Origin of the sequence: Lactobacillus taiwanensis DSM 21401 (genome assembly GCF_001436695.1) — a bacterium.
In the GTDB taxonomy this organism is placed as follows: Bacteria; Bacillota; Bacilli; order Lactobacillales; family Lactobacillaceae; genus Lactobacillus; species Lactobacillus taiwanensis.
Window position 1 is genome coordinate 115,343 of the sequence record NZ_AYZG01000034.1, and the last position, 46,278, is coordinate 161,620.

General features: G+C 33.2%; 41 protein-coding genes, 7 pseudogenes and 1 other annotated feature (1 of these 49 running past the window's edge). Of the genes and pseudogenes, 16 read left to right on the forward strand and 32 right to left on the reverse strand.

Going from position 1 to position 46,278, the window contains the following annotated elements:
* The 12 genes and pseudogenes from FD18_RS09635 to FD18_RS10355 all read right to left on the reverse strand — a co-directional run.
* Positions 1 to 70: the start of a hypothetical protein gene (locus FD18_RS09635; RefSeq protein ID WP_157053607.1), read on the reverse strand. It extends 89 nt beyond the left edge of the window; only the first 70 of its 159 coding nucleotides appear in the window; the start codon lies at positions 68 to 70; the stop codon falls past the left edge of the window.
* Positions 71 to 676: 606 nt separating this feature from the next.
* Complete coding sequence (locus tag FD18_RS05460; protein ID WP_057718986.1) at positions 677 to 961, reverse strand: bacteriocin immunity protein; 285 nt, start codon at positions 959 to 961, stop codon at positions 677 to 679.
* A 604-nt stretch (positions 962 to 1,565) separates the two neighbouring features.
* On the reverse strand, positions 1,566 to 1,772 hold the full coding sequence (locus FD18_RS05465) for a leucocin A/sakacin P family class II bacteriocin (protein ID WP_057718987.1): 207 nt from the start codon (positions 1,770 to 1,772) through the stop codon (positions 1,566 to 1,568).
* 204 nt (positions 1,773 to 1,976) lie between these two features.
* A pseudogene (locus FD18_RS05470) lies at positions 1,977 to 3,026 on the reverse strand (IS30 family transposase).
* Between the two features lie 359 nt (positions 3,027 to 3,385).
* On the reverse strand, positions 3,386 to 3,760 hold the full coding sequence (locus FD18_RS05475; RefSeq protein WP_011161713.1) for a LacI family bacteriocin immunity protein: 375 nt from the start codon (positions 3,758 to 3,760) through the stop codon (positions 3,386 to 3,388).
* A 90-nt stretch (positions 3,761 to 3,850) separates the two neighbouring features.
* Positions 3,851 to 4,024, reverse strand: a complete 174-nt coding sequence (locus FD18_RS05480; RefSeq protein ID WP_235499888.1) for a bacteriocin class II family protein — start codon at positions 4,022 to 4,024, stop codon at positions 3,851 to 3,853.
* A 10-nt stretch (positions 4,025 to 4,034) separates the two neighbouring features.
* The gene (locus FD18_RS05485; RefSeq protein ID WP_014567249.1) at positions 4,035 to 4,262 is read right to left on the reverse strand and encodes a bacteriocin class II family protein; all 228 of its coding nucleotides are present in this window, start codon (positions 4,260 to 4,262) and stop codon (positions 4,035 to 4,037) included.
* A gap of 126 nt (positions 4,263 to 4,388) precedes the next feature.
* Positions 4,389 to 4,982: an HlyD family secretion protein gene (locus FD18_RS05490; RefSeq protein WP_057718988.1), complete on the reverse strand. Its 594-nt coding sequence runs from the start codon at positions 4,980 to 4,982 to the stop codon at positions 4,389 to 4,391.
* Between the two features lie 10 nt (positions 4,983 to 4,992).
* Positions 4,993 to 7,152 carry a peptide cleavage/export ABC transporter gene (locus tag FD18_RS05495; protein WP_057718989.1) on the reverse strand — a complete coding sequence of 720 codons (2,160 nt, stop codon included), beginning with the start codon at positions 7,150 to 7,152 and terminating at the stop codon, positions 4,993 to 4,995.
* Positions 7,153 to 7,164: 12 nt separating this feature from the next.
* Positions 7,165 to 7,962, reverse strand: a complete 798-nt coding sequence (locus FD18_RS05500) for a LytR/AlgR family response regulator transcription factor (protein WP_057718990.1) — start codon at positions 7,960 to 7,962, stop codon at positions 7,165 to 7,167.
* Between the two features lie 2 nt (positions 7,963 to 7,964).
* Positions 7,965 to 8,072 carry a hypothetical protein gene (locus FD18_RS10350; protein ID WP_268766065.1) on the reverse strand — a complete coding sequence of 36 codons (108 nt, stop codon included), beginning with the start codon at positions 8,070 to 8,072 and terminating at the stop codon, positions 7,965 to 7,967.
* A 2-nt stretch (positions 8,073 to 8,074) separates the two neighbouring features.
* Positions 8,075 to 9,082, reverse strand: coding sequence for a sensor histidine kinase (locus FD18_RS10355; RefSeq protein ID WP_268766066.1), 1,008 nt, complete (start codon positions 9,080 to 9,082; stop codon positions 8,075 to 8,077).
* 640 nt (positions 9,083 to 9,722) lie between these two features.
* Between FD18_RS10355 and udk the strand changes: the two genes are divergently transcribed.
* Positions 9,723 to 10,358, forward strand: a complete 636-nt coding sequence (gene udk, locus FD18_RS05510) for a uridine kinase (protein ID WP_200953884.1) — start codon at positions 9,723 to 9,725, stop codon at positions 10,356 to 10,358.
* A gap of 26 nt (positions 10,359 to 10,384) precedes the next feature.
* On the opposite strand, the gene FD18_RS05515 is transcribed toward udk, so the two are convergent.
* The 5 genes and pseudogenes from FD18_RS05515 to FD18_RS05535 all read right to left on the reverse strand — a co-directional run bounded on the left by FD18_RS05515 (position 10,385) and on the right by FD18_RS05535 (position 14,736).
* Positions 10,385 to 10,612: a hypothetical protein gene (locus FD18_RS05515; RefSeq protein ID WP_057719023.1), complete on the reverse strand. Its 228-nt coding sequence runs from the start codon at positions 10,610 to 10,612 to the stop codon at positions 10,385 to 10,387.
* Between the two features lie 7 nt (positions 10,613 to 10,619).
* The gene (locus FD18_RS05520) at positions 10,620 to 11,414 is read right to left on the reverse strand and encodes a DUF4097 family beta strand repeat-containing protein (RefSeq protein ID WP_057718992.1); all 795 of its coding nucleotides are present in this window, start codon (positions 11,412 to 11,414) and stop codon (positions 10,620 to 10,622) included.
* Positions 11,415 to 11,514: 100 nt separating this feature from the next.
* Entirely contained in the window at positions 11,515 to 12,048 is a 534-nt protein-coding gene (locus tag FD18_RS05525; RefSeq protein WP_057718993.1) for a PadR family transcriptional regulator, read from the reverse strand.
* A 61-nt stretch (positions 12,049 to 12,109) separates the two neighbouring features.
* Positions 12,110 to 12,673 (reverse strand): annotated as a pseudogene (locus tag FD18_RS05530) (phenolic acid decarboxylase).
* A 134-nt stretch (positions 12,674 to 12,807) separates the two neighbouring features.
* Positions 12,808 to 14,736 (reverse strand): PTS sugar transporter subunit IIABC, encoded by a 1,929-nt coding sequence (locus FD18_RS05535; RefSeq protein ID WP_057718994.1) that lies wholly within the window; start codon positions 14,734 to 14,736, stop codon positions 12,808 to 12,810.
* Positions 14,737 to 14,928: 192 nt separating this feature from the next.
* Between FD18_RS05535 and treR the strand changes: the two genes are divergently transcribed.
* The 3 genes from treR (at position 14,929) to FD18_RS05550 (ending at position 18,279) form a co-directional block, all read left to right on the forward strand.
* Positions 14,929 to 15,654: a trehalose operon repressor gene (gene treR, locus FD18_RS05540; protein ID WP_057718995.1), complete on the forward strand. Its 726-nt coding sequence runs from the start codon at positions 14,929 to 14,931 to the stop codon at positions 15,652 to 15,654.
* A gap of 14 nt (positions 15,655 to 15,668) precedes the next feature.
* Positions 15,669 to 17,327: an alpha,alpha-phosphotrehalase gene (gene treC, locus FD18_RS05545; protein WP_057718996.1), complete on the forward strand. Its 1,659-nt coding sequence runs from the start codon at positions 15,669 to 15,671 to the stop codon at positions 17,325 to 17,327.
* A 103-nt stretch (positions 17,328 to 17,430) separates the two neighbouring features.
* Positions 17,431 to 18,279 carry an Rpn family recombination-promoting nuclease/putative transposase gene (locus FD18_RS05550; protein ID WP_057718997.1) on the forward strand — a complete coding sequence of 283 codons (849 nt, stop codon included), beginning with the start codon at positions 17,431 to 17,433 and terminating at the stop codon, positions 18,277 to 18,279.
* 61 nt (positions 18,280 to 18,340) lie between these two features.
* On the opposite strand, the gene FD18_RS05555 is transcribed toward FD18_RS05550, so the two are convergent.
* The 14 genes and pseudogenes from FD18_RS05555 to FD18_RS09370 form a co-directional block, all read right to left on the reverse strand.
* Positions 18,341 to 18,730 carry a hypothetical protein gene (locus FD18_RS05555; protein WP_057719024.1) on the reverse strand — a complete coding sequence of 130 codons (390 nt, stop codon included), beginning with the start codon at positions 18,728 to 18,730 and terminating at the stop codon, positions 18,341 to 18,343.
* Between the two features lie 188 nt (positions 18,731 to 18,918).
* Positions 18,919 to 19,569 (reverse strand): amino acid ABC transporter permease, encoded by a 651-nt coding sequence (locus FD18_RS05560; RefSeq protein WP_057718998.1) that lies wholly within the window; start codon positions 19,567 to 19,569, stop codon positions 18,919 to 18,921.
* 13 nt (positions 19,570 to 19,582) lie between these two features.
* Positions 19,583 to 20,221 (reverse strand): amino acid ABC transporter permease, encoded by a 639-nt coding sequence (locus FD18_RS05565; protein WP_057718999.1) that lies wholly within the window; start codon positions 20,219 to 20,221, stop codon positions 19,583 to 19,585.
* Positions 20,218 to 21,042 (reverse strand): transporter substrate-binding domain-containing protein, encoded by an 825-nt coding sequence (locus FD18_RS05570; protein WP_057719000.1) that lies wholly within the window; start codon positions 21,040 to 21,042, stop codon positions 20,218 to 20,220. The genes FD18_RS05565 and FD18_RS05570 overlap by 4 nt, the downstream gene beginning before the upstream one ends.
* A 1-nt stretch (position 21,043) precedes the next feature.
* Complete coding sequence (locus FD18_RS05575; protein ID WP_057719001.1) at positions 21,044 to 21,793, reverse strand: amino acid ABC transporter ATP-binding protein; 750 nt, start codon at positions 21,791 to 21,793, stop codon at positions 21,044 to 21,046.
* A 134-nt stretch (positions 21,794 to 21,927) separates the two neighbouring features.
* Positions 21,928 to 22,176, reverse strand: a binding site (T-box leader).
* Positions 22,177 to 22,232: 56 nt separating this feature from the next.
* Positions 22,233 to 23,054, reverse strand: coding sequence for a transporter substrate-binding domain-containing protein (locus tag FD18_RS05580; RefSeq protein WP_057719002.1), 822 nt, complete (start codon positions 23,052 to 23,054; stop codon positions 22,233 to 22,235).
* Between the two features lie 51 nt (positions 23,055 to 23,105).
* Entirely contained in the window at positions 23,106 to 24,875 is a 1,770-nt protein-coding gene (locus tag FD18_RS05585) for an ABC transporter ATP-binding protein (RefSeq protein ID WP_057719003.1), read from the reverse strand.
* Complete coding sequence (locus FD18_RS05590) at positions 24,868 to 26,601, reverse strand: ABC transporter ATP-binding protein (RefSeq protein ID WP_057719004.1); 1,734 nt, start codon at positions 26,599 to 26,601, stop codon at positions 24,868 to 24,870. Before FD18_RS05590 ends, FD18_RS05585 begins: the two co-directional genes overlap by 8 nt.
* Positions 26,602 to 27,042, reverse strand: coding sequence for a MarR family winged helix-turn-helix transcriptional regulator (locus tag FD18_RS05595; protein ID WP_057719005.1), 441 nt, complete (start codon positions 27,040 to 27,042; stop codon positions 26,602 to 26,604).
* An 86-nt stretch (positions 27,043 to 27,128) separates the two neighbouring features.
* Positions 27,129 to 27,979: pseudogene (locus FD18_RS05600) on the reverse strand (alpha/beta hydrolase).
* Between the two features lie 102 nt (positions 27,980 to 28,081).
* Positions 28,082 to 29,314 (reverse strand): MFS transporter, encoded by a 1,233-nt coding sequence (locus FD18_RS05605; RefSeq protein ID WP_057719006.1) that lies wholly within the window; start codon positions 29,312 to 29,314, stop codon positions 28,082 to 28,084.
* A 90-nt stretch (positions 29,315 to 29,404) separates the two neighbouring features.
* Positions 29,405 to 30,811, reverse strand: a complete 1,407-nt coding sequence (locus tag FD18_RS05610) for a C69 family dipeptidase (RefSeq protein WP_057719007.1) — start codon at positions 30,809 to 30,811, stop codon at positions 29,405 to 29,407.
* A 170-nt stretch (positions 30,812 to 30,981) separates the two neighbouring features.
* Positions 30,982 to 32,475 carry a peptide MFS transporter gene (locus FD18_RS05615; RefSeq protein WP_057719008.1) on the reverse strand — a complete coding sequence of 498 codons (1,494 nt, stop codon included), beginning with the start codon at positions 32,473 to 32,475 and terminating at the stop codon, positions 30,982 to 30,984.
* Between the two features lie 211 nt (positions 32,476 to 32,686).
* A pseudogene (locus FD18_RS09370) lies at positions 32,687 to 33,048 on the reverse strand (beta-galactosidase); the annotation flags it as partial.
* 237 nt (positions 33,049 to 33,285) lie between these two features.
* On the opposite strand from FD18_RS09370, the gene FD18_RS05625 reads away from it, so the two are divergent.
* The 4 genes from FD18_RS05625 to FD18_RS05640 all read left to right on the forward strand — a co-directional run bounded on the left by FD18_RS05625 (position 33,286) and on the right by FD18_RS05640 (position 38,852).
* On the forward strand, positions 33,286 to 34,572 hold the full coding sequence (locus FD18_RS05625; RefSeq protein ID WP_057719010.1) for a phosphatidylserine decarboxylase family protein: 1,287 nt from the start codon (positions 33,286 to 33,288) through the stop codon (positions 34,570 to 34,572).
* 207 nt (positions 34,573 to 34,779) lie between these two features.
* Positions 34,780 to 36,066, forward strand: coding sequence for a phosphatidylserine decarboxylase family protein (locus tag FD18_RS05630; protein WP_057719011.1), 1,287 nt, complete (start codon positions 34,780 to 34,782; stop codon positions 36,064 to 36,066).
* 39 nt (positions 36,067 to 36,105) lie between these two features.
* Positions 36,106 to 37,539, forward strand: a complete 1,434-nt coding sequence (locus FD18_RS05635) for a basic amino acid/polyamine antiporter (RefSeq protein WP_057719012.1) — start codon at positions 36,106 to 36,108, stop codon at positions 37,537 to 37,539.
* A 26-nt stretch (positions 37,540 to 37,565) separates the two neighbouring features.
* The gene (locus FD18_RS05640; RefSeq protein WP_057719013.1) at positions 37,566 to 38,852 is read left to right on the forward strand and encodes a phosphatidylserine decarboxylase family protein; all 1,287 of its coding nucleotides are present in this window, start codon (positions 37,566 to 37,568) and stop codon (positions 38,850 to 38,852) included.
* Between the two features lie 277 nt (positions 38,853 to 39,129).
* Here the strand turns inward: FD18_RS05640 and FD18_RS09640 are convergent.
* Positions 39,130 to 39,264 (reverse strand): annotated as a pseudogene (locus tag FD18_RS09640) (M42 family peptidase); the annotation flags it as partial.
* A 488-nt stretch (positions 39,265 to 39,752) separates the two neighbouring features.
* Here FD18_RS09640 and FD18_RS05650 point away from each other — a divergent pair.
* From FD18_RS05650 to FD18_RS09390, 8 genes and pseudogenes are all read left to right on the forward strand, one after another.
* Positions 39,753 to 40,106 (forward strand): MarR family winged helix-turn-helix transcriptional regulator, encoded by a 354-nt coding sequence (locus FD18_RS05650; protein WP_235499889.1) that lies wholly within the window; start codon positions 39,753 to 39,755, stop codon positions 40,104 to 40,106.
* Positions 40,107 to 40,121: 15 nt separating this feature from the next.
* Positions 40,122 to 40,328: a hypothetical protein gene (locus FD18_RS05655; RefSeq protein ID WP_057719016.1), complete on the forward strand. Its 207-nt coding sequence runs from the start codon at positions 40,122 to 40,124 to the stop codon at positions 40,326 to 40,328.
* 1 nt (position 40,329) lies between these two features.
* Positions 40,330 to 41,541: an MFS transporter gene (locus FD18_RS05660; protein WP_057719017.1), complete on the forward strand. Its 1,212-nt coding sequence runs from the start codon at positions 40,330 to 40,332 to the stop codon at positions 41,539 to 41,541.
* A 175-nt stretch (positions 41,542 to 41,716) separates the two neighbouring features.
* Positions 41,717 to 42,297, forward strand: a pseudogene (locus FD18_RS10425) (hypothetical protein).
* Between the two features lie 212 nt (positions 42,298 to 42,509).
* The gene (locus FD18_RS05675) at positions 42,510 to 44,159 is read left to right on the forward strand and encodes an APC family permease (protein WP_057719020.1); all 1,650 of its coding nucleotides are present in this window, start codon (positions 42,510 to 42,512) and stop codon (positions 44,157 to 44,159) included.
* A gap of 184 nt (positions 44,160 to 44,343) precedes the next feature.
* On the forward strand, positions 44,344 to 44,490 hold the full coding sequence (locus FD18_RS10135; protein ID WP_164477439.1) for a hypothetical protein: 147 nt from the start codon (positions 44,344 to 44,346) through the stop codon (positions 44,488 to 44,490).
* A gap of 6 nt (positions 44,491 to 44,496) precedes the next feature.
* Positions 44,497 to 45,168 (forward strand): Rpn family recombination-promoting nuclease/putative transposase, encoded by a 672-nt coding sequence (locus tag FD18_RS09385; RefSeq protein ID WP_083486760.1) that lies wholly within the window; start codon positions 44,497 to 44,499, stop codon positions 45,166 to 45,168.
* Positions 45,169 to 45,930: 762 nt separating this feature from the next.
* Positions 45,931 to 46,278 (forward strand): annotated as a pseudogene (locus FD18_RS09390) (IS30 family transposase); the annotation flags it as partial.

A 46,278-nucleotide genomic window follows, 5' to 3' on the forward strand; every position in this document is an offset into this window, starting at 1 on the left:
TTCCTACTCCAATCAGCATTGATAAAACAAAACTATCAATTGAAGTTAGACGCAAGAACAACTTATTCATTAAAACACCGAAAACTAGACTTACACTTAAAATTATCCATTTTTCTTTTTTGAAGCTTCCTTTTCATTTTCTTCAATTATTTTCATTTTCTCACCTTTTAACTCAACACTTCTACTAACTATTTAAATTTTAGTGTTTCAAAACCAGTAAAAATTAAAAAGAACCCAACAAGCCTTGTTTACGATTAATTAGGTTCCTCAAATCAACTTGTTTAGTAGCCGAAATTTCAGCTACATAAGCCAAATTTAATTTTTAAGAATGCATTTTTTGCTTCATTCAAAACTTGGAATATTACTGAAAGTAAAAGTTAACTTTTAATAATTACGATTATTCGCCAAATAATAGCACTGATCCAAATAATAATTCCAATAATTAGAAGAACTAACTCAAGAATATTTAATTCTTGTTTCCATATATTAATTAATACTACGAGTAAAAATAAAAATGATAATCCTAATATTGACCTAATTTTTCTTTTCTTATTGGGTAACATTTTTTCTACAAATTAAAGTTCAATACTAAAAGTTCTCAAAATAGCACTATATCTTGTGATCTTTCATATCTGTATTGAATTTATAAATAAAAATATTCTTATTAGATTAATTTTTAAAAATTAGTAAGTGACATTGTTTCTCCAGCGCCAGCCCACTTATTTGGATCCCTATCTAATAAAAGCTGCAATTTAGTTAAAGTTTCTGGCAATTTAAAACCATGCGCTACAGAATACATGCTAATATCCTGCTTCAGTTTAAATATTACCTTCTGCAAATCACCATTCTCACTTATTCTTTCAATAGCTGCTTCAATCAATTTTTGAGCTTCTGGATCAGTTGCAATATCGGAATTTGCTTTTATTTTAGTTAACATCTCTTTTAATTTAGTTTCCTTCATATTTTTCATCCTTACAATTTTTATTAAATTAGTTAAGATTCATTTTAACAAATAATTCTATATTTTTTAACAATATTTATTAATAAAACATACTAACTTAGTGTCAGATTGTGCATCTACGATTCATAATCTGATACTTTTTATTTCGTCTAAAAATAGAAAGCGAAGATAAAACAAATAAAGTCGTATACTCATTTTTGATATTTGACATCATACATAAAACGGACTGCTTTACCGCCTATTCTTAAGTCTATTCTAAGTTTGAAGTCTGTACGCATTTAATGCCGTGTTTAGAAAATTAAAATTGATAGGTTAATATAGACTTTACCTTCACATTGGAGGTTAGAATTTAAGAAAAAGTACATGTTTTCATAGGCTTATTTGGCGTACTTTTATTTTTTAGTTAAATCAATGACAAGATTCAAGTAAAGAAAAACATTAGTAGAATTAAGTACAAATTAGCTAAGCAAAATGCATTTAATACTTAATTTAGGGTAGAAAAAATCCTCAGCTGATTAAAAATCAACTGAGGAATAGAAGCTTTATGTATTTCTCCTGTCTACTTGACAGGGAATGTATCAGAATTAATCCTTTTAATGATTTATTAGCAACTTCCGATAGTTGCCTTTCCACCAGTAGCATATGCCCCAGCTGCTCGGTTAGCAATACAATACCATGAGCGTCCCCAGTCTACACGACATCTTTGACTATTGCAAGAAACACCATTTCCATAGTAATGATATTTACCTCCACCTTTTCCACCTTGAATCATCATTAAGTCTTCTTCCTTTAAGTTCTTTACATTTTTCATATTTATACTCTCCATCTTTCTATTTTTATTAGTAAATCACTCTGACTTACATGCTATATAATACTGAGAATTGATAGTAAAAAGTGCATTTTGACCAAAGTTGCTAATTATTGGATCAATACGGTTAACATGTCGCTTATCTTTTATTCAATACCTTATCTAAAAAATATTCGCAAATTGCAATAATAAATTGAACACTTTTAGTTAAGCTGCTTGATAGATTAGATCTAATTCTCTTTCAAAGATTTCATCTGGTGTATGATAGGCCAGTATCTTTCTTGGCAAAGAATTGCACCAGGTTTCAATATTAATGATGTCTTGTAAAGAATAGTTAGCTATTGCTTCTCACTTAGGAATGAATCTGCGAATAAGACCATTGTGTCTTTCAACTGTTCCCTTATCACAAGAAGTGTAAGGATGGGCATAGTAAACCAGTGTATTGGATACTTTTTCTAGGTTGGAAAGATCTGCAAACTCTGAGCCATTATCAGTGGTAATGGTTTTAAAAATATCATTCCAATGTTCGCTGTATTGCCTTTGGAGTTCTTTAAAGGCCTGCATGACACTGACAGAAGTCTTGTCAGGAATACGAAGAATTAAAAACTCACGACTCATACGCTCAGATAAGGTTAGCAGTACCTCATCATCTTTGCTCTTATGTCCGAGAACTAAATCGCATTCCCAATGACCGAATTCATTACGTTTATTGATCTCTTTAGGACGTTCTTCAATGCTTCTGCCAAATTTTTTCTTATTTTTGCGAATACGATGAAGCTTAGTATTGCGTTTAAGCTTCTCTGGCAAGTCGTAATTATGTATATCTAATAGACCTTGGTCGACATAATTGTAAAGAGTCTTAGTACAGACAACATCTCTGCTGCTAAATGCGCCAACAGCAGTAGCACGATTACTGCACACATCAAGCGACCAGCCATCTTTAAAAAAATGCTTGTGGACATAGCGCATGAATTGAGTTTTCCTGAGAAAGTCTGATTTGCGCCCACAATTTTTACGATGAGCTTGATATGCATCATGCCCTTGAGTAGCCTTATATCTTTTGACTTTGCCATGATACAGTTCTACAGTACCACGCTTAACCTCATAGCTGATAGTAGAAGGAGAACAGTTTAATTCACGGGCGATGGCACGCAAAGAATAGCCATCTTTCAAACGCAATTGAATAATAACTCTTTCCTCGAATGATAAATGCTTGCCTTTAATGTGCTGATTCATGGTAGAATGTAAAGAGTCCATTTTGACCTCCAATAGAAAGTTTTTGTGGTTATTAACATTCTATCAAACAGGTCCGAATGGACTTTTTATTTTTTATCAAGTGTTCAATTTAATTTTACAATCAGCGAAAACAATTTATTCATTGAATATCCAAAAGCAGCAGCTAGAATTAGTGTTATCCATTTTTCTTTATTTGATGCTATCTTTTCATTATTTTTAATTATTTCCATTTTTATCACGCTCTCTTTTTTACCTTATTAAAAATTTTATCAGGTTCAAAATTTCATAAGATAAAAAATACCAAATTAGTCGTTTTACAGACCAATTTGGTATTCTAATTTTTATTTATATACGATTGAAATAGATAAATTATTTAGACTTTATTTTTTGTTTTTCAAAATATACTTACTTATGATTATTAAAGCTGCTCCTCCACCAAAGAAAAGCCAAAACTTGATAGTATAACCAAGATCTGTTGAATTATATAAATTAGTTAAAAAGAGATATATAGGAGCACATAAATAGCATAACCACCATACAAGCTCATATTTTTCATTCCATTTCAATAATTTGGGTGTAACTGAAAAATACATAGTAGTAACTAAAAGTAAAATCACAATAATTATTGCCAATACTTGATTATAAGTAAAATGTAAGCCATACTCATGAACATTTCCGATAAATATTATCAATCCAGTAATCGTAATTACCCATGACAATATCCTTAGACCAATAATTTTATAATGTTTAGTCATTTAAACTACCTCCTAATGAATCTATGAATAAAGTAATGCAGTGCTAAATATCAAATCATCACTGTTTTACTTTAATTGACTATAGTTTAATTATGAGTATAGCCAAAATAACCTCCTATTGCTACCACAAATTGCCATTCCCCATGGGCCAAAACTTTTACATGCTTTAATACCAGTTCCTGCGCCACTAGCAGCTGATAAAACAGTATCTCCCCATCGATTTCCACCAACAATCTTTGATAATTCTTTGTCATTTAATTTCATTGTCAAAATCCTACTTTCTTATCTTGCCAAAACCACCTGTTGCAGCTGTAACCCCTGTCCATAAAATAGGAAGATAATGGGCACCAGCTACAGCACATGCAGGTCCACAAATTGTACCACCAACTGTAGCCCCAATCATAGCTGATCCCACTGCTCCTCCCACATTTGTTTGCCAATTATTTCTTCCACCAACAACGACTGCTAAATCTTTATGTGATAAATAATTAAATTGTTTCATGATAGAAACCTCCTAAAATTTTATTTATATGCATAGCTTACTAAAGTTATCATCTTAAGATATAAAATTGACCAATATTGTTCTATTTGTGTCTAAAATTACTTTTATTAACTAAATTAGTATTTTTTACTTATTATTCCTTACCTTATCCAAAAGATATTTTAAATACGTACTCCTACCGGTCATTATCGTCACATTCCCCTGCATCCCATATTTAATATTCTCATCATTAACTTTTGCAGTCGAAATAATTTCGTACATATTTTGTTTATTCATGTTCACAGGATAGACTCCAATTTCCTTTACCTTACCAGTCAAGTGTCTAGTTAAGCCATCTCCAGTAGGTACAGAAAAGGTTAACGACTGTCCCTTTTTAATAGTCGAGACTTTGTCGCTTGTCACATAAGTTACAATTTTTATTTTATTCTTAGCTTTCATAACAGGCATTAAACTAATCCCACTATCTTGATCAACATGAGCTACCCACTTTTGACCATGTTTCGTAACGACTTGTCCCTCATCATAGTTAACATTTTTCTGCTTAATTACAACCGTTGGTTCAACAACACCAACCGAAGAGACCGTACTCTGTCTAATAGCAAAAAAAGATCCAATAAATAAAAGTAGAACAAAAATAGCTGCTGGAATAATAATCATTGTCGAGAAGTTCTTGAACTTATAGGAATAGAATTCTGTACTTTCATACTCTTTTGCATCCATCTGTACTCACCTATCCTTTCACCAAGTCATAGTAAAAGCCATGCTTACTCATCAATTCGCTGTGACTGCCTTCTTCAACTATCTGGCCATGATCAATCACAACAACCTTATCTGCTCGTTCCGCAATTGCCAAACGGTGTGCAATAAAAATAATTGTCTTATCTTTGAGCTTCATCAAATTATCAACTACTCTCTTCTCGGTAATTGTATCTAAGCCACTTGTTACTTCATCAAAGATAAATACCTTTGCAGGAGATAATAATGCCCGAGCAATTGTTAACCTTTGTTTTTGTCCACCAGATAGAATTTTTGCATTTTCATCTAATTTTGTTTCAAATTGCAAAGGTAGATTAGCTATCTCTTGGTCAATCTCAGCAATTTGACAAGCCTTTATTACATCTTCTTCTGTGATATCTGGCCTACAACCTAACAACAAATTCTCTCTAACTGTTCCAGAAAAGATATATGGAGTTTGAGGTACATAATTCACATATGATCGCAAGCTATGCTTATTAATTTCACTTGTTGCATGTCCATTTAATGTAACCTGACCTTTACTTGGCGAAAAGAAATCTACTAACAACTTAACCATCGTAGACTTTCCAGAACCACTCATTCCAACAATCGTTAATTTTTCGCCTTGGTTAATTTTTAGATTAATATCTTTTAAAACATCTGCGCCATAGCCATAACGATAATCAACATTCTTATATTCAATATTTCCTTCTAGGAGCTTACAATCTTCAATAGTAGTCTTCTGATTGAATTCACTTTTTACTTGATAGACCTCATTTAATCTGTTCTGCGCAACACTGGCTGATTGCAGACGCGGTTGCAGATTAATAATACTTTGAAGTGGATCAATGAAATATGCTAGTAAGGCATTAAAAGTCATTAACTGACCAATGCTCAATTGTCCTTGCATTACAACTCTTGCACCAACCCAAAGAACAATTACATTAAGAGAGAGTTGAATAAATGTTTTAAGTGCTGTCTGCAAGCTCTCAGTTTTGCTGTATTTAAAAGATTTTTTTAAGTAATCTACAAACTGACTATCAATTCTTCTATATCTTGTATTCTCACTATTTAAAGCTTTAATAGTTTCAATTCCTTGAATATCTTCAATAACTGAAGAACTCAAAACAGCGTTACTTTCCATTTGTTCATTGTTTAATTTTTCGAACTTCTTAGTAAAGCCTAGAATTACAACTGCATACACTGGTAAAGCCACCAATGTAATTCCAAATAATGTCATATTCTGAGCTGCTAAGACCAGTCCCATTACAATAACAATCGACAAATCTAAAAAAAGCGAAATAACTGTACTTGCCAAAGCGTCAATAATTCTACTTGCATCAGAAAAACGCGAAGTAATTTCACCCGTTCTTCTCGTTACAAAGAATTCCATTGGCAATTCAAAAATATGCCTTATGTATTGGAGGTTTAAATCAATACTTAATCTTTGACCTAGAACATTTAATAAAAAATTCTGTCCATAAGAAAAGATTGAATTAAAAATATAAGCAATTAATAATCCAACAGCTAAGATTGAAAGAGTCTGAAAGGTTCCATCGGGAATGTAAGTATCAATTATTCCTTGAACAAAATATGAACTACAGATACTAATTATGGTCATTAATAAAGCGGCTAAAATGATGTTAATCATCAGCCGCTTTTGTTTAAACATATATGGAAAGAGAGACCATAGGTTATTTTTCTTTTCTTTGATTGGTTCAAAGTCTTCGTTAGGAACCATAAAGAGTGCAATACCAGTCCATTCTTGAGCAAACTTATCTTTAGGCATCTTTACCACACCAACTGATGGATCGGGATCTGCAATTACTAAATAGTTTTTAGCATTTTTAAGAACTACATAATAATGAAGTAATTCCCCTTGCTTAAGAACATGCACAATAAAAGGGTATTGAATACTATCTTCATTAAAAAGAGACATATCAGCTTTTACGGCTTCAGTTTTAAAATTAAATTTCTGTGCTGTTTTAACTAGTCCCAGCGCAGTTGTACCTTCAAGATTAGTGCGAGCTTCATGACGCAAATGTGCTAAAGACACACGAGAATGATACTGCTTTAAGATCATTGCTAGACAAGCAACCCCGCAATCCATTTCATCTACTTGAGCTACATAAACAGATTTATATTTGAATAACATAAGTCTTACCTTTTATTTAACGTTAATTTCCGGATATTTATTTAGTATTTCTCTAATTTTCTTTTTAAAGCTGCGAGCAAAAATTACTTCATCACCATTAGGAAATATGATGGTCTTTTTCGAAAAATCAATGCTATTAATATTATTTGGATTTACTACACAAGATTGAGAAATTTTAAATAAAAAGTCATTTTCAGCATCTATTTTAGAAATATTACTCCTAAATTCTGTTTCACCAGTTGATGTTACTAAATTAACCTTATGTTGCATGACACTATTTTCAACATAATAAATTAAACTTTTTTCAACTTTTCTAACTCTTCTTCCTATTTTGTAAATCAGTTCTTCACGATTTACTTGAATAAGCCTATTTATACTGTTAATCGCATGAATGACAGTTTCTTCAATCCTTTTAAGCATCTCACTTCGTTCTAATGATTTATTTATATAGTCAATAGCGCCAATTCTTCTACGATAAGTTAAAGGCGCATATTTGTCATAAGCAGTAACAAAGATAATCTGGGCATTCGGATCTTGCTTTTTAATAAATTCTGCTAAATCTACTCCGTTTTTTGCTTCGGAATTTTGACTTAATTCAATATCTAAAAAATAAATTGCATTTTGGATATCGTTAGCAACTACATAACTTACAACCTGCTCGAATGTACTAGCAACTAAATCAATATTTAATTCGGTCTTTTGATAAATAAGGTCATTGTCTAACATATTCTGAATTGCAATATGAATATTATGAGATAATTCTTTCGCCAAAACTTTATTATCATCACAAATAATTACAGGATATTTCATTTTTACACCTCTTTATCAATCACAAGATAAAAATCAAAATAATCATTATCTATATCATAAGTAATAGACATATTTTCATAATTTTCAGTTATTCTTCGTATTATTGTCAATCCTAGTCCAGAATGCTCTTTCTTAGTGGAATATCCTTTTTGTTGTATTTTTTAGTAGAAATCGAAACATGTCTTTTACGATTTCGAATTTCATACTCAAATTCTCCGTCTATTGAATAAATCATTATTTCAATTTGAGCCTCTTTTTTATCATTTATTAATTCTTTACTTTCTTCAATCGCATTATCACATGTTATTCCTATAATTCTTATTAAATCCATTTCATTAATACCGGAAGGAATATCAGTCATTATTTCACTACATTCAAAATTATATGGAATTTTCAAATCATACATCTCTGTAAGCTTTGAAATAATAATGCTTTTTAAAGACTTAACATGTACATGATTGACGTCTTTATATTTTTTAAATGCATCTGCATTTAGACTAGTTTTTGTATATTCATCTAGCTGTGTGATTAATTCCTTCGTATCGCCTTCTTCAGCACTAATCTTTAATGAATTGAACATATTCAAGTAGTCATGTCGAAAAGCCCTCAGCTCATCTTCATTTTTTTCAAGGTAATGTGCATAGTCTTCCAGTTTCTTTTGTTCTCTTTCTAATTCTTCATTTTTGGATTTCTTTAATGCCACTTTTTGGTTTTTCTGCATTAAATAATAAATTCCAATTGCAAATAATGTTTGAAATAGGAGAACACTTCCAAAAAAGAAATACACTGGTGGGATATTATTAGTAGTTGTATAAATAATCGCAATTGCAATATTTACTACGTAAATATAGAAAATTAACCAACTCAATATTCTTCCGTTTGATCCTACGAACTCTTTGTTTAATCTATTATTAAATCTTTGCATAATAAACACTATTATTGCCAAAGGCACTATCATCAATACTATATTTGCTAACATTATTAACTTAATATCTTTAATAATTTTAACTGTGACATCTAACAAAATAGCTCTGCAAATATCTCCAACTACTTCTACATTAAAAACAAAAAGTATTGCTCCTAAAATCGAATAAGAACTTATTTTCTTTTTAAAAATCAACCATAAGAACACTATTGTAATTAATTCTGAAAAAACAATAGCTAAATAGTTAAAGCCACTTGCTAAAATATTTATCAATATCAAAAAAATTAGAACTAAAAAATGTCGTTTTCTTAATGGTAACCTTAACACTTTAAAAAAGAACACTAAATTTAATATGCTTGAAAATAAATATATTAATAAGTACGTCCAGAACTTAAGATTCATTATTGCCTAATCCCTAATTACATATAAAATACGTCTTAAATATTACCATCTTTCATCCCCCGAAAATACCAAAAATACCGAACCCGTCATTTTTACGACTAATTCGGTATTTTAGTATTATTCTTTAGTTATCAATTACCTCTTTTTCTCAAAAATCTAGTTATATTGCGTAGTAAACATTACAATTACTATCATATATAGAGCAGTTGCAACGCAATAGACGTTCCTTTTGTATCGTGGATTCCAATTTTTTATTGCAGCTTTTGACATAGTCAAAATGAGATCTTTTTACTAAATTATATATGTACTTTCAAGTCCCTTTTACTTCAGATACCCGAAAAAACGCATATTTGTCAATATTCTTGCCTATAAATCTATCACAGAGCCTAATTTTAAGGTATTATTGTAATAGTTTAAAAAAGGAGATTTTATTGTGCAAAGTAAACGCCCTATTATCATTGGAATTGCCGGTGGTTCAGGTAGTGGTAAAACAACCATTGCCCATGAAATTTATGACCAAATACAACAAGACGACCATATCTTAATTATGACGCAAGATTCTTACTACAAGAACAACGACAACTTATCAATGGCAGACCGTAAAAAAATCAACTACGACCATCCTGATGCCTTTGATATGCCACTTCTTGTTGAACAATTACGTCAATTAATGGATTATAAGGCAGTTGAAATGCCAGTTTACGATTTTACTGCTCATACTCGAAGTGAAAAGACCATCCATACTGAACCAGCAGATATTATCATCTTAGAAGGTATCTTAGTTCTTGGAGAAGAAAACTTACGGAACTTGATGAGTATTAAAGTATTCGTTGACACTGATGATGATATTCGTTTTATCAGAAGATTAGAACGTGATACTCAAGAACGTGGTCGTTCTGTCGAATCAGTAATTAATCAATACTTAGCAACAGTTAAGCCAATGTATAATCAATTCATTGAACCAACTAAGCGTTATGCTGATATCATTGTTCCAGAAGGTGGAGAAAATGATGTTGCTATCGATATGCTTACTACGAAAATTCGCTCAGTTTTAAGTACAGTCAAATAAAAATAACCTCGTGGTTTTCCACGGGGTTATTTTTCACCAAAAAAGAAACTCATTATAATTCCAGCAATCAGACTTCCACCTATTAATCCAAGATATTCTGACGTTTTCAGTATTAAGCTTTGAGTTTCACTCCAATTAGAAATTCCCATTACTATAGAGCTTATTACAAAGAATGAGACTGTATTAATAATAACTGATTTCAAGCTACTATAAATTCCTAAATTTTTCTGCTTAGATTTCTCTCTTTTCACCATTCTTCTCCTATTCCACCACATTATCTCCATCTACTGTTGTCATTGTTAAGACTACTCCAGATGGTTGTGGATCAAATGAAATATTATTTAGTCCATTAGCTGTTCTGACACGTGCATATTTTAAATTTGCACTCCAGACAGTATTATTTCCTTCAATATTATTAATATCGTAATCACTCTTAAAGACAGCATGATCTAAGGTGAAATTACCAGCCTTTAAGTTTGCACTTCCACCATCAATAGTTACGTCAGTTAAATTCATATCTCCATCGGTAACATTCAAGGAAATTTGAGATAAGGTAGATCCAGATACTTTAATTTCTCCATCATATGTAGCAAGCTTCCCATCAGCTAAATCACTGTTTCTCACGGTTACATTACCATCTGTTGATTCTAGAAGAGATTCAGCAATTGCAACACGTCTTACTCTAACTCTACCCTCAGTCGATTTAAGATATGCTTTTTCCACTTTGGTATCAACTATTTCAATATCACCACTATTAGTTTGAACATCAAGCCTATCTAAGGTTACCTCTGCTGGTACAACGACGTTAAGATGAGCTTCACCATTATCAATTAAATTAATTCTTTGCTTAAGCTGTAACTTTCCATTTTCTAATTGAACAACAGGTAAGTAGTGTCGTTTACCCATAAAGTTAACTGCAAAACGTTCTCCTTGTTCAACTGTTACATCCCCGCTACTTAATTTTATTTTCAATTCGTTGAATTCTTCATCGCTTACCTTTACCCTAACAATCTCATCTTTTTTATTTTCTTTAGAAAAAAGCTTTTCAAAGATCATAGCCTTTCCCCCAATCTACGACACAATTAAATTATTATTAATTATATTAATACGATTTAATATTTTCAACTATTGAATTCAAAAAAACAGCGCTGAATTATCAACACTGTTTTATCGTTTTTAGCCACTTAATTTGGTTATCAAGCCTACTAATTGCACGCTCTAAGATCAAATAATGGCCATAATTTTTACTTCTCTTTTCTTGAGTATTAAATAGCATTTTTTCTCTATCATTTAAATGATCAAGTTGCTCCTCTAATAGATTAAGTTGCTTATTAACTAAAGTCGAAATTCTGGGATCATGGGGATCCTGAATAAAGAATAGTTTTAATGAAAACAAATCTTCGACTACTGGAAGAGCGGTAATAGGGATATCAATCCATGAATTTAATTTTTCTTTTCCTAGATTAGTTAAATGATAATACTTTTCTTTTTCATTATTACTATCACTTGTTTGTTTAATCCAATCATCTTCGACCATTTTCTTTAGTTCAGGATAAATCTGACTATGAGAAGCTTTCCAAAATTCTCCAATTTCATTTTTAAATTGATTAGTAATAAACTTTCCTGTTGAACCAGGATTCTGATCTAAAATTCCTAGAATAATATAAGGTAAAATTCGCTTTTTTGGCATCTAATCTTCTTTTCTATTCTATAGATAATAATTTTATTCTACCAAAAAAGTTACTATCACCTCATTGCTTTTCGAGATAGTTATGACCTTCTTTTTGAATAATGTGGTAATGCTCGTCATAGTAATTACCATTTCTGATATCATCTGTCATCCCTTCATAAGGAGCTTCAGCAATTACTTCATCATTATTTACGCCAGCTTCTTCAATATAAGTAATTTTCGCAAATTCTGGGACAACCGGCTTAGGATAAGTTTCATATTTTTCTCGTGATTCGTGCATTAAATCGATGTGGTCATTTTGATAGCAAACAGTAATCTCGGGATGATCTTGTACCCACTTAGGAAAGAAGATAGTTCCATTTAATTTATGTTCATTAGGAACAAAATCCAGAGCAACATCAGTACCAGTTGGTTCAGTCCATGCAATTTTGTAAATTCCATCAGTTAAAAGATTAATATGCGCTTCTTGATCTTTGACCCAACGTCATTTTACCATTCCACGATGAATACGATAATCAACAGTATAATCATTTTTGCAGTACCATTCATATTCCCAACCATTTTCATAAGTATAAATAAAGTGAGTACCTACAAAATCATTTAAGGTCTTAAATTTTTTATTCATTTTATTTAAATTAGTCATTTTCATCATCTTTTTGTATTTTATGTTTTTATCGACACACTTATTATATGACTATCTCGACATAAAAAGCAAACAAAAAAATAGAGAACTATTTTTCAATAATTCTCTACTTTATATTACTTACTACCTGGTCTCTTCTTTTTAGCTACCTTTGCACCTTTAGTCATATTGTCATTGTAGCCCCAAACCCAGGTAACGATAAATGAAACAACAATTGTGACTGCACTAGCAATTAAGAATGTATAGAAACTTGATAAGTCAGTTGGATGTTTTGGATTAAAGAATGAAGAAAATCCAATTAATCCACCAGTAAAGCCATACATTGTTCCGTGCATTAAGCCAGTAACTAATCCACCAAAGGCAGAACCAATACATCCAGAAATAAATACTTTCTTATATCTTAAACTAATACCATAAACGGCTGGTTCTGTTACACCACACATTGCAGAAATTGTTGAAGCAAAACCTAATTCCTTTAAGTCTTCTTTCTTAGATTTAATAGCAACCGCTAATACAGCAGCACCTTGGGCAATCATGGATGAACAAATAATTGCGTTTAATGCACTTTCACCAGTTCCGGCAATTTGTTGAGCCACAAGTGGCACAACACCCCAGTGAAGACCAAAGATAACCAATACTTGGTAGAACCCACCAATAATGAATCCACCAACCCAGCCAGATGCATGAACTAACCAGTTAATGAAGATAGCAATACCATTAGCAACACCTTGAATAATTGGACCAGTTACCATCAAAGTTAAAGCTGATACAACTAAAACAGTAATTAATGGAATAAAAATCATTTGTAAGTATGATGGGAGCCACTTTTTAAGCCAATCTTCGCATTTCTTAGCAAGCCATGCAGCTAAAATCATTGGGAAAATCGAGTATGTATAGTTCAAGAACTCAAATTTAATTCCACCAATTTCAAACATGGTCTTGAAAGCTTTACCCCAATCAACTAATTGTGGATAAACAAGCACTCCACCAATAACCGCAGCAATAATTGGATCAGAGTTCAATCTTTTAGCTGCACAATATCCTACTAAAATTGGTAGGAAGAAGAAGGCGGAATCGGCAATTGCACTAGTTGTAATATAAGCTGTACTCTTTACACTAAGCAAACTTCCTAATTGTGGAAGAGTTAAGAGTGCTAAGATACCCTTAATGATACCAGCTGCAGCAATAACTCCAATAATTGGGCTCATTGAACCAGTGATAAAACCAATTAAATTACCAAATGCTCTTGAAACTGGATTTTTACCATCATCTTCTGGAGTCGGGGTTGCTTCACTGTCTAAAGGTCCTAATTGTTTAACTACTTCGTCAAAAACATTAGCAACCTCATTACCGATTACCACTTGATATTGACCCGAAGCATGCATTACATCCAAAATTCCGCGCTGATTTTTCAAAGCTTCATCATTTGCTTTACTTTCATCCTTTAAGTAAAAACGCAAACGTGTAATACAGTGAATTACATTATTAACATTATCTTTACCACCAACATTTTTAATAATAAAGGCAGCTAATTCTGGATAAGATAATTTTTGGCTTGAAGTGTCCTCAGTTCCTGCTTTTTTCAAGTATGCAGTTGCTACTACTTCACCAGCCTTTGCTTCACCTTCAGTTACATCAAGACCTGAAAGTTTATCTGCTGAATTAGTAATTAAAACCATAATTGTTGTATCTAATCCCTTGGCCTTAATTTCATCTAAGTTCATTTCAGCAATTTCTTGACCAGCTTGAACTTCCTGACCATTTTCAATTTTAATAGTAAATGGTGCTCCCTTTAAGCCGACAGTATCCACACCCATATGAACTAATACTTCCAGTCCTTCTTTTGTTACGATACCAACAGCATGTTTAGTGTCAGCAACCATACTGATTTTTCCTGAAACAGGTGCTACAACCTTTCCAATGGTTGGAGTTAATCCAAATCCATCCCCCATTGTTCCCTGAGAAAAGATCGGATCAGAAGTTTTAGCTAAAGCAATAACCGCTCCAGTTGCTGGAGCTAATAAATTAGTAGTATCTTGTACCATAATTTCATTCTCCCTTTTAAGGTATCCGCTTTCATTTATCTTGACTTAAATATTATACTTGTCTATACAAGTTGTCAATATATTTTTATGAAAAAGCTTACTTTTCTTTTAAATCAATATTTTATAATTAAAAATATTTTTCTTTACTTGTCTAATCAAGTGTATATAATTAAAGACAAAGGAGGATTTTTTATGGCTCAATCTAAAGTTGGGGTAATTGCTCAGGATTTAGTTGATAAAATTAAACATCAACAATATCAGGCAGGCGACTATCTCCCAAGTGAACATCAATTAATGGATTTATATGGCTCTTCTCGTGAGACAATTCGAAAGGCCCTTAACAGCTTAACTGACCTAGGACTGATCCAAAAAATTCGAGGAAAAGGTTCAATTGTATTAAATTTAGATCGCTATACTTTTCCAATTTCCGGAATTACTAGTTTTGCGGAATTGAATAATCAATTAGGATTAAAAGCTGAGACTAAAGTATTACTTCTACAAAAAGAAGATAAATTACCAGTTCAATTTATAAAGTATTTTCCTGAAGAAGAAAACAGTACTGGCTTTCATCTTGAGCGATTACGTTTAATAGATGGACAAGCAGACGTATTGGATTGCGACTACTTACTCTCCCCTCCAGTTAACTCTCTTCCAAGGGAAGCTGCTGAGACTTCTATTTATGACTATTTAGAAAATAAACAAAAATTAGATATTTCATACGCAGCAAAAGAAATGTCTGTCTGCAAAGTTGATAAAAGAATTCAAGATTTACTTCAACTAGACAATGATCTTGCAGTTTTAGTTGCAAGCCGTAATTACTTAGCTGATACAACTAAATTCGAATTAACTTTGTCTTATCACAGACCTGATAAATTCAAATTTGTTGATTTTGCTCGTAGAAAAAAGATCAAGCTTTAGAAAGGTACTATCCAATGAATAATTTAGGCAATAAGGTAATCTACCAAATTTATCCAAAATCTTTTTATGACTCAAATAATGATGGAATCGGTGATTTACGTGGAATCATCCAAAAAATTGACTACATTAAAAAACTAAACGTAGACTTTATTTGGTTCAATCCATTTTTTGTTTCCCCGCAAAATGATAACGGCTATGACATTGCCGATTATAAAAAAATTGATCCTCGCTTTGGAACTATGGAGGACTTTGAAGAATTAGTAGCCAAATTAAAAGATATAAATGTTAATGTCATGCTTGATATGGTCTTAAACCACTGTTCCACTGAACATGAATGGTTCAAAAAGGCTCTTGCTGGTGATAAAAAATATCAAAAATTCTTCTATCTCAGAAAAGGTAAAGATGGAAAGTTGCCTAACAATTGGCAATCAAAATTTGGCGGTCCTGCTTGGTCAAAATTTGGCGATACAGATTATTACTACCTTCATCTTTATGACCCAACTCAAGCAGATCTTGACTGGCACAATCCAGAGGTTCGTGCTGCTTTAATTGATGTAGTAAACTTTTGGCGCGGTAAGGGTGTTCACGGTTTCCGCTTTGACGTAATTAATGTGACAGGAAAAGATACTGTCCTAGTTGATTCAACTGACCCAATCCAAGAAAAATCACTCTATACTGATACTTCAGTAGTGCAACAATATCTAAAAGAATTAAATGCGAAGTCCTTTGGTCAAGATCCAGAATCGGTCACTGTTGGAGAAATGTCTTCTACCACAATTAAAAATTCAATTGCTTATACTCGCCCACAAGATCACGAACTCTCCATGGTCTTCACCTTCCACCATCTAAAGGTTGATTACAAGAACGGTGAAAAATGGTCTAAGATGCCTTTTGATTTTAAGAAATTAAAAGATATTATGCTTACATGGAACAGCAAGATTGATCAAGGCGGTGGCTGGCAAGCTCTCTTTTGGAATAATCATGACCAACCTTGGGCTTTAAACCGTTTTGGTAACACAGGAAAATACCACAGCAAATCTGCCGAAATGCTCGCTTTAGCTCTTCATCTGTTGCGCGGAACGCCCTACATTTATATGGGTGAAGAGATCGGTATGATGGACCCCCATTACCTTTCCATGAAAGACTATGTTGATATTGAAGCCTTGAATGCCTACAACACATTAATCAAAAAAGGACTTTCTGAAAAAGAAGCTTTTGAAATCGTTCAGTCTAAAGCACGGGACAACTCAAGAGTTCCAATGCATTGGGATAGTTCTAAATATGCTGGTTTTAGTGATCATAAGCCTTGGCTCATGCCAACAGACCAAGATAAAATCAATGTCGAAAAAGAACTTAAAGAAGGTGAAATTTTTAACTTCTATCAAAAATTAATTAAACTTCGAAAATCAGAAAAAATAATTTCCGAAGGCCACATTAAGCCAATTTTGATGGAACACCCACAAGTTATGGCATATGAACGCTATTTAGATCATTCTGATGAAAAACTTTTAGTGTTCGCAAACTTCTATGAAAAAGAAACGGAAGTTACGGTACCAGCAGACTATTTAAATCAAGCTGGGCAAATTTTAATTCAAAATTACAATGAAACTTTTGTTTCTCTTCCTTCAATTTTGCATCTGAAACCTTATGAAGCTTTAGCAATCAAATTTTAATTTAAGAAGATCATATTGATCTTCTTTTTTCTAAAAAAATAAAACTCCTTTTTGCGTAATTAAAATTAGAGATCTTTCTCTAATACACTTAAAGGAGCGTTCTATGAACAAAAATGAGCTTGAAAAGCGCGTTGATGAAGCAGATATCACTGCTGATCCAATTTTTAGCTGGGTTATGGAACAAGGAACTAATTGCCGCGATCTTTTGCGGGCAATTGCACCTGAATTGCATATTCAAACTGCTAATTTTGAAACGCAAAAAAGATTGAAATTTCACCCTGCTATGCATGGAATTATTCCGGATATCTACGCTACAGACGACAAGGGACGAGTCTTTGATATTGAATTACAAATGACTCTGCCAGACTTTTTAGGAAAGCGAATGCGGTATTATTTTTCAATGATGGATCAAAGTCTGTTTATGCAAGGTGAAAATTATCGCAATTTGCCTACTACATACTTAATTTTAATTCTGCCAACTGATCCTCTTGGGCTTGATCAGTATCGGTATGATACGACTTGGAGCACCAAGGGATTCAAGTATGATCCACTAAATATTGGTCAAAAATTAATTTTACTTAATGCAAGTGGAACAAAGGGAAAAATCACGCCACGTCTACAAGGATTTTTCGATCTAATGCGTGGTAAAATTAATACAAATGATAGCTTTATCCAAAAGCTACAAAGCGACGTTGAGAAATACAAAACTAATCCAGAAAGAAGGAAAGAACTCATGGATTACCAAATGAAACTTGATGACATGCGATATGTCGGAGAAAAAGCGGGTATCAAAACCGGTAAAGAAGAAGAACGAATTGATGCTATTAAAAAGATGATTAATGATTATCGTGACTTAAGTGCAGACAATCAAACTATTCTTAAATTTCTTACTAAAAATTATGGTGCATATTTTTCTCAAGAAGAATTAAAGCAATTTATTAAAAATAATTAGATAGTCAAACAGGCCACATGAACACTTAAATTCATGTGGCCTGTTTTCAATTTCTCAATCTTTATTTAAAAAAGTTTACAATACCAGTAAACAAGATTACTGTACTTATCATATAAATTTGCCATATGGTTAGATTGCTATCATCTTTACCCAGCTTTTTTGCCATTTTATGTTCACGACGATACATCAAAATAGAGACAATAATCAATATAATTCCAAGAATAATGTAAAAAATATGAGGAACTTTAGGGTTAGTATCTCCTAACATAAACATCATAGGCACAATAATAAATACACCACTGACAAAAGTACCAAAATATATTACATATGGTGCTGTGGCGATTTCTTTAGATTTTTTATCCCATTTATAAAATTTAAATGTTCTATACAATTCAAAAAATCCCAGTAGCATTGTTACAATATATAAAGCTGTTAATCCCCAATCTTTCATTTTATATACTCTTTCTAGTAGCTTAGCCTTATAAATATTTATTTCATTATAAACTATTTTTCTATTTTTTAAGTAAAAAGGATCGAACATGTAAACTTATGTACTAATTTAGTATTTTTTACATCAAATTAGTCTATTTTTTAGATACAAAAGGCACGTGAACTTAACTCACGTGCCTTCTTTCATAATTAATACTTACTTTGTAAATGCTTAGCAACCATTGAAAGTGAGAAACAAACAATAAAGTACATCACTGCAATAATTACATACATTGGAATTAAATAAGTTGTATTTTGACTATAAATAATCTGCGCATGGAACAATAATTCTGGCAAAACAATAATTGTTGCCAAAGATGTATCCTTAACTAATGACACAAATTGTGACAAAAGTGATGGAATCATCTTATTTAAAGCCTGGGGAATGATCACATGATACATTGCCTGCATATAAGTCATCCCATTTGAACGAGCTCCTTCCATTTGGCCTGGATCAACGGCTGCAATACCACTTCTAACAATTTCGGCAAGCATTGCTCCTTCAAACACAACTAGGGCAATAATTGAAGCTACAGTTGGATTAGTAATAATTCCTAATTCAGGCAATCCAAAATACGTAAAGAAAATTATCAGCAACAATGGCAAATTTCTAATAATATCAATGACAAAGCCCACAATAGCTGAGAGATACTTGATCTTCACATATCTAATAAAGCCAAATACTAAACCTAGTATAAAACTTAAAGCAATCGAAATTAATGATACATATATAGTCACCCACAAACCTTGTAAGAGAAAGCGAATGTTAATCCAAGAATATGCATGAATAAAGTTTTCCATCTTTTTCTCCTTCCTAGGCTAATTTCTTTTCTAAGTGACGCATGTAGTAACTCAATGGCAAGGTTAAGACTAAGTAGAACAATCCAACAACTATATATGTATTAATAGTTTCAAATGATGAAAATGCAATCACATCAGCTTGATACATTAAATCAAAACCCGCAACAAAGGCTAACACAGATGAGTTCTTAATTAAGTTAATAAACTGATTTCCTAATGGAGGAATTACGATCTTTAAAGCTTGGGGCAAAATGACGTATCGCATTGCTTGCGTATAAGTCATTCCGTTTGAGCGAGCTCCTTCCATTTGACCATCCCCAACAGAGTTAATCCCAGCTCTAACAGTTTCTGCAATAAATGCTGAAGTATATAGAGTTAATCCAATTGTACCAGCTGCGAAACCTGATACCTTAAACCAAATTTGCGGTACAACAAGGTAGAAAATCATTGTAATAACCAACAAAGGAATATTACGGAAAATCTCGATGTAGACATGAGCTACTGCCCTTCCAAATTTATTCGGTGCAACTTCTAACAGGGCAAAGCCAACCCCAAGAATTAAACTAAAGAACAGAGCAATTAGACTACATAAAATTGTGTTCCAAAAGCCTGATAAGAATTCAGACCAATGATTTGTTAAAATTCCTATCACGAATTTTCAACCTCCTTAATATTAAATCCTGGAATACCACTAAACCATTTAACTAATAAGCGATGATATGTTCCATTTTTCTTTAACTCATTTAGTGCTTTATCGATATGATCAGCAAAATCAGTTTGACCTTTTTCTACAGCAATTCCATATGGCTCACTTGTATAAGTACCACCAACTAATTTATAGCCCTTATTTTCACTAGCAATACCTGCAAGCAATCCATTATCAGTTGTCATTGCTTGTCCCTGACCGGCTTTTAAAGCTGTAAAGGCTTGTCCATAATCATCATATTCTAAAACTTTTGCCTTAGGTGCAAACTTTTTAACGTTATCAACTGCTGTAGTTCCTTTAACTGCTAAAGCAGTTTTACCATTAAGGTCTTTAATATTCTTAATTGTTGAATCATCCTTAACTAGTAAAGATTGGCCAGCTGTAAAATATGGCTCACTAAAAGTTACTTGTTTTTTACGATCAGGTGTAATCGTCATTGTTGCTAAAATAGCATCAATATTTCCATTTTTTAGCAATGGAATTCTTGTTTTTGGGGTAGTCTGTACAAATTCGGCTTTGGCATCTTTCCCCAACATTTGCTTAGTTAAGGCTTTTGCTAAGTCAACTTCAAAACCCTCAATTTTTCCAGTTTTAATGCTCATTAAACCAAACAAACGAGTATCAGCTTTAACACCCCAAGTAATAGTTTTACTTTCCTTAACTTGGTCATAAACATTACTTGACTTCTGCTTTTTTGCGCATCCTGTCAAAGTAATCAACAAAACTAATATCAAAGGCAAAATAAAAATCTTAGTTGATTTTTTCATTTTAGCCACCTAGCTTTTCAGTAATGACCTTACTTAAAAATTGACGAGCACGTTCAGTCTTAGGATGTTCAAAGAATTCTTCTGGTTTAGCATCTTCTAAAATTCTTCCTTGATCAAAGAAAATTAATCTATCGCCAACTTCACGTGCAAATCCCATTTCGTGCGTTACAACAACCATTGTAATTCCTTCGTCTGCTACATATTTCATAACGTCCAAAACGTCTTGAATCATTTCAGGGTCTAGAGCACTAGTAGGTTCATCAAATAAAATAGCCTTCGGTCTCATTGCTAGTGAACGTGCAATTGCAACACGTTGCTTTTGTCCACCAGAAAGTTGTCTTGGATACATATTGGCCTTGTCTTCTAAACAAACCTTTTTCAAAAGATTCATAGCAATGTCATGATTTTCTTTTTCAGGGCGGTGCAAAACGATCTTAGGTGCTAAAGTAATATTTTCAAGCACAGTGTGGTTGTCATATAAATTAAAATGCTGAAACACCATTCCCACATTTTTACGAATTTTATTCAAGTTTGTATGCTTATCAGCTAAATCATAACCAGTAACCATTAATTTTCCAGAATTAATTCGTTCTAATCCATTCATTGTTCGAATCAAAGTACTCTTACCAGAACCAGATGGTCCGATAATTGAAACTACTTGACCTTCTTCAATACTCAAATTAATATCCTTTAACGCATGAAATTTACCGTAATATTTATCTACATGCTTAAACTCAATAATTGCAGCCATTGTGCTTTCCCCTCTCTTTTTTATTCACGTTTTCCATTTTACTCTAAAATTATTAAACTTAACTTTATAACGTATTAGCTAACGACTCCTTATTTTTATTTGAAGTAAAGAAAAAAGCCCTTCGCTCCCAATTTACTCAGGACGAAAGGCTTCTTTCCGCGGTACCACCTAAATTGTCTACTTAAAGACCAACTTGACTAGAGCACAACCATGCTCCAGCGGCTAGATAACGTGCCGCTTACGGCTTAACTTACTCTCGTACTCGATTTCAGCCAGCAGCATTGTAAAAGTGTCTTTCAATAATCCAGGGTCTGCTAACTTTTTCACTACCGTTAACTCACTAAAAGAAATAAATTATCTACTTTTCTTTTCATCGCTTTTTTAATTTAAATGTTGATTACATTTAATAATATTTTTTCAAAAAAGGCAAGTAAAAAATTTATTTTTCTCCCTCGGCTTCTTTAATATTAAAGCCCGGAACCCCGCTAAACCACTTCTTTACTAGGGCATCATAAGTACCATTCTTTTTTAATTTATTCAAAGCCTGGTTAATCTTATTTCTCATCTGAGTTTGTCCTTTATTGACAGCTATTCCGTATGGCTCATTTGTATAAGTACCACCAACAAGCTTGTATCCTTTGTTTTCAGTTGCTATTCCTGCTAATAAACCATTATCAGTAGTCATTGCCTGACCTTGTCCTGCCTTTAATGCGGTAAAGGCTTGACCATAATCGTCAAATTCTAATACTTTAGCTTTTGGCGCAAACTTTTTAACATTGGCAACTGCTGTTGTACCTTTAACAGCTAAAGCCGTCTTGCCATTCATATCTTTTATGCTTTTAATATTTGAATCATCCTTAACTAATAAAGATTGACCAGCATAAAAGTATGGTTCACTAAAGTCAACTTGTTTTTTACGTTCTGGTGTAATCGTCATTGCAGCTAGAACAGCATCAATGTTTCCATTTTTTAAAAGTGGAATTTTAGTTTTAGCAGTAGTTTGTACAAAATTTGCTTTAGCCTTTTTTCCTAGCATTTCTTTTGTCAAAGCATTGGCTAAATCAACTTCAAAACCTTCAATTTTTCCAGTCTTGATACTCATTAACCCAAATAATCGGGTATCGGCCTTAACACCCCAAGTAATTTCGTTGCTTTTTTTAACTTCTTGATAAACATTACGCGTATTTTTCTGACATGCAGAAAGTAGAAAAACGCTAAATAAGCCTATAAATAAAGAAAAAAATCGTAGCTTTTTCTTCAATTTTTAACTTTCCCCCTAACTAAAATTAGAGGGAAATAATCCCTCTAATTTTTATTCAAACGCCATTTGATTAGTATATAAGCTATAGTAGAAACCATGCTTTTTAATTAATTCATCATGGTTTCCTTCCTCAATGACATTTCCATCTTTCAATACTACTATTTTATCTGAATTTAAGATAGTCTTCAAACGGTGTGCAATAACAAAACTTGTTCTACCTGCAATAACAGCATCCATTGCCTTTTGAATTTTAGCTTCAGTAACTGTATCGACGTTTGAAGTAGCCTCATCTAAGATTAAAAATTCTGGATTAGTCAAAATAGTTCTCGCAATTGAAATTAATTGTTTTTGACCAGTTGAAAAGACAGAATTTTCTTCAGAAACTTGAGTATCATATCCGTCAGGTAGCGTCATAATAAAATCATGAATATTTGCTTCTTTAGCTGCTGCAATAACTTCATCACGGCTTGCAGTTGGCTTACCATATTTAATATTGTCCTCAACTGTTCCAGTAAATAAGACAGAATCTTGTAACACAATACCAACATTATTTCTTAATGATTCAAGCGTAATATCGCGTACATCTATGCCATCAAATGTCACCTTACCGCTATTTACATCATAAAAACGATTAATTAAATTCATAATCGTTGTTTTTCCTGATCCAGTTGGTCCAACAACAGCGACTGATTTTCCTTTGTCTACATCAATTGAAACACCGTGTAAAATTTCTTTATCTTTATCATAGCCAAAGTGAACGTTTTCTAATTTAACGCCCTTCTTTATTCCTTTCAAAACCTTGCCATTTGGCACAGTATTTTCTTCATCCTGTTCTTCAACAGTTGCTAATCTTCTAGCCCCTGTCAAAGCAAGCTGCGTCATAGAATAGATTGAAGTAAGTTGCGTTAATGGTTGGAAATAAGTTTGAGAGTATTCAACAAAAGCAACAATTAAACCTAGTCCTACCGCTTGACTGACTTGACCGCTAACAATTAACCATGCTCCTCCACCGATTACAATTGCAAGATTTAATAAAGAAATACCCTGGAGCAATGGGAAAAGCATCCCTGAATAAAATTGCCCTTTAAACATAGCACGACGAACATCATTGTTGTATTTTCTAAAATTTTGAACAGATTTTTTTTGCAAACCATTAGTGATAATAACCTTTTCTCCATTGATCTGTTCATTCACATATCCATTCAAATCACTAATTTTATCTTGTTGTTTATCAAGATAAATTCTAGCTTTTTTCATAATAAATACACTAACAATCACAATAAAAGGCGTTGTTGCTACCGTAAAAATAGCCATTGTTGGATTTACGATAAACATCATAATGATGGTTCCAATTAATAAGGCGCCTTGAGAAATAATTTCAAAGATTGCATTATTCAATGCGTTAAAAATATTATCTAAATCAGAGTTAAATAAAGAAAGTAGTTTTCCATCTTGATGAGTATCAAAATAGCGAATCAACATTCTTTGGAATTTGGCAAAAAGATTTTCTCGCATATCATTTGTTGCATTAGCTGTAAATTTTGACATAACCATCCATGCAATAAATGAAGCAATAATTCCCGCAGCGTAAACACTAATCATTGAGCCTAAAGATTGGTAAAAACTACTTAAATCGTGACTCTGACTAGATACCTTGTTAACTGCCTTAGTTAATCCTTGGACAGCATTTCCCAAGAAAAGTGGTCCAAGAACCTGACTTAAAGTTGAAATTAGGGATAATACTATAACAATAGTGACGCCCTTCCAATAATTTTTTAAATACTTTGCAAAGTACTTTAGAGCCTTTTTAGTATTACTCATCAATTTCACCTCTCTTTTCCTTTGCTTTCTGTGTACGATATATATCTTGGTAAATTGGCGAAGTCTTAAGCAATTCTTCGTGCGTTCCTTCAGCAACTAATTTTCCATCGTCTAAAACTAAAATCTTGTCCGCATTCATAACGGACACAATTTTTTCAGCGATAATCACAGTAGTCGTATCCTTTAAATCATGTTCTAAAGCTTCTTGAACTAACTTCTCAGACTTAGCATCCAAAGCAGAGGTTGAATCATCTAAAATTAAAATTGGTGGTTGTCCAATAACGCCACGTGCAATGGATAAACGCTGCTTTTGACCACCAGAGAAATTTGCTGAGCGTTCTTCTACTTCATGATCAAATTCATCAGGATATTGACCAACAAATTCTTGCGCTTGTGCAATTTCAGAAGCACGCTTCAATTCATAATCTGTTGCATCTTCTTTCCCTTGACGTAAGTTAGAAGCAATTGTTCCAGAAAATAGAATTGCCTTTTGAAGTACCATTGAAACGGTGTTCCGTAGAGATTTTTCACCAATCTTCTTTAAATCTTTGCCGCCAATTTTAATAGTTCCCTTGCTTGGATCATAAAGTCTAGGTATAAGCTGAGCCAAAGTACTTTTACCAGAACCAGTTGCTCCAACGATACCAACCATTTCACCAGCTTTAACTTTAAATGAGATATTTTCTAAAGTTGGCTTATCACTATCGGGATAAGTAAATGACACATTATCAAATTCAATGCTTCCCTTTTCTGGTGCAGTCGGCGCATTAGGATCGAATTTTACATCTGGTTCAGTATCAAGAACTTCCTTAATTCTTCTTAAGGAAACCATACCACGAGTAAAATTCATGATCACAAAGCCGCCAATTAAAATTGCAAATAATAAAGTTAAAATGTAAGAAACATAAGGTGATACAACTGCTACATCGGTTGGATTAAGGTTAGCACTGCGACCTACTAAAAACACAACTAATGCAATTACTAAATAAGCAATTAGCATAAAAGCAGGCATAATAGTGGAAATCCAGTAACCAATCTTAATGTTTAATTCATTCAAAGAATCAGAGGTTTTATTAAATCTCCTAATTTCATTTTCTCCCTGATTAAAAGATTTAACTACCCGTACTCCTTGAAGATTTTCCTTTACACGAGTAGAAATTTTATCCATGTAATGTTGAAATTTATCAAAAAGTTTATTCATATTTTGAATTACAATAAAACCTACACCCATCATTAGGGCTAACATCAATACAGGTGCCCACCAATAATGAGGAATTGTAATAATACTTAAAACGAAAGATCCAACTAAAATAATTGGCATTCTAAGGAGCTGCATGAATAGGATCATCATCATATTCATAACCTGGTTCATATCGTTGATTAAACGAACTACTAAAGAACCACTAGAAAATTTTTCAATATTACCAAAAGAAAAACTTTGAATTTTTGCATAAGTTTCTTCACGCAAATCTGAAGTTATTCCCTGGGCAATTTTAGCAGCATAATAAACATTAAAAATTCCAGCTACAATTGCTAATAATCCCAAAATCACTAAACCAATACCGTCTCTTAATACTGTACTCTTGTTATCAGCTAAAATAGCTTTTTGGATATTTTCTAACAATCTTGGTTGCCATAAAGTTGCAAAAGCTGAAATTAAAATTGTAACAATAGCTAAAATAATTTCTTTACGATAATTTTTGAAGTGTGGTTTCAAAATCCCCATCTATTTTTCTCCCTTCTTTCCTAGACACTCCCAAAAAGTATTACTCCATTCTTCATTAAGAGCTACTAATTGCTTCATCTTTTTAGCTCCCATTTTTTGAGCAATTCTATTTTCGATTTCAAACAAAGATGCCATTTTCTCTTGGGCATACTTCTTACCTATATCAGTTAATTGACAATACTTAACTCGATTATCATCTGGATCAACTGTTAACTCTAAATAATCCTTTTCTAATAAGCGATGTATTCCCTTATTAATTGACTGTTTTGGTAAGTCACTTAAATTAACTAAATCCTTTTGTGTCAATTTTTGCCGCATTAATAATTCATATAAAATAATCGTCAAATAAGTAGGCATATTTTGGCGACGATCCCATTCTTCATAGGCCTTGCTACCACGAATAATAGCGAAGTTTAACTTTTCCGTATCACTTAGTTTCATACTTCACCTCGCAAAAATAGTCTCTGTAAATACTAAATATTTAAATATATTAGTATCTACAGAGACTATTGTCAATGCCTATTATTTTATTTCCATAAAAAATCTATTAATAACTGATCTACTTCTTTATTTTCATGTAATTTACTATGTTGAGCATTTTTTCCTTTAATTTCAACTTCATGATATGACTTTGCACGCCCGTTGATTAGATATTTATAACTTTGTGCAGACGCCACAGAAACTGACCCATCTGAATTTGATCCATCTTCTTTATTACCATAAATATTCAAAACCTCAATTTGTTTTGGATAATGTTTACGCAGAGGTAATAGCTGCTTAAAGCCATCACTATAGATATCTGGTTCACCAGTTTCTTTATTTTTAATCTTAGCCTTTTGACCTGCTTCTTCGCCAAGATAGCCATCATAATGACCTGCAATTGAAACTACTTTATTAATCTTAGGCATTTTTTATTGTCATAATTTTCATTAATGTAATTAGCTATCTGCAAGTTTCCCATTGAATGGCCAACTAGATTAATTTTAGCGTAATGATATTTATTTGAAATAGCAGTAATAACAGATTTAACATAAGATGTTTTACCACTTTGGTTGTCCTCAAAATTAACCTCAACAATTGGATTCTTGGCATTTTTTGGAATAGTATTATTTAGCTTAACAGTTCCATTTTTACTTACGTCAGCTTGAATAATAGTATTCGTAACACCAGCCTTTTTAGCTGCGTTAGCCATGTGTTTTTCAGCATTTATGCTTGACCCCCAACCATGGAAGAAAAACGTTGGAATTGTCTTGGTATTAGTTAAAGATGCAGTTACTTTTTTTGCAGGAATATTTTGCGTTTTTTGACTACATCCCGCTAAGATGAATAAAAATGCAGCAATAAAAAAACTAGCGAGATAAATTTTTCTTTTCTTCATAATAATTTTTGTTCTCTTACACTTACTTTTCTCTAGTATACAGAGACAATTATGAATTGAAAAATATTTATTCTCACTAGTTTACTATCGTTAAAAACTATACTAATTTAGCTCTTTAGATAAATCTTTTAATCCAGGCAAGGTAATCATTACGATGAAACTAATAATGTACAAAGCTGATAAAAAGCCCATTACTACGCTTAGATTGTATTTATCCATTAAAATCCCAATTACAACTGATGAAAAGCCACCAATTGCTCTTCCGACATTAACAATAATATTATTAGCACTAGATCTAATCTCAGTTGGATAGAGTCTACTAATCACAGCACCATATCCGCCAAACATTCCATTTGAGAAAAAGCCAACAATCGCACCAATTACTAAAAGCGTTGCCATATTTTGAGCTAAACTCAAAGTGTACACCATTAATGCAGAACCAATTAAAAAAATCGTAAAGGCTCTTCTTGGTCCAAAATAATCAAAAATTGAACCAAAAGTCATCATTCCAATACTCATCCCCACGATCGTAGCAATCATCCAAAGACTAGAATTTGAAACATTTAAATCGAGTTGTTTTTGAACAATTGTTGGAAGCCAATTCATCAAACCAAAGTAGCCTGCAATTTGAACTGTCATCATGATCATCAACCCAACGGTTTGCCAAGCAAGACGAGGTGTAGAAAACATCATTTTAGCTACATCTGATAGCAAGGAGCCCTTTTCTTTTTCTTTAGCTTCGACAAATTGTTGACTTTCATGAACATGTTTTCTAATGAATATAGTCAAAATTACTGGAATAATCCCCACTAAAAATAGCATGTGCCAACCAGCAGTTGGAATAATCCATGCTGCAATTAATGCTGCCATAATTGCACCGATCTGACCCCCAATCGCAGCTACTGAAGTCATCTTACCAATTTGATTTTTATGAAAGTTTTCAGCAATCAAGGCAATTCCAACTCCATATTCACCGCCAGCTCCAATTCCTGCTAAAAAACGTAGTCCATAGATCATATAAATATTGTTTGCAAAAGCCATTAAAGCTGTTGCAATCGCAAAAATAATTACTGTATGGCTAAAAGTCTTAACACGACCAATTTTATCGCCCAAAATTCCAAAGGCAATTCCGCCAACTAACATTCCTAAGTTAGTAATAGTAGAAATAAATCCTGCTACTCCTCCTGATAAATGGAGATCAGCAATCATTGAGCTCATTGCAAACGATAAAAAAAGCACATCCATATTCTCAAGAGCAAAACCTGAAGAAGTAGATGCAATAACCCACTTCTGATTTTTACTTAGACTATGTCTGTGCTTAACCATTGTATCCATATTAAATTCCTCCAAAATGAATGCTCTCTGTCATTCAATTATTTCTTCAGAATTCATTCTACACGCTTTTTATAAATTTACAATCTAAAATTATAAATCTGGATCTCTTCTAAAGTGTAGTGGAGACTTCTTTATTTCCTTGGTAATTAATTTACCAATTAATTCTTGATAATCTTTAACTGCGGTATGTGCTAATTCTTTATTAGCTTCGTTAATCAAAGCTAATCTCTTCTTAGCGTCCTTTTCCTTGTCAATCTTGACATCATATTCTTGACGCATTTGACTCAATTTTTGCTGAGTAGCATTTCTAGTTTGATATAGTTGCAAACCATAATCTTTCCATGAACGGTCAGCCAAAACTTGAGCTTCCTTGTAAATCCAATAAGCTGAATTTGAAGCATACTTATCCTTACCATGCTTATAAAAGCTTGGAACAATACTACCTTGTGGGTAGAAAGGAACATATACATTTTGACAAGTTATGCCAAGTGATAACCAGTGAATCCAGTCCTTATCCTTAAGTTGCAGTAAGTGTGACTCTTCAGTAAAGTCAACACTAATTGGACGATAAATAGCAGTATCTTTGTTTACCGGATTTGCTACATCATATTTAGTTCCATCATAGTGATCCCTTAATACTCGTTGAGCATCAGTAATAGAAATTGGATGATCAGCTTTTTGGATAAATGGAAGATCAAAACTATTTGGATCTTGTTTGATCGAAGGACTTAAAATTCTTTGACCAGTCCAAACACGAGCAGTGTTGTAAGTTGCATCTAATAAGTTATGAGTTCCAAAAATTCTACGCCAATTAAATGGTTTACCATTTGGCCATAGGTCATTTTCTTCAACAAATTTTTGTAAACCTGGTGAAGTAATAAAGTTATCAGAATCATTAAAGTCAATTTCTTGAATTGCTAATTCATTAGCTGCAACAGCATAGCAATCATCTGGAATACGCTCTGCTACCCAAGTATGAGCAGTACCAATTTCAAAGTACCAAGCTTCATTAGGATCAGCAAATAAAATGCCGTCAGATTCGCCAGCACCATGATCCTTTATAATTTCGCCAAAGCGTGCAATAGCTTCACGCGCAGTCTTTACATAAGGCAAAATACACGTAACCATTGCTTCTTCAATAATACCAGTCTTCTTAAATGGATCATATGCTTGAACTTGATCATTAGCATACGTAGTTTCAGTAGCACTCATTGCTACACCAAATTGGTTAATGCCGGATTCCTCATAAACACCCTTTTTATCACTCCAGTTAGGAGTTGATGAATAACCATACCTATGAGTTGGTAAATCCATCTCAAACTTATTCAAATTAGACTTGAAATGATTATTAGGAATATCTTTTTCCTCATGAAAAGCTAAATGCTTGGCACAATTTGGCTTATCATCTTCATTACGACCAATTATAATACTGCCATCAGTGGTAGCATTTTTTCCTACTAAAATTGATGTACATGCACTGTGATTATTTTCTATCATTAGATATCACACTTTCATATTAATAACATATCTTATTCAATTGATATTGTATTACGATATACTACTAAACTTTAATAAAACGCATTCAAAATAATAGAATCTTATGCTTCTATAAAGCAAAAAAGATTCGAAAATTATCGAATCTTTTAATTACCTATTTAATTTTTATGCTATTCAGCATCTGCCATCAAATTGTGAATCTTCTTGGTAAAGAAGAACATCACTATACCAAACAAGACACTTACAACACCAACTGCTAAGAAGTAAGCTACTTCCGTTTTACTTGAGTAGTATCTAACAATTTGTGAATTGATAGCCTGTCCTGTCGCATCTGCTAAAAACCAGAGACTCATCATTTGAGAACGAAAAGCTTTTGGTGCTAAACGAGTCGTCACCGATAATCCAATTGGAGAAATAAGCATTTCAGCAATTTCCACAATAAACCATGAACCCACTAGCCAGAATGGACTAACGCGTCCATTGGTTCCATAAAGCATACCCGGCAGTGCCATCCACATATAAGATAAACCGGCAAATACTAAACCAGCTGCAAATTTTCCAGCTGCACTTGGTTGTTTCTTCCAGTTATCCCATAACCAAACAAAGAATGGAGTTAAAATCATAATAAATACTGGGTTTAGTGTTTGGAAGTTAGCCGCAGTAAAATGCCAACTTCCAATATGAAGAACAGTTCTTTGAGCAGCAAATAAGGCTAAAACAACAGAACCAGATTCTTCAATTCCCCAGAAAATAGAAGCCGCAATAAATAATGGAATATATGCCCAAACTTTTGAGCGTTCTTCCTTAGTAACCTTTGGACTTCTAAGCATTAAAACAAAGTAATAAATTGGTAAGGCAATAGCAACAATAGTAATTAAAGTAATGATATTATCAACACTCAGCTGACCAAAGGCAGCCATTAATCCTAATACTACTACTAAAGCTAAAACTCCTAAACCAATTCTCTTCAAGATTTTGTTACGAGTTTCTGGATCAATCGGATCAGTTGGATGTATCCCATCATCAGATAGATACTTTCTACCGCCCCAAACATATTGTACTAAGCCAAAGAACATCCCAACTGCTGCTAAAGAGAAACCAGCATGGAAATTAAAATGATTTCCAAATAAGTTAAGACCAAAACCTTCACTTGCCCAAGGAACTAACCATGGAGCAAGAGCAGAACCTAAATTAATACCAAAAACAAAGATACTGAAACCTGCATCACGTCTACGATCATCTAATGAGTATAGACCACCAACCATGTCAGAAACATTAGGTTTAAGCAATCCTGTCCCAACCACAATAAAGGCAATTGACATATACAAGCCAAGTTCTGCCATCGGCAAAGCTAGGATAATGTGTCCAATCATAATTAGGACACCACCAAAGAAGACAGTACTTCTTGCACCCCAAATTCTATCTGCTAGCCAACCACCAGCTACCGTAGAAAGGTAAACCAATGATCCATAGATAGACATAACGGAGGCAGCCGTAGTCTCATTCATGCCAAGGCCGCCACGTTCTACCGCATAGTACATGTAGAAGAGTAAGATAGCACGCATACCATAGTAACTAAATCTCTCCCACATTTCTGTGAAGAACAGAGTAGACAAGCCACGAGGCTGTCCGAAGAAAGTCTTCTCTGTCGTCGAATTATTCATTAAAAACTATCCTTTCTGTTTTATGTGCTTTATTCACACAGAAAGGTTCATTTTATACCTATTTATAATAAGTAGTCAAATTGGTATAGAGCAGCATATTAAAAAATGAGTATCTTTACTTTTAAAGATACTCATTTTATCTATTTATTTTTTATAAATCTTACTTCCAAATGGATTAAGAACAACTTCACCGCTAATTATCTTCTGTTTGTGGTGTATTTTCCATTACTAAAAAGTTCTGATGTTTCAAACTCCTAAAGCAGTTATGAATTAGGCTAATATTTCTGCCTAATTCTTCTGTCGTCTGATTGTCATTACCCCAAGCTGGATAAGAATCCCAAGAGATAAGATCTACATGCTTAGCCACCTTTTGATAGTCAAACCCAGCAAAAGGATCCATTCTTTTTCTGGTTCTAACTTTGCCCATGAAAAAATTTCTACAGTTACTGTATGAATATCCGCCTGTTTAAAAAGTGCGAAGTCTTGATTAATAATGTCTGGTTCGTCCCACCATTGTTCAGGATTATAATCTCCACCGCGTAGAAATTAGTTAATTTTTAGTATTCGTTCCATGATTTTTCTTTCCTATATATTTATATTTAGTATAAAAAGTAACTTTCTTCCATAAATATGATATCGCCTTCTTAGTAACAATTCTTATCATTAATTTAATTTTATGAATATATGTTAATTTGGAATACTGCTTTTTATTTTTTGACGTTATTTTTATTTGAGCCTATAGTGATAGTGAAAGTGTGCACATTATTTAGACTTAACATTGTCTTTTAATAATTATAGAGGTGCAAAATTATGTCAAAAACAATTCCATACAATGTAGGTAAATGGTTGCCTACTGATCAAAAGTTTTTTAATCAATGGCTTAATAAAGTATTAAAAGAAGCAGAAAACGAAGAAAATCAATACTTACTACCCCCTGTTCAAGCTCTTAAACATTTAATTGAATCTGATCGATATATTTATAATATTACTCAATTAATGTTTGAAGAAATTCCAGTAAATGATGTAGATACACCAACTGGTACTCCACAAGTCCGTAATTATGAACAAATGCTTTTAATGCTTAATCGAATTATTCAAAGAGCACCTGAATTCAATAAAACTGGATTAGTTGGAACTCCTATTAATGCTATTTTCGATTACCCAATGGCGACTAAAGCTGGCTATGTATTTTTTAACAATCCTAAAGTCAATGCTTGTTTGAAAAATATTTTAAACTATTGGGGAAAATTTCTTCAAACAGCAGATTCAACATATGTTCTTAATACTTCAGAAGATGGCTGGCTAAGTGACTACGCCCTAAACGAAATGTCAAAAGCCGCTTACAGCGATAATTTCTTTAATCTTTTTAACTGCCCTACTCACGATAAAACTGAACACCTAGGATTTTCTTCTTGGGACAAATTTTTCACACGTACATTTAATCCTGGAATTCGTCCTGTTCAAAATGCAGATGATCCCGATTCAATTGCTAACGCTTGTGAATCTGCTCCTTTCCGCATTGCTCATAACCTACCGCTGAAAGCTAAGTTCTGGATTAAGGGGCAACCTTATTCTTTAGTTGATCTCTTAGATGGAGACCCATGGGCATCTAAATTTGAAGGTGGTACTCTATATCAGGCATTTTTAAGTGCACTTAGCTATCACAGATGGAACAGCCCAGTATCTGGAACTATCGTCAAAGCTTATAATTTACCAGGAACTTATTACGCAGAAAGCCTATATCAGGGTTTTGAAAATCCACGAGGAGCTGATCCAGTAGCTGCTAATGATTCACAAGCCTTCCTTACTTCTACTGCCACTAGAGCGATAGTATTTATTAAAGCTGACAATCCAAAAATTGGATTAATGTGCTTTGTTGCAGTTGGTATGTCAGAAGTGTCAAGTGATGAAATTACTGTTAGAGTAGGGCAACACATTAATAAGGGAGATCAATTAGGCATGTTCCATTTTGGTGGTTCAACTCACGTCCTACTTTTTAGACCTGAAACTAATGTTAAATTTAACCTTCATGGACAAAACCCAAGTATTGCTGGTAATAATATTAAGGTGCGATCTGAAATTGCTCACATAGAGTAAAGACTACAATTTAAATTTGACAAAACAAAGAGAACGATGAACAAAATTCATCGTTCTTTTTGTTTTGCTTTCAAAAAGAGATTGTTATATATAATTTTAGAATAAAGTCTATAGATCCTTGACCACCCCCCCCTTAATGCTACCTTTAACTTGAAAGTGCACTTTTTCTAAATGTTATTAATTTTTTCATAAATAGAGGTATAAATTATGAAAAAGAATATTCAATACAATGTAGGACAATGGTTACCAAGTGACCAAGAATTCTATAATAAATGGTTAAAAAAGGTTCTAAAAGAAGCAGAAAGTGAAGAAAACCAAAAGTTACTTCCTCCCGTTCAAGCCTTAAAAAATTTAATTGAGTCTGATAGGTACTTGTACAATATTACTCAAATGATGTTTGATGAAATTCCTGAAAAATATGTCGACACACCGATGGGGACTCCTCAAGTAAGAAATTATCGTCAAATGCTTTTAATGCTCAATCGTATTATTCAAAGAGCTCCAGAATTTAATACTACTGGATTGGTCGGAACGCCAATCAATGCAATTTTGGATTATCCAATGGCTACTAAAGCTGGATATGTATTTTTCATGAATCCGAAAATCAATGAGAAATTAAGAGATATATTAAATTATTGGGGCAAATATTTGCAAACTCCTGCATCTACCTATGTTCTTAACACTTCTAAAAATGGTTGGTTAAGTGACTATGCATTAAACGAAATGTCTAAAGTAGCCGATGGCGATAATTTCACAACTATTTTCAAATGTAAATCAAATGATCGTGAAAAGCATTTAGGCTTTACTTCCTGGGATAATTTCTTTACTCGTTTATTCAATCTTGGCATTCGTCCTGTCCAAGATCCTGATGATCCAGATTCAATCGCTAATGCATGTGAATCTGCTCCATTTAGAATTGCCCGTGATTTACCAATGAAAGCAAAGTTCTGGATTAAAGGACAACCCTATTCATTAATGGATCTTCTTCATAACGATCCATGGACATCAAAATTTGAAGGTGGAACTTTATACCAAGCATTTTTAAGTGCTTTAAGTTACCACAGATGGAATAGTCCTGTTAGTGGAACTATTGTTAAAGCATATAATTTACCAGGTTCATATTACTCCGAAAGTCTATATCAAGGCTTTGCAAATGAACGTGGTGCTGATCCTGTTGCTGCAAACGATTCACAGGCTTTCTTAACTGCTACGGCCACTCGTGCTGTTATTTTCATTAAGGCTGATAATCCAAAGATTGGTCTCATGTGCTTTGTCGCTGTAGGTATGTCAGAAGTTTCAAGTGATGAAATCACTGTACGTGTTGGTCAACACGTTAACAAGGGCGATCAACTAGGGATGTTCCATTTCGGTGGTTCAACCCACGTACTTCTATTTAGACCTGAAACTCAAGTTGAATTTAATTTACATGATCAAGAACCTGGTTTAGGCAGTTCAAATATTAAAGTTCGTGAAGAAATAGCTCGTGTTAAATAAGGATGAATTTTTATTGATTAAGAGAAAGAAGATCTCATAATGACTAAATCTAACAGTCGTAAAATTGGTCTCTTTGGCTTAATTGCGATGGTTGTCGGTGCCATGATTGGTGGAGGAATTTTTGATATTCCCCAAAATATGGCTGCTTCATCTTCACTTGGTGCCGTCATCATTGCTTGGATTTTGACTGGTATTGGTATGTTTGGACTTGCCTTTACCTTTAAAATCCTAGCTGAAGAGAGACCAGACTTAAATATTGGTATTTATTCCTATGCACGTGCTGGTTTCGGTAAATACGTTGGTTTTAACTCAGCCTGGGGTTATTGGATTGAAGCAATTACAGGAAACGTGGCCTATGCAGTTATGCTTAATGACTCCTTCGGTCGTTATTTTCCGGTCTTGCTTAAACACCAATGGCCAACTGTTATATTCGGTATTGTCTTAATTTGGATTTATAATTTTTTAGTTCTTAATGGTGTTAAAGAAGCCTCATTTCTTAACAATATTACAGTCATCATCAAGTTCATTAGTTTAGGAATCATTTTAATTTGTATGCTAATCTTCTTCCGTTTCCCAACATTTTTCTGGGGATTCTGGGGACAAGGTCTTCATTTAGGAAATTTTGTTAGTCAAATTAAGGCTCCTATGTTAGTAACGTTATGGTGCTTTATCGGTATTGAAGGTGCAGTCGTTATTTCTAACCACGCTAAAAATCCTAAAGATGTTGGTAAAGCAACTGTAATGGGTTATTTAATTTCATTAATCGCCTACATTCTAATTAGTATTGTTGCTTATGGTATTTATCACCAACCAACTCTTTCTAAACTCACTGACCCATCAACAGCTTACTTAATGAAAAACTTATTAGGTCCATGGTTCATAGACTTCGTAACAATTTCTGTAATTATTTCCGTTGGTGGTTCATGGGTTGCATGGACAGTTATGATGGCTCAGCTTCCATATGCTGCAGCTAAAGGACATGTATTGCCAAAATTCTTTGCTCATGAAAACAAGAAAAAGGTGCCTAGTGTATCCTTATATATTTCAAGCGTTTTGATGTCCTTGTTCATGATATTAGTAGTAACAGCTAATAACGTTTATCTAGCATGTATCGATATTACTGGGGTAATAATTTTACCTTGTTATCTATTGAGTTCAATGTACTTATGGAAAATTGCGCAAAAACGTGAAATTTTTACAAACGATTCTCATAAACGTAATAAGAGTTTATTCATAGGTATTTTATCAACTATCTATTGTCTATGGCTCTTATATGCAGCAGGACTTAATTACCTACTAATTTCGACAATTATTTATGCTGTAGGCATAATCTTCTACTACTTTGCCAGAAAAGAATACGACAAGAAAGGTACCCCTCTATTTAACAAGTGGGAATTAGCATTGGCTATTATTATATGTATTTTGGCTGTTATCTCTGTATATCTACTAGTTACTAAGAAGATTTCATTATAGTTATTAATATTAAAAAGGTGTTTAAAATGAAAAAAGACGTAAAATTTAACGTTGGACAATGGTTACCAAGTGATCAGGAATTTTACAACAACTGGTTAAAGAAAGTGCTAAAAGAAGCTGAAGCAGAACAAGATCAAGCCCTTTTACCACCTGTTCAAGCACTAAAAGATTTAATTGAATCGGATCGATATCTTTGGAATCTATTCCACATGATGTTTGAAGAAGTGCCAGCAAAATATGTTGAAACGCCAATGGATACTCCAGCAGTTCACAACTATCATCAAATGCTAAGAGTTATTAATCGTGTTATGCACCGCGCTCCTAAATTTAATACTACTGGATTAGTTGGTTTCCCAATTAATGCAATTCTCGACTATCCAATGGCAACCAAGGCTGGATATGTTGCCTTTATGGATCCACGGGTTAACCAAAAATTACGTGATATTTTAGATTACTGGGGAAAGTTTTTACAATCTCCTGATTCTACGTATGTACTTAATCGATCTAAAGAAGGATGGCTTGGAAATGAAGCATTAAAGAGCATGTGTGATGCTGCCTATGGCAAAGATTTTCATGATATTTTTGCTTGTCCTAATAATAATATTGATCAACAATATGGTTTTACTTCATGGGATCACTTCTTTACCCGGACATTTAATCCTGGTGTTCGTCCAGTTGTTAATGCAGACGATCCTGATTCAATTGCTAACGCTTGTGAGTCAGCACCATATCGCATTGCTCATAACCTACCTTTAAAGGCTAAATTCTGGATTAAAGGACAACCATATTCATTAATTGACCTACTCCATAATGATCCATTAACTTCAGAATTTGTTGGTGGTACTCTTTATCAAGCATTTCTTAGTGCATTAAGTTACCACAGATGGAATAGTCCAGTAAGCGGAACAGTAGTTAAAGCCTACAACCTATATGGTTCTTATTACTCTGAAACTTTACCACAAGGCTTTGAAAATCCTAATGGTCCTGATCCAGCTGCTCCTAATGATTCTCAAGCTTATATTACCGAAACTGCATCACGTGCTGTTATTTTCATCAAAGCTGATAATCCAAAGATTGGATTAATGTGCTTTGTTGCTGTAGGAATGGCAGAAGTATCTGGTAATGAAATAACGGTTAAAGTGGGACAACATATTAATAAAGGTGATCAACTAGGTATTTTCCACTTTGGTGGTTCAACACATGTACTTCTATTTAGACCTGGTGTTAATGTCAAATTTAATCTTCACGGTCAAGAGCCCAGTTTAGGTTCACACAATATTAAGGTTCATGATGAAATTGCTCGTGTAGAATAACTAATTTAAATCAACGATAAAAATAGGAGGTAGAGCTTAATCTACCTCCTATTTTTTCATCCTCATTTATTTTTCTTAGGCCAAAAAATCGCCAAAACACAGAAAACGCATCCCAGTATAAATACCCATATTAACGGATAATCCCATGCAAAAAATGAACCAATATCACTTGCAGTATAGCGAACTATCAAAACCAGAAAACTAATCAAACATAGCATCCAGCATGTAATTGTTATCTTCCTAAAAAAGCTTTTCCAATCCATTAAATCACCCCTGTAATATTAGCAGTATTTTTAGCATAAGTAGAAAACAATTTTACAAATTCTTCTTCAAAGCCAGATGTAGAATTTGCATCTGAAAATTCTTTTAACATTTGAATTTCTTGTTCTTTTTTCATAATTTTTCCTCTCACAAACGCTTTTATTTTAATTATATTTATGTCTTTAAACTTTTTAAAGAAATTCTTTGTAAATTTTAAATCTTATACTAAACCTTCTTTAAAAAAATAAGGGTATTCTATTAAATAAGTAAGGGAACTTCTACCCCCCTTACTTATTCTCCCAAAATAACATACGACATTAAAAAGCAGACTTCTAATCCCCCAGAATGTCTGCTTTTTTCGTGTCTTTATTTTCTTATTCATTGTCTTTACTTAGCCTATTCTTCTAGCGATATTCATAGTGTAATGTTCAAAGCTAAAAAAGTAGCATTACACTATCGTAAATATGATTTTTCTAAGGTTACTGATCTCTTGAATTAAAAAGGGACTAGTCGTAATTACAATTAATTGCGCTATACTTATTTTAAATTGATAGTTGTAATTACAACTTAGAAAGGATACCTACGAGAAAAAGACCCTTAGCAAATTTACTTTATCATATTGGCAAATTAGAAAATCTTTTGATCAATCAAAAACTAGCTTCTATTAACCTACGAATGTCACACGCTCATGTCTTAAGATATATCCAAAAACATCCTGGTTGCATTCAAAAAGAAGTAGCTGATTATCTTTTTTACCAACCAGCAAGCTTTACCAATGTAGTTAAATTATTAGAAAAGCGCAATATGATTGAGCGAAGACCAGATCCTACAAACGGCTTAAAAAAGCAATTGTTCCTGCTTCCCGCTGGTAAAGAAGTTCTTGATCAAGTAAACGATGCTTTTGATGACGTAAATAAATTAGTTGGAACTGTTGATTCCGAAACTTTATTAAAGCTTGAGAGAATTTCAACTAATTTAGAAAAACAAATTTAAAGAAAGGCAAAATTAATGAGTAAATTCAAACCCTTGTGGAAATACATTAAAGATAATAAAGACGAAGATTTCCAACTATCTTCTGATCAAATTAAAAAAATTGCAGGTCTACCAATCGATCACTCCTTTTTAACTTATAAAAAAATATTAAATTACGGCTTCAAGGTAGGCAAAATATCTTTGAAAAAACAAACTATAGATTTTAAAAAGTTGGGGGATTAAGATGGTGCAAAAATCAGATAAACCAATTTGGAAAAAGAATCTTTATATCCTTTCAATTGCAGTTTTTATTGCTGGAATTGCTTTTTCCGAAATTATGCCTTTTCTACCTCTCTACATTGATACCTTGGGTCATTTTACTCACCAACAATTAAATTTTTGGTCTGGATTTATTTTCTCAGGTGTATACTTTGTTTCAGCCATTATTTCTCCTTGGTGGGGAAAATTAGCTGATAAAAAAGGCAGAAAATTAATGATTCTAAGAGCTTCTTTAGGAATGGCAATTGTTCTTGGAAGCATGGGATTAGTAACTAATGTCTGGCAATTGTTCTTCCTAAGGATGTTGCAAGGAGTATTTGCTGGTTTTGTCTCTAACTCAAATGCCTTAATTGCTACAGAAACTCCAAAAGAAAAATCCGGTCAGGCTTTAGGAACAATGGCTTCTTCTTTCACTGCCGGCAACTTACTGGGGCCATTTTTAGGAGGTGCGCTAGCTTCTGCATTTAGCTACCGAGTTACTTTCTTTATCACAGGCGGTTTATTGTTACTCTCCTTCCTTCTTTCACTATTCTTTGTTCATGAAGAAGGTTTTAAGCCGATTACTGAAAAGAAATTAGATAAGGCCAGTGGCGTTATCGCAACTCTCCGCTCTCCTGCTCTAATTTTTGGACTTTTACTAACAACTTTAATTATTCAAGCAGCTAATAACTCAATTAATCCAATTGTCTCACTGTATGTTAAGCAATTAATGAATGGACACGGAGATGTTGTTTTCGTTTCTGGAGTTATTGCTGCTCTTCCTGGTATTGCAACGTTTTTGGCTGCTTCTCGTTTTGGAGCTTTGGGCGATAACATTGGTACCCACAAAATAATTATTGGTGGTTTTATTGGAGCTACAATCCTCTTCTTTTTAACCGCTTTTGTTCACAACACAACTCAACTTGGTATCTTGCGATTTTTAGTAGGCTTTACCGATGCTTGTCTCTTCCCACAAGTTCAAACTTTATTAACTAAGAATTCACCAGCTGCTGTAACGGGAAGAATTTTTTCATGGAACCAGAGTGCAATGTATATTGGAAATATAGTTGGACCTCTTCTAGGTTCCTTTATTGCCGGTATTTCAAGCTACAGCATGGTATTTATTGTCACAGCAGGCATTGTGGTCTTGAATTTGATTTTGTTTAATTTGAATGTCGTTAGAAATCTTGCAAAATAATTTAAAATAGTGTTTCTCAATTTGGAGGAACGCTATTTTTATAAAAAATATTATTCTTTTTGCGTAATAAACTATGGGATTAATCTTCAAATACTTTAAAGTGCGGTTCGATATGACAAAGAAAAAAGTTGTACCATGGTTTGGCTTTACCAAAGATAAAGTCTTTGGGATGGTGATGGAAAATAAAGATTTTTGTAAATATTTGCTTGAGATTATCATTCCAGATCTGAAAATCAAAAAGATTGATTGGTTGGATAAACAAGTTGAGATTAATAATCCAAAGAGAAAAGATAACTCAAAAGAAGTCAGATTGGATGTGTCGGTTACCGATCACGAAGGTAGAGTATTTAATATAGAAATGCAAACAACAGATCAAGATCGATCAAAACAATTGCATGACGGAGCAACAAAGATTATTATTAATTCACAAAAGTCAGCTGCTGGCCAAAGTGAAGACTTACAAGCTTTGGCTAAGCTGATGAATAATGAACCAGTTAGTACTTCGATTATGCACAGAAAAGAATTAAAGAAATCAATGAAGATCCAGAAATGAGGGAGAAGATTATGCTTTACGAAACAAGAATGTTAGAACGTGAACAAGATGCTTACAAACAAGGAAAAATTGATACTGCAAAAGTTATTCTTGAAAACCAAATGGATAATGGTAGTACTTTAGAACAAGCAACTGAATTTGTTAGAAATTTGAAGATAATTTCCGATAATGATCTATCTAAGATTGTTGATCTATATAAATAATTTTAAATAGCGTCTCTCCAAATTGAGAAACGCTATTTTTTTACATTTTTCCTAGTCCTACACCTTCATAATTATTAAAATAGTTAAGGATATTAATATTAAGAGGAAAAGTAGCAATTTATGAATATAAAATTTAAGAATAAATCGCCTAGTCTTTTCTAGTAAAATCGCTGTATACAATTTTACTAGTAGAAAAGAGAGAAATTTTAAACGTGGATGAATTAAAAGATTTAAACCCTGACAAGAAATTTATTTCTTGGCAAACTTTATTTTTGATGGCACTCTGTACTGTTATCGGTTTAGATGACATAATGTACAATTTCCAAAACCAAGGAATGGCGGTTATTTTCTCATGGATCGTTATGGTTCTGTTTTATGTTATTCCCTATTCCTTAATGGTGGGACAATTAGGATCAGTTTTTAGTACTGAAGGCGGAGGACTTTCTTCATGGGTACGTGGAACTGATGGTGAATTCTTAGGATATTTCACTGCTTGGACTTATTGGGCAGCTTCAATTCCTTATGCTGTTGATTCAGCTAATGAAGTTATTGTTGACTTAGGTTGGGCTCTTACTGGATCAGAAAAGTTTCAGGATCAAATTCCCAACTCTTTGTTTGCCCTCCTAACCTTTGTAACTTTTATTGTCTTCATCATTGTTGAACACCATTTTTCAAATTCAATGGAGTTCTTGTCAACCATTGGTGGTGGACTAATGGTTATTATGACTATTCTTTTTGTTGTCCTTGCCTTTGTAGGTTTGGCAAAATCAGGTGGTCATATGGCAACCACCAATTTCACTTGGAGAGATATCTTTCCTAAATTTGACTGGCACTACTTCTCAACAATTGCAATGCTAATCTATGCAATGAATGGTGCCGAATTAGTTGCGCCTTATGTAACTAAAATGAAGAAGCCACAATATGACTTTCCTAAAGCGATGATTGCTTTAGCAGCAATGACAGCATTCTTAACAATATTTGGATCATTCGCCTTAGGAATTTACTTTAACGCAAACCACTTGCCTAACGACTTAAAAATGAACGGTGCTTACTATGCCTTTAAGATGATTGGCCACCAATATGGTTGGGGCAATTTTCTTCTCTACTTCTGGGCTTGGACATCTTTCTTCTTTAACTGTGCATTGCTAGCAGTTTTACTTGATGCAATGACTAGAATGTTAATTTCTGATACTGGTAGTCGTTATATGCCTAAGTTCCTTAGAAAAAAGGATAAGAATGGTTTACCAATTAACGGGTATATATTAACTGTAGCTTTGTCATCATTCATTATGATTTTAGGTATCTTTTTGCCTAACATGAACGATATTTTTAACTGGTTACTTAACTTAAACGCAATTGTTTCACCAGGTGTTACCTGCTGGATCTTCTACTCATTTATGCGGATCAGAAAAGATTCGAAAAAGTTTCCTTCAAAATATGTCTTTATTAAAAACGACAAAATTGCCTATGCTGTTGGGCTAGCGCTCCTTCTTGTTACTGCTATAGCCACGATCATGGGAATCACGCCACAAGATGTACCGGAAGGAAGCAATATTTGGTGGTATGAATTAATTATTAATATTGTTGCTGTAATCGTCTTGATTGGTTTAGGAGCAATTCTGCCTGGAATCAGACACCGAGAAATTGAATATGGTATTGCTTTTGATAAGGTTCAATGGATTTCAATGATTGCAATCATTATGGGCTCAATTATCTTCGGAATTTACCTAGGAGGATTAAAACACTTATCTGGACGTGGAATCTACATTGCTGTTGAAGGTATACTTAGTCTGCTAATTGTTTGGCTAATTGGTAGAAGAAAACCTAACCTTGCTAATGGTTTTAAGGCTGAAGAAGATTAAAAGCCAATAATAATCATTTGTTAAAGTACATTATTAATTAGAGTGAAAAAGTATATTCTGATTTTATATTGGAATATGCTTTTTTCTCGAATAAATTCTACAAATTAATTATAAAAAATCTCTCCACTTTGCGTAATAAACATATGGGATGCCCCTCAAATATCTTTAGAGAGGACTTACTCATATGGTAAAGAAAATCGAGCCCTGGTTTGGGTTCACGGAAGATAAGGTCTTTGGGATGGTGATGGAAAACAAAGAATTCTGCAAGTATTTGCTAGAAATCATCATTCCAGATTTGAAAATTAAAAAAATTGATTGGTTAGACAAGTAGGTCGAGATTAATAATCTTAAGCGCAAGAACGAAGCTAAAGAAGTTAGACTTGATGTACTAGTCACAGACCATGAAGGACGAGTGTTTAATATCGAAATGCAAACAACGGATCAGGACGATATTGGTTACTACCTTTCCAGACTTGATTTACGTTATACTTTAAATAAAGGAAAAACCTATCGAAATTTGAAAGACGCCTATATTATTTTTCTCTGCAATTTCAAACCAAAGAAAGACGATAAATTTTATGAGTCTTATCACACTTACTCTGATCAAGATAAGTCGAAACAATTGCAGGATGGCGTGACAAAGATTATTATTAATTCACAAGTTTCAGCTAAAGGACAAAGCGAAGATTTAAAAGCATTAGCTAAACTGATGAATAATGAACCAGTTAAATTAAATAAACATTTTGATTATGCGCAAAGAAGAATTAAAGAAATCAATGAAGATCCAGAAACGAGGGAAAAGATTATGCTTTACAAAACAAGAATGCTAGAACGTGAACAGGCTGCTGGAAAAGCTGGATATGAGCAAGGGAAAATTGATGTAGCTAAGGTTATTCTTGAAAACCAAATGGATAATGGGAGTACTTTAGAGCAAGCTACTGAATATATAAGAAACTTAAAGATAATTCCTAATGGAGAATTAGAAAAAGTCGTTGCTATGTATAAATAGTAAAAAATGCTTAGGAAATTTATATCCTGAGCATTTTTTATAATTATTTATTTTGATTATGCGCAAAGAAGAATTAAAGAAATCAATGAAGATCCAGAAACGAGGGAAAAGATTATGCTTTACGAAACAAGAATGCTAGAACGGGAACAAGCCGCTGGAAAAGCTGGATATGAGCAAGGGATGCAAGCGGTATAAAAGAAGGACGAGAACAAGGAAAAGAGCAAGGAAAAGAAGAGGGTAAAATCGATGTAGCTAAAGTTATTCTTGAAAATCAAATGGATAATGGCAGTACTCTAGAGCAAGCTACAGAATTTATTAGAAATTTAAAGATAATTCCTAATGAAAAATTAGAGAAAATTGTTGCTATGTATAACTCACCTAAAAATTAATACATCTATTTCTTCCAGCACAATAGATAGGCATCATCTTCACATGGCTGATATCACTCAAACACAAATAAAAGGAACAATGATCAATAATTCAGATATTGTCATTGTCCCTTTTGGATCATACTAAATTTTCAAATCATCATAACTTTGTAAAACTTTGCAGTCTTGATTGTCTCGACTATGTTGTTACAGATAGGCCAGTAGAAGATAGACATATTTTATATGCTCTTAAAGAAAATCATGTAAATATTATTTATCGTAAATTTTTCGCCGATTGTAAAATTAAATTGAACACTTTAGAAAAATAAAAAGTCCATTCGGACCTGTTTGATAGAATGTTAATAACTACAAAAACTTTCTATTGGAGGTCAAAATGGACTCTTTACATTCTACCATGAACCAGCACGTTAAAGGCAAGCATTTATCATTTGAAGCGCGAGTTATTATTCATTTGCCCGTGAACTTAACTCTTCTCCTTCTACTATCAGTTATGAGGTTAAGCGTGGTACTGTAAAACAAAGTCAAAAGATATAAGGCCTCTCAAGGACATGATGTATATCAAGCTCATCGTAAAAATTGCGGGCGCAAATCAGACTTTCTCAAGAAAATTCAATTCATTCACTATGTCCACAAACATTTCTTTAAAGACGGTTGGTCGCTTGATATGTGCAGTAATCGTGCTACTGCTGTTGGCGCATTTAGCAGCAGAGATGTTGTCTGT

Bases quoted from the DNA above. Each gene is read 5' to 3' on its own strand.
- FD18_RS05575 (WP_057719001.1), bottom strand. From the start codon at position 21,793: ATGGCTGCAATTATTGAGTTTAAGCATGTAGATAAATATTACGGTAAA.
- FD18_RS05560 (WP_057718998.1), bottom strand. From the start codon at position 19,569: ATGGAAAACTTTATTCATGCATATTCTTGGATTAACATTCGCTTTCTC.
- FD18_RS05555 (WP_057719024.1), bottom strand. From the start codon at position 18,730: ATGAAAGATTGGGGATTAACAGCTTTATATATTGTAACAATGCTACTG.
- FD18_RS05655 (WP_057719016.1), top strand. From the start codon at position 40,122: ATGAGTAAATTCAAACCCTTGTGGAAATACATTAAAGATAATAAAGAC.
- FD18_RS05480 (WP_235499888.1), bottom strand. From the start codon at position 4,024: ATGAAATTAAATGACAAAGAATTATCAAAGATTGTTGGTGGAAATCGA.
- FD18_RS05570 (WP_057719000.1), bottom strand. From the start codon at position 21,042: ATGAAAAAATCAACTAAGATTTTTATTTTGCCTTTGATATTAGTTTTG.
- FD18_RS05610 (WP_057719007.1), bottom strand. From the start codon at position 30,811: ATGATAGAAAATAATCACAGTGCATGTACATCAATTTTAGTAGGAAAA.
- FD18_RS05525 (WP_057718993.1), bottom strand. From the start codon at position 12,048: ATGCCAAAAAAGCGAATTTTACCTTATATTATTCTAGGAATTTTAGAT.
- treR (WP_057718995.1), top strand. From the start codon at position 14,929: ATGGCTCAATCTAAAGTTGGGGTAATTGCTCAGGATTTAGTTGATAAA.
- FD18_RS05475 (WP_011161713.1), bottom strand. From the start codon at position 3,760: ATGACTAAACATTATAAAATTATTGGTCTAAGGATATTGTCATGGGTA.
- FD18_RS05590 (WP_057719004.1), bottom strand. From the start codon at position 26,601: ATGGGGATTTTGAAACCACACTTCAAAAATTATCGTAAAGAAATTATT.
- FD18_RS05640 (WP_057719013.1), top strand. From the start codon at position 37,566: ATGAAAAAAGACGTAAAATTTAACGTTGGACAATGGTTACCAAGTGAT.
- FD18_RS05485 (WP_014567249.1), bottom strand. From the start codon at position 4,262: ATGAAACAATTTAATTATTTATCACATAAAGATTTAGCAGTCGTTGTT.
- FD18_RS05495 (WP_057718989.1), bottom strand. From the start codon at position 7,152: ATGTTATTCAAATATAAATCTGTTTATGTAGCTCAAGTAGATGAAATG.
- FD18_RS05625 (WP_057719010.1), top strand. From the start codon at position 33,286: ATGTCAAAAACAATTCCATACAATGTAGGTAAATGGTTGCCTACTGAT.
- FD18_RS05535 (WP_057718994.1), bottom strand. From the start codon at position 14,736: ATGGTACAAGATACTACTAATTTATTAGCTCCAGCAACTGGAGCGGTT.
- FD18_RS05500 (WP_057718990.1), bottom strand. From the start codon at position 7,962: ATGAAATATCCTGTAATTATTTGTGATGATAATAAAGTTTTGGCGAAA.
- FD18_RS05460 (WP_057718986.1), bottom strand. From the start codon at position 961: ATGAAGGAAACTAAATTAAAAGAGATGTTAACTAAAATAAAAGCAAAT.
- FD18_RS05635 (WP_057719012.1), top strand. From the start codon at position 36,106: ATGACTAAATCTAACAGTCGTAAAATTGGTCTCTTTGGCTTAATTGCG.
- FD18_RS05520 (WP_057718992.1), bottom strand. From the start codon at position 11,414: ATGATCTTTGAAAAGCTTTTTTCTAAAGAAAATAAAAAAGATGAGATT.
- FD18_RS05595 (WP_057719005.1), bottom strand. From the start codon at position 27,042: ATGAAACTAAGTGATACGGAAAAGTTAAACTTCGCTATTATTCGTGGT.
- FD18_RS05660 (WP_057719017.1), top strand. From the start codon at position 40,330: ATGGTGCAAAAATCAGATAAACCAATTTGGAAAAAGAATCTTTATATC.
- FD18_RS10135 (WP_164477439.1), top strand. From the start codon at position 44,344: ATGGTAAAGAAAATCGAGCCCTGGTTTGGGTTCACGGAAGATAAGGTC.
- FD18_RS05630 (WP_057719011.1), top strand. From the start codon at position 34,780: ATGAAAAAGAATATTCAATACAATGTAGGACAATGGTTACCAAGTGAC.
- FD18_RS05615 (WP_057719008.1), bottom strand. From the start codon at position 32,475: ATGAATAATTCGACGACAGAGAAGACTTTCTTCGGACAGCCTCGTGGC.
- FD18_RS05605 (WP_057719006.1), bottom strand. From the start codon at position 29,314: ATGGATACAATGGTTAAGCACAGACATAGTCTAAGTAAAAATCAGAAG.
- FD18_RS05515 (WP_057719023.1), bottom strand. From the start codon at position 10,612: ATGGTGAAAAGAGAGAAATCTAAGCAGAAAAATTTAGGAATTTATAGT.
- treC (WP_057718996.1), top strand. From the start codon at position 15,669: ATGAATAATTTAGGCAATAAGGTAATCTACCAAATTTATCCAAAATCT.
- FD18_RS05465 (WP_057718987.1), bottom strand. From the start codon at position 1,772: ATGAAAAATGTAAAGAACTTAAAGGAAGAAGACTTAATGATGATTCAA.
- FD18_RS05490 (WP_057718988.1), bottom strand. From the start codon at position 4,982: ATGGATGCAAAAGAGTATGAAAGTACAGAATTCTATTCCTATAAGTTC.
- FD18_RS05585 (WP_057719003.1), bottom strand. From the start codon at position 24,875: ATGAGTAATACTAAAAAGGCTCTAAAGTACTTTGCAAAGTATTTAAAA.
- FD18_RS05550 (WP_057718997.1), top strand. From the start codon at position 17,431: ATGAACAAAAATGAGCTTGAAAAGCGCGTTGATGAAGCAGATATCACT.